This is a genomic window from Candidatus Enterococcus avicola, assembly GCF_047470845.1.
GTDB classification, from domain to species: Bacteria; Bacillota; Bacilli; order Lactobacillales; family Enterococcaceae; genus Enterococcus_D; species Enterococcus_D casseliflavus.
On the sequence record NZ_JBLGTY010000014.1, the window covers coordinates 1 to 57,671 of the forward strand.

The 57,671-nt window shown below is 40.4% G+C and carries 52 protein-coding genes (1 of these 52 running past the window's edge); 47 read left to right on the forward strand and 5 right to left on the reverse strand.

What is annotated here, in order from left to right:
• Positions 1-464 precede the first annotated feature (464 nt).
• A complete protein-coding gene (locus ACI3E5_RS11835) occupies positions 465-2,270 on the reverse strand; it encodes an LTA synthase family protein (RefSeq protein WP_325844899.1) in 1,806 nt (601 codons plus the stop codon).
• Positions 2,271-2,511: 241 nt separating this feature from the next.
• Here ACI3E5_RS11835 and ACI3E5_RS11840 point away from each other — a divergent pair, with 241 nt between their 5' ends.
• The 16 genes from ACI3E5_RS11840 to ACI3E5_RS11915 all read left to right on the forward strand — a co-directional run bounded on the left by ACI3E5_RS11840 (position 2,512) and on the right by ACI3E5_RS11915 (position 17,896).
• Entirely contained in the window at positions 2,512-3,294 is a 783-nt protein-coding gene (locus ACI3E5_RS11840; protein WP_325844901.1) for a glycosyltransferase, read from the forward strand.
• A gap of 20 nt (positions 3,295-3,314) precedes the next feature.
• Entirely contained in the window at positions 3,315-4,040 is a 726-nt protein-coding gene (locus tag ACI3E5_RS11845) for a glycosyltransferase family 2 protein (RefSeq protein WP_005229540.1), read from the forward strand.
• The gene (locus ACI3E5_RS11850) at positions 4,040-4,396 is read left to right on the forward strand and encodes a DUF2304 domain-containing protein (RefSeq protein ID WP_074535123.1); all 357 of its coding nucleotides are present in this window, start codon (positions 4,040-4,042) and stop codon (positions 4,394-4,396) included. Before ACI3E5_RS11845 ends, ACI3E5_RS11850 begins: the two co-directional genes overlap by 1 nt.
• Positions 4,393-5,487, forward strand: coding sequence for a glycosyltransferase (locus tag ACI3E5_RS11855; protein ID WP_213334064.1), 1,095 nt, complete (start codon positions 4,393-4,395; stop codon positions 5,485-5,487). The genes ACI3E5_RS11850 and ACI3E5_RS11855 overlap by 4 nt, the downstream gene beginning before the upstream one ends.
• On the forward strand, positions 5,487-6,485 hold the full coding sequence (locus ACI3E5_RS11860) for a glycosyltransferase family 2 protein (protein ID WP_325844906.1): 999 nt from the start codon (positions 5,487-5,489) through the stop codon (positions 6,483-6,485). The genes ACI3E5_RS11855 and ACI3E5_RS11860 overlap by 1 nt, the downstream gene beginning before the upstream one ends.
• Positions 6,486-6,501: 16 nt before the next feature.
• Positions 6,502-7,401 carry a glycosyltransferase gene (locus ACI3E5_RS11865; RefSeq protein WP_074535125.1) on the forward strand — a complete coding sequence of 300 codons (900 nt, stop codon included), beginning with the start codon at positions 6,502-6,504 and terminating at the stop codon, positions 7,399-7,401.
• Positions 7,402-8,823, forward strand: coding sequence for a lipopolysaccharide biosynthesis protein (locus tag ACI3E5_RS11870; RefSeq protein WP_142965296.1), 1,422 nt, complete (start codon positions 7,402-7,404; stop codon positions 8,821-8,823).
• Positions 8,824-8,899: 76 nt separating this feature from the next.
• Positions 8,900-11,227 (forward strand): N-acetylmuramoyl-L-alanine amidase, encoded by a 2,328-nt coding sequence (locus ACI3E5_RS11875; RefSeq protein ID WP_325844909.1) that lies wholly within the window; start codon positions 8,900-8,902, stop codon positions 11,225-11,227.
• A 153-nt stretch (positions 11,228-11,380) separates the two neighbouring features.
• Positions 11,381-12,655 carry an endolytic transglycosylase MltG gene (mltG, locus tag ACI3E5_RS11880; protein ID WP_498855872.1) on the forward strand — a complete coding sequence of 425 codons (1,275 nt, stop codon included), beginning with the start codon at positions 11,381-11,383 and terminating at the stop codon, positions 12,653-12,655.
• Between the two features lie 115 nt (positions 12,656-12,770).
• Positions 12,771-13,250, forward strand: a complete 480-nt coding sequence (greA, locus tag ACI3E5_RS11885; RefSeq protein WP_005229556.1) for a transcription elongation factor GreA — start codon at positions 12,771-12,773, stop codon at positions 13,248-13,250.
• A 152-nt stretch (positions 13,251-13,402) separates the two neighbouring features.
• Positions 13,403-14,134, forward strand: coding sequence for a cell wall-active antibiotics response protein LiaF (gene liaF / locus ACI3E5_RS11890; protein ID WP_325844911.1), 732 nt, complete (start codon positions 13,403-13,405; stop codon positions 14,132-14,134).
• On the forward strand, positions 14,131-15,198 hold the full coding sequence (locus ACI3E5_RS11895) for a sensor histidine kinase (RefSeq protein ID WP_325844912.1): 1,068 nt from the start codon (positions 14,131-14,133) through the stop codon (positions 15,196-15,198). The genes liaF and ACI3E5_RS11895 overlap by 4 nt, the downstream gene beginning before the upstream one ends.
• Positions 15,199-15,201: 3 nt before the next feature.
• Positions 15,202-15,831 carry a response regulator transcription factor gene (locus ACI3E5_RS11900; protein WP_005229563.1) on the forward strand — a complete coding sequence of 210 codons (630 nt, stop codon included), beginning with the start codon at positions 15,202-15,204 and terminating at the stop codon, positions 15,829-15,831.
• 86 nt (positions 15,832-15,917) lie between these two features.
• Complete coding sequence (locus ACI3E5_RS11905; RefSeq protein WP_005229566.1) at positions 15,918-16,583, forward strand: potassium channel family protein; 666 nt, start codon at positions 15,918-15,920, stop codon at positions 16,581-16,583.
• 11 nt (positions 16,584-16,594) lie between these two features.
• The gene (locus ACI3E5_RS11910; RefSeq protein ID WP_005229567.1) at positions 16,595-16,894 is read left to right on the forward strand and encodes a HesB/YadR/YfhF family protein; all 300 of its coding nucleotides are present in this window, start codon (positions 16,595-16,597) and stop codon (positions 16,892-16,894) included.
• A 57-nt stretch (positions 16,895-16,951) separates the two neighbouring features.
• Positions 16,952-17,896 (forward strand): glycosyltransferase family 2 protein, encoded by a 945-nt coding sequence (locus ACI3E5_RS11915; RefSeq protein ID WP_325844913.1) that lies wholly within the window; start codon positions 16,952-16,954, stop codon positions 17,894-17,896.
• Positions 17,897-17,960: 64 nt separating this feature from the next.
• On the opposite strand, the gene ACI3E5_RS11920 is transcribed toward ACI3E5_RS11915, so the two are convergent.
• Positions 17,961-18,956 (reverse strand): phosphoglycerate dehydrogenase, encoded by a 996-nt coding sequence (locus ACI3E5_RS11920; protein ID WP_115233079.1) that lies wholly within the window; start codon positions 18,954-18,956, stop codon positions 17,961-17,963.
• Positions 18,957-18,982: 26 nt separating this feature from the next.
• Positions 18,983-19,792 carry a DUF1189 family protein gene (locus ACI3E5_RS11925; protein ID WP_015510023.1) on the reverse strand — a complete coding sequence of 270 codons (810 nt, stop codon included), beginning with the start codon at positions 19,790-19,792 and terminating at the stop codon, positions 18,983-18,985.
• Between the two features lie 132 nt (positions 19,793-19,924).
• Between ACI3E5_RS11925 and ACI3E5_RS11930 the strand changes: the two genes are divergently transcribed.
• From ACI3E5_RS11930 to ACI3E5_RS11980, 11 genes are all read left to right on the forward strand, one after another.
• Positions 19,925-20,368, forward strand: a complete 444-nt coding sequence (locus ACI3E5_RS11930) for a GtrA family protein (RefSeq protein WP_325844915.1) — start codon at positions 19,925-19,927, stop codon at positions 20,366-20,368.
• Between the two features lie 76 nt (positions 20,369-20,444).
• Positions 20,445-21,050 (forward strand): superoxide dismutase, encoded by a 606-nt coding sequence (locus ACI3E5_RS11935; RefSeq protein ID WP_005229576.1) that lies wholly within the window; start codon positions 20,445-20,447, stop codon positions 21,048-21,050.
• Between the two features lie 142 nt (positions 21,051-21,192).
• Positions 21,193-21,393: a cold-shock protein gene (locus ACI3E5_RS11940; protein WP_005229578.1), complete on the forward strand. Its 201-nt coding sequence runs from the start codon at positions 21,193-21,195 to the stop codon at positions 21,391-21,393.
• A 253-nt stretch (positions 21,394-21,646) separates the two neighbouring features.
• Positions 21,647-22,672 (forward strand): LCP family glycopolymer transferase, encoded by a 1,026-nt coding sequence (locus ACI3E5_RS11945; RefSeq protein WP_118215613.1) that lies wholly within the window; start codon positions 21,647-21,649, stop codon positions 22,670-22,672.
• A 407-nt stretch (positions 22,673-23,079) separates the two neighbouring features.
• Positions 23,080-25,200, forward strand: coding sequence for a peptidoglycan D,D-transpeptidase FtsI family protein (locus tag ACI3E5_RS11950; protein ID WP_086295557.1), 2,121 nt, complete (start codon positions 23,080-23,082; stop codon positions 25,198-25,200).
• Positions 25,201-25,388: 188 nt separating this feature from the next.
• Positions 25,389-25,670 (forward strand): hypothetical protein, encoded by a 282-nt coding sequence (locus ACI3E5_RS11955; RefSeq protein WP_015510017.1) that lies wholly within the window; start codon positions 25,389-25,391, stop codon positions 25,668-25,670.
• Positions 25,671-25,673: 3 nt separating this feature from the next.
• Entirely contained in the window at positions 25,674-27,710 is a 2,037-nt protein-coding gene (locus ACI3E5_RS11960; protein ID WP_325844917.1) for a cation:proton antiporter, read from the forward strand.
• 202 nt (positions 27,711-27,912) lie between these two features.
• Positions 27,913-29,820: an ABC-F family ATP-binding cassette domain-containing protein gene (locus ACI3E5_RS11965; RefSeq protein WP_142973195.1), complete on the forward strand. Its 1,908-nt coding sequence runs from the start codon at positions 27,913-27,915 to the stop codon at positions 29,818-29,820.
• Positions 29,821-29,836: 16 nt separating this feature from the next.
• A complete protein-coding gene (locus ACI3E5_RS11970) occupies positions 29,837-30,784 on the forward strand; it encodes a thymidylate synthase (RefSeq protein WP_498821761.1) in 948 nt (315 codons plus the stop codon).
• Between the two features lie 44 nt (positions 30,785-30,828).
• Positions 30,829-31,575 (forward strand): hypothetical protein, encoded by a 747-nt coding sequence (locus ACI3E5_RS11975; RefSeq protein WP_498821763.1) that lies wholly within the window; start codon positions 30,829-30,831, stop codon positions 31,573-31,575.
• 5 nt (positions 31,576-31,580) lie between these two features.
• Positions 31,581-32,069, forward strand: coding sequence for a dihydrofolate reductase (locus ACI3E5_RS11980; RefSeq protein WP_218212666.1), 489 nt, complete (start codon positions 31,581-31,583; stop codon positions 32,067-32,069).
• 63 nt (positions 32,070-32,132) lie between these two features.
• Here the strand turns inward: ACI3E5_RS11980 and trhA are convergent, their stop codons facing one another.
• The gene (gene trhA, locus ACI3E5_RS11985; protein ID WP_005229593.1) at positions 32,133-32,786 is read right to left on the reverse strand and encodes a PAQR family membrane homeostasis protein TrhA; all 654 of its coding nucleotides are present in this window, start codon (positions 32,784-32,786) and stop codon (positions 32,133-32,135) included.
• A 126-nt stretch (positions 32,787-32,912) separates the two neighbouring features.
• Between trhA and ACI3E5_RS11990 the strand changes: the two genes are divergently transcribed.
• From ACI3E5_RS11990 to lepB, 7 genes are all read left to right on the forward strand, one after another.
• Entirely contained in the window at positions 32,913-33,755 is an 843-nt protein-coding gene (locus ACI3E5_RS11990) for a DegV family protein (RefSeq protein WP_325844924.1), read from the forward strand.
• A 212-nt stretch (positions 33,756-33,967) separates the two neighbouring features.
• Entirely contained in the window at positions 33,968-34,954 is a 987-nt protein-coding gene (locus ACI3E5_RS11995; protein WP_325844925.1) for an SGNH/GDSL hydrolase family protein, read from the forward strand.
• The gene (locus ACI3E5_RS12000; protein WP_010749381.1) at positions 34,951-35,601 is read left to right on the forward strand and encodes a YpmS family protein; all 651 of its coding nucleotides are present in this window, start codon (positions 34,951-34,953) and stop codon (positions 35,599-35,601) included. The genes ACI3E5_RS11995 and ACI3E5_RS12000 overlap by 4 nt, the downstream gene beginning before the upstream one ends.
• The gene (gene msrA, locus ACI3E5_RS12005; protein WP_016610786.1) at positions 35,601-36,122 is read left to right on the forward strand and encodes a peptide-methionine (S)-S-oxide reductase MsrA; all 522 of its coding nucleotides are present in this window, start codon (positions 35,601-35,603) and stop codon (positions 36,120-36,122) included. Before ACI3E5_RS12000 ends, msrA begins: the two co-directional genes overlap by 1 nt.
• Positions 36,115-36,336 (forward strand): YozE family protein, encoded by a 222-nt coding sequence (locus ACI3E5_RS12010; RefSeq protein WP_005229600.1) that lies wholly within the window; start codon positions 36,115-36,117, stop codon positions 36,334-36,336. Before msrA ends, ACI3E5_RS12010 begins: the two co-directional genes overlap by 8 nt.
• Positions 36,337-36,404: 68 nt before the next feature.
• Positions 36,405-37,835: a S41 family peptidase gene (locus ACI3E5_RS12015; protein ID WP_275854542.1), complete on the forward strand. Its 1,431-nt coding sequence runs from the start codon at positions 36,405-36,407 to the stop codon at positions 37,833-37,835.
• 31 nt (positions 37,836-37,866) lie between these two features.
• Positions 37,867-38,415 carry a signal peptidase I gene (gene lepB, locus ACI3E5_RS12020; RefSeq protein ID WP_005229602.1) on the forward strand — a complete coding sequence of 183 codons (549 nt, stop codon included), beginning with the start codon at positions 37,867-37,869 and terminating at the stop codon, positions 38,413-38,415.
• 128 nt (positions 38,416-38,543) lie between these two features.
• Here lepB and ACI3E5_RS12025 read toward each other — a convergent pair whose 3' ends face one another.
• On the reverse strand, positions 38,544-40,037 hold the full coding sequence (locus tag ACI3E5_RS12025) for a helix-turn-helix domain-containing protein (protein ID WP_213356687.1): 1,494 nt from the start codon (positions 40,035-40,037) through the stop codon (positions 38,544-38,546).
• Between the two features lie 344 nt (positions 40,038-40,381).
• On the opposite strand from ACI3E5_RS12025, the gene ACI3E5_RS12030 reads away from it, so the two are divergent.
• The 13 genes from ACI3E5_RS12030 to hslU form a co-directional block, all read left to right on the forward strand.
• A complete protein-coding gene (locus ACI3E5_RS12030) occupies positions 40,382-43,969 on the forward strand; it encodes a SpaA isopeptide-forming pilin-related protein (protein ID WP_325844931.1) in 3,588 nt (1,195 codons plus the stop codon).
• A gap of 54 nt (positions 43,970-44,023) precedes the next feature.
• Complete coding sequence (locus ACI3E5_RS12035; RefSeq protein ID WP_325844933.1) at positions 44,024-45,892, forward strand: SpaH/EbpB family LPXTG-anchored major pilin; 1,869 nt, start codon at positions 44,024-44,026, stop codon at positions 45,890-45,892.
• Between the two features lie 22 nt (positions 45,893-45,914).
• Entirely contained in the window at positions 45,915-46,811 is an 897-nt protein-coding gene (locus tag ACI3E5_RS12040; RefSeq protein ID WP_325844936.1) for a class C sortase, read from the forward strand.
• A 419-nt stretch (positions 46,812-47,230) separates the two neighbouring features.
• Complete coding sequence (gene ylqF, locus ACI3E5_RS12045; RefSeq protein WP_005229614.1) at positions 47,231-48,097, forward strand: ribosome biogenesis GTPase YlqF; 867 nt, start codon at positions 47,231-47,233, stop codon at positions 48,095-48,097.
• Positions 48,081-48,845 carry a ribonuclease HII gene (gene rnhB, locus ACI3E5_RS12050; RefSeq protein ID WP_325844938.1) on the forward strand — a complete coding sequence of 255 codons (765 nt, stop codon included), beginning with the start codon at positions 48,081-48,083 and terminating at the stop codon, positions 48,843-48,845. The genes ylqF and rnhB overlap by 17 nt, the downstream gene beginning before the upstream one ends.
• A 68-nt stretch (positions 48,846-48,913) precedes the next feature.
• On the forward strand, positions 48,914-49,792 hold the full coding sequence (gene dprA, locus ACI3E5_RS12055; RefSeq protein WP_498821767.1) for a DNA-processing protein DprA: 879 nt from the start codon (positions 48,914-48,916) through the stop codon (positions 49,790-49,792).
• 142 nt (positions 49,793-49,934) lie between these two features.
• Entirely contained in the window at positions 49,935-52,013 is a 2,079-nt protein-coding gene (gene topA / locus ACI3E5_RS12060) for a type I DNA topoisomerase (protein ID WP_325844941.1), read from the forward strand.
• A 151-nt stretch (positions 52,014-52,164) separates the two neighbouring features.
• The gene (trmFO, locus tag ACI3E5_RS12065) at positions 52,165-53,466 is read left to right on the forward strand and encodes an FADH(2)-oxidizing methylenetetrahydrofolate--tRNA-(uracil(54)-C(5))-methyltransferase TrmFO (protein WP_498821769.1); all 1,302 of its coding nucleotides are present in this window, start codon (positions 52,165-52,167) and stop codon (positions 53,464-53,466) included.
• A gap of 119 nt (positions 53,467-53,585) precedes the next feature.
• Positions 53,586-54,011 (forward strand): hypothetical protein, encoded by a 426-nt coding sequence (locus ACI3E5_RS12070; RefSeq protein ID WP_325844944.1) that lies wholly within the window; start codon positions 53,586-53,588, stop codon positions 54,009-54,011.
• A gap of 13 nt (positions 54,012-54,024) precedes the next feature.
• A complete protein-coding gene (locus ACI3E5_RS12075; RefSeq protein WP_015510006.1) occupies positions 54,025-55,461 on the forward strand; it encodes a flotillin family protein in 1,437 nt (478 codons plus the stop codon).
• A gap of 195 nt (positions 55,462-55,656) precedes the next feature.
• On the forward strand, positions 55,657-56,595 hold the full coding sequence (gene xerC, locus ACI3E5_RS12080; protein ID WP_080544137.1) for a tyrosine recombinase XerC: 939 nt from the start codon (positions 55,657-55,659) through the stop codon (positions 56,593-56,595).
• 22 nt (positions 56,596-56,617) lie between these two features.
• Positions 56,618-57,160: an ATP-dependent protease subunit HslV gene (hslV, locus tag ACI3E5_RS12085; RefSeq protein ID WP_005229630.1), complete on the forward strand. Its 543-nt coding sequence runs from the start codon at positions 56,618-56,620 to the stop codon at positions 57,158-57,160.
• A gap of 14 nt (positions 57,161-57,174) precedes the next feature.
• A protein-coding gene (hslU, locus tag ACI3E5_RS12090) for an ATP-dependent protease ATPase subunit HslU (RefSeq protein ID WP_010749393.1) crosses the window boundary here: on the forward strand, positions 57,175-57,671 show its 5' portion. The gene runs 901 nt beyond the window's last position; the window shows 497 of its 1,398 coding nt (coding positions 1-497); the start codon lies at positions 57,175-57,177; the stop codon falls past the right edge of the window.

A 57,671-nucleotide genomic window follows, 5' to 3' on the forward strand; every position in this document is an offset into this window, starting at 1 on the left:
TATGTTTTTTAATACCTAAAATGAAAATGGGGCTGAAGAATCAATTCTGATTCATCAGTCCCATAAATTATAGAGCCAGTAAAAAGACAAGGCCGGCAACAATTGCAACCTTGTCTTTTTTATTTTTTCAGTTAAAAGTTTACTATTTCACGGACCGCTTACCCCTAGAAATAGTAGGGATCGAGTATTAAAGTAAAAAAATACAAACAAGGCTTTAAAAAAGCTGTTTAATTCTATTAGCAATAAAAATTGCTTGATAGGTGAATATGTCAGAGATTTAATGCTATCATAAACAAAATGATCAGATTTTACGATATCTTTATTGTAGAGTTGTTTCCTCGACCATATCAAATAGTGTCAGTAAAAAATAATTGAGTTTTTACTGACACTACTAAAAGACTGGTTAGTATATTCAATTATATAGTAAAAATTTATCGTAGTGATTGGTGTGATTTAGCAATTTATTATTTAACTTCAAGGTCTGATCCTTGCATAATCTGCTGATTGTAAAAGCTTGATGTCTTACTAAGTTCATTAGAGAATTCATCAAACCCTAATTTTTCCATTAGAGTCATTTCTTCTGAAAATAGATTTGTTCCTAAGCCTAATCGATTTCCCTCAATGGAAACACCTAATGCAGATAAAGTGGTCGGAAACAAATCCAATGTACTGAAAGAACGATTGGTATTATTCAAGGTTGTTACCGGTGAGTTAATAAAGAGATTGAAGACAGTTCGCTCATAATCTTCAGGGATACCATTAAAAAAAGAGGGATCCATGCTTAGGTGGTCACCGGCAATTACGATAGTAGTATTATCATAAAAAGACTGTTGCTGAACCCATCGTATAAAATTACCTAACATATAATCTGAATAGTGGATGACATTACTATATTGCTGTTCAAAAAGTTTAGGTGTATTTTCGGTCATCAAACCATCTGGGAAGTGCATATCAGCTGTTAGAAGCGTTAAATTAAAGGGCTCTTCTGACTGAGAATCTTCTATAAGTATGTTTTTAGCAAACTCAAAAAGTTTCTCATCCTCATATCCCCACCAGACTTTATAGTCAGACGGTATCCATTGATTATCGATGGCATATTGATAATCTTTTATTTGGTAATTTCCATGTTGAGAGTAAAATTTATCTCTGCCGCCAAAGCTTGCATCGGAACCGATTAACAGTGTTTGATTGTATCCTTCTTGATCTAAAATGGTACCGATTGTGGTGACACCAGGCATAAAAGATGAAGTATTGCCATATTCATTTTCGTTATAGCCACCAGAGACTCTCAGAGGAACCCCAGAACTTTGGGCAACCATTCCTCCTACTGTAAAACCAACACCAGGAACTTGACGAGCACCGCCGAAAGTACTTTGGTGCGAAAAATTTAGTCCATCTGCATAAGCTGATTCTGTGAGATTTGGTAATAGATTGACTTCTTGCATTCCGCCAAGGTCAATGGATAAGTACGTTGATTCTAATGATTCGACGTAAATATAGATAAGGTTTCTTTTTTGTTCTGGAAAGGTAAGCGCAACATCATTCGGGTCCACATAAAAATCTTCGTAAATCGTTGATTTCTCAAAAAAATATGCTTTTAGTTCTGCATAGCCCAATGTTTGTATACCAAAGAAAAAACCATATATAGTGAGGCTTACACTAATGAAGGCAAAAAAGAAACTCGTCTTTTTGGTTAACTTAATTTGCTGAAACTTTTTGTAAGATAGAGCATAGAGTAGCAAGTATAGGATTACTAGAAAACTAAGTGTGAGAATAATAGAATTTAATAAAGGACCCAAAATGAACGTATAAATTTGACCCGCATCTGTTCCTGTCAAGGGTTGAGACAAAGTGTAAAGAATTTCACTAATGCCTACATTACCAAAAAAATTTTTCGTCCAAACGGCACTGTTTCCCGCAAGTGCTCCAATGAATACTAGTAGTGAAAAAATAAAAAAAGAAAGTTGAAGACGCCAGGTCAAGGATTGAAATATTCTGTCAATCAGACCTGTTTTTTTGATAATCAGCACCGTTGATAAGAGAAAAAGAAAAACAAGGATACTTACACCAGTGACTGCGGACTTGGTTGAAAGGAAACTAAAAGATAAGAGATTTTTTCTTAATTCAGTTAAGCCGAGTGATCGTGCAATAAATGCCGTGAATGAAAGATGAGAAACGGCACAAAATAGAGAAAGCGAAATTCGGCGATAAAAGCTTCTATTTGCTGTTAAAAAGAGTATGAGAATAAAAAGTAAGATTGAAAAAAGCATCCTGTACCTCCAAATACATATTATATATAGTATACTAGAATAATGACAAGTCTCCAAAAGAAAAACTTAAAAAAAGGCGTGGAATCCTTATTTTTTTTTATTTTTTGCCAATTAATGAGAGTTTGTCTTCTTTAAGTTTTTTTCGGGATTTTAATTTTTGTTGAGAATTACTAAAAAGTCGAGTATAATTTTTTAGAATTGGATATTTAAAACTCTTAACAATTCATGGAAAGGGATATTCATGCATACATTTGTTATTTGCGCTTATAAAGAGTCTTCTTTTTTAAAAGAATGTATACTTTCTTGTTTAAATCAGACGAGTCTGAAAAAAGGAAAGTCCAAGCTGATTTTGTACACAAGTACACCAAATACTTATATAACAGAGATTGCCAACTCTTATGAGATACCTATGTTTACTAGTTCAGGCGGAAGTATCGGACGAGATTGGAACAATGCATTGTCTTTTGTTGATACGCCATATGCGACGATCGTTCATCAAGACGACATCTATTTAAAAGAGTATGGTGAAAGCGTCATTGATGCGTTCGAAAATAATAATCAAACAAGTATTGTGTTTACGGATTATAAGGAAATCGATCAAGAAAGTCAAATCAGAAAAAGATCAATAAATCTTAAAATTAAAACGTTCGGTTTAAAAACAATGGGGTTATTACAATCAAAGTGGTATCAAAGGCGAATATATGCGTTTGGGAACTTTATTTGTTGTCCAGCTGTTTCATATAATTTGCGGGTGCTCAATGACTTCAAATTTAATGAACAGATGCGAATGGCAGTAGATTGGGATGCATGGGAAAGAATCATGAAGCGGCCGGAAAACATTTGTTACATCCCAAAAAATGCAATGTATCATAGAATTCACGAAGAATCTGAAACAACTGCAACAACCCTGGATAAAACGAGAGAAGCAGAAGAATTGGAAATGTACAAACGTTATTGGGGGAAAACTATTGCTTCTTTTCTCATGAAATTTTACGTGAAAAATCAAAAAAGCAATCAATTATAAGAAAAGTTAGGGTGTAAATCGTGAATCCAAGAATTTTACTGATTATTCCAGCATATAATGAAGCAGAAGGTATTGTCCAAGTAATCGACAAGGTACTCGAGTATAGAAAAAAAACACCATATAATTTAGATTATCTTGTTATCAATGATGGGTCTACAGACAATGAGGAAGCGGTATTATTGGAAAACAATATTCATCATGTCGAGTTGGTGAACAATTTAGGTATTGGAGGAGCTGTGCAGACGGGATATCTGTATGCATTAGAACACGATTATGATATCGCGATTCAATATGATGGCGATGGACAGCACGATATTGAAAGTTTAAGTCAGTTGGTTGAACCGATTATCAATAATCAGGCTGATTTTACCGTCGGATCCAGATTTGTAGAAGACAGCACGTCGACGTTTAAATCTACTGGTGCAAGACAATTAGGAATCAAGCTTCTTTCAGGACTTATTTACCTTCTGACAAAAATGCGCGTCAAAGATGTAACGAGTGGTTTCAGAGCAGGAAACCGGCAAGTAATCAGACAATTTGCCCATCGATATCCGAGCCAGTATCCGGAACCTGAAAGCTACATGCATTTAGTAGCCAAAAACATCCGGGTGAAAGAGATTGGGGTAAACATGTTCGAAAGAACGACTGGTCGCTCGAGTATTCATTTTTTCGACTCGGCAGCGTATATGGTTAATGTCTCTTTGGCTATTCTGATTGCATCTTTGATTAAAAAGGAGGAATCCTAATGCCTGTTCAATTACAAATTATTGCTATTTTTTTAGCATTAGGTTTTTTTGTCTTAACTGTTTATTTGATTCGTAAAGATCATGCAGAAGTACGTCAAATGAACAAATGGCTTTTACTGGGAATAATAATGTTGATCGGTGCATTATTTCCCAAAGTAGGGACGACGATTGCCCACTTTCTAGGGATCAGTACACTCACTTCTTTAGCATTATATAGTTTAACTGCCTTTTTATTGTTTATCACTTTAACAACTAGTATTGCATTGATAAATACGCAAAGACAAGTCAAAACTTTAACACAAGAGTTATCTTTTTTGAAAAAGGAAATTAGAGAAATGAAAGAAGGAGAAAAATGAAGGGCATTTATTTTTCCCAAGATTTAACGCATGCTGGTGGAATTCAAAAGAAGATCAATCGGCAAATTGAAGAGTTTGAAAAAAATGGTTTTTCCATGAAACCCTTAATAAACCCAAAAAGGAATATAGGTCATCTGTTTGTAAACCTAGTTCCTTTTTTTTCAAGACAGTTTTTTTTAAAAGAGAAAATAAATTGGCAAGAGTACGACTTCGTTTACATTAGAAAAAGTGCGGTTTTTGATAAAAGTGTTATCGATTTATTAAAGAAAATCAAGACAATGAATCCATCGATTATTGTCCTATTAGAAATTCCAACATATCCTTATATGAATGAATTTAAAGGAATTGTAAAATGGGACATTCAAGCCAAAGAACATCTCTGGACACCATATTTAAAACACTACGTTGATCGAGTTCTGACTTTTTCGGATGATGAAAGAATTTTTGATGTACCATGTATCAATCTTTCGAATGCATACGACTTTGCTAGTCCGATTGAAGGCAGTAATGAGGGAGATGGTGCAATCCGATTACTAGGGGTCGCAGCACTTTGTTTCTACCATGGATATGATCGCGTCATTCAGGGACTGCACGAATACTATAATTCATCTGATGCTAAGAGAAACGTCATGTTCACTTTAGTCGGGGATGGTCCTGTCTTAAAGGACTATAAAAAGCTGGTCTCTGATTACCACTTAGAAGAAAAAGTGAAGTTATTAGGCAGAGTAGAATTTTCTCAATTGGATCAGTTTTATCAGAATGCAGATATTGGGATTGACTCTTTAGCCCGTCATCGATCTGGAGTGACTTATAATAGTAGTCTAAAAGGAAAAGAGTATTTGGCGAAAGGGTTACCGATTGTTTCTGGAGTGAAAACTGATTTGGATAATTGTGATCTTCCGTTTTATTATCGTGTACCGAGCGATGATACACCAATCGATATTCCAAGCTTAATTGAGTGGTACGATTCAATGCTTGAAAATTCTTCAAAAAAGGAATTAAGCGCAGCTATTTTTCAATATGGTCTTAGTCATTTTACTTTTGAAAAAACCTTTAAGCCTGTAATTGACTATTTGAGGAGTACAAAATAATGGATGAGAAAATCAGTATAATAATTCCAATGTATAACGGAGAGAAATATATAGGTGAATGTCTCACTAGTCTTATGAATCAAACCTATAAAAACATAGAGATCATCGTTGTTGATGATGGCTCAACAGACGATTCAATAGAGGTAGTTAATGAAGTCATAAAGAAAAACACATCCAGAGTTATTCGATTAGTCAGTAAGAGTAACGGTGGCCAATCAAGCGCTAGAAACGCAGGAATTTCGTATGCCAGTGGCAAATTTATTGCTTTCATTGACTGCGATGATTTTGTTACACCGATTTATTGTGAAGAATTGATGCATGCGATTAAAACATGTGATGTTCAAGTTGCTATGTGCAAGTTTACCAAAGAAGAAACCGAGTTGAACTTTGCTGTGGTCAATCCTCCTAGAATTGTTGAAGGGACATTTTTAAGACTAATTGACGAATTGTACGATTCTGATTTTCCAGCAGTTTCTCCAACAGTAAAACTGTATAACACGGAACTGCTCAAAGACCTTTCATTCACTGAAGGAATCATTTATGAGGATGGGTTGTTTTTCTATGAATTGATTGACAAGATAACGAAGATTGCATTGGTTGATAGTAAAAGCTATTATTACCGAACAACAGAAAATTCAACTTTAACGAGTAAGATAAGCAAGAAGAATTTTGATGTGTTAAAGAAAAATAGGTTAACTGAGAACTTTTTTAAAGAGAAACATCCTGAAGCATTAGGGCATTTTTATCAAAAAGCACTGAATCTGAATGATTTTATTGCAGTAAAATGTATTCAGGATAAAACCCCGCTTTCTAATCAGTTGATTAGAGAAATATTTTCGATGAATCAAGAATATGCAAAAGAGAATGCCGTAAGACAGATTCTCTATAAAAACTATTTTCTTTATAAAGTCTTTCTCACTGCAGTAAGTATGATTTATAAGAATAAAGAGAATGGGAAAAAAAGTATTTTAGCAAGAATAATAAAAAAAATCATATAGAAGTAGGATCAGTGAAATGAAGAAAACAATAGGAATCTTAATTCTTAATTATTTAGCTTTTCAAGATACAATTGAGTGTGTGGAATCTTTAATGAATCAAACCTTTAAAGAGATAGATATCCTAATCGTAGATAATGATTCTCCGAATGATTCCTTCAAACGTTTATCAGATAACTATGAAGATTCAGAACAGGTAACCGTTGTACAGACGAAAGAAAATCTTGGCTTTGCAAGAGGAAATAATTTTGGTCTATCAATTTTTAGAAAGAAAGGAATTGAAAGGGTCCTGGTTATTAATGGTGACACTCTCCTTGAAGATAGAACTTATTTAGAAAGATTAGCTTCAATATCATACAACGAGGATATTGGAATGATTGGTACAAAAATTATCACCAGAGACGGAAAGAACCAAAATACGTTAAATGTCAATCTAAAAAAGAAAACGGATTTGATTCTCCCTAGATTGAAGTTATTTTTGTTGGAAAGTTCATTGAAATTAAATATCTATCAACACCTCAAAAAATTGATGCCAGATCAGAACAGCACGAATCAATCAGCTTCTTTTTCGGAAGAGCCCCAGGAAATACTAGATCCTTACGAGAAGACACTTCATGGTGCAGCAATCTTTTTTACCGAAAATTATTTGAGAAACTATGTTGGCTTTTACCCGGAAACATTTCTTTATTTTGAAGAAGATTTTTTGGCAATCCTTTGTCAGCGACTTGGATACAAGCAACTGTATATACCAGCGTTGAGTATTTACCACAAAGAAGATGCTTCGAGTGACCTATTATATAATGACAATCTGAAGAAATCATATCTTTTTAAGTTAAGATATTCAAAAAAGAACTTATCATTAATGAGCGGATTGTTTTCGTTATCAAATGAAGACTTAAAGAGAAGGATGAGTATCTAGATGAGAAATGCTTTTAGATCAGGTATGATTTTTACAGCAATCGGACAGTACAGCAATGTTTTGATCCAATTGCTGATAAACGTTGTACTGTCAAGATTAATACCAGTTGAAGAATTTGGGGTGGTAGCGAATGTTCAAGTTTTCCTAGTATTTTTCCAAATGTTTGTGACAGCTGGCCTAGGTCCGGCGATCATTCAGAACAAAGAGATGAAGGAAGAAGATTATGGCATAGTTTTTAACTATACAGTTCTGTTTGCGTTTCTGTTAGCTGTCGGTTTTGGGTTGTTCGGCCATTTTGTTGCGATTATCTATAATAATTCTATCTATAAATCGCTATTTTGGTTTATGTCGATCATTGTATTCTCAGAAGGAATGAACGTTGTACCAACGGCAATTTTAAATAAAGAATTGAGATTTCGAACCCTTAATTTGAGGCTCTTGTTCTGTAATCTTTTTGGTGCAATCTTTGGTATTGCCTCAGCTTTTGCTGGCTTTGGCGTTTATGCATTGATTTTAAGTGCCGCTATTCCTGCAATTGCTACGCTGTTTGCTAATTTTGCTGTAGTTAAGATCAAGTACACAAAAAGTTTAGACCCGCAACCTTTTAAAGTACTATGGTCATTCGCAAAAAACCAATTAGGTTTTACAATATTAAATTATTTTTCCCGTAATTCAGATAATTTACTAATTGGACGATTTTTAGGTCCCGTGCCCTTAGCAAATTATCAAAAGAGTTATCAAATGATTACTATGCCCAATACGGTATTTTTAGGTATTATTTCCCCAGTTCTGCAACCTGTTTTGTCACACCATCAAGATGATGTGAAGTTGATACGAGAAACGTTTTTAAAAATTGTCCATGTCCTAGGATTAATCGCATTTCCATTAACTATTTTTATGGTAATGAATGCTGAGGAAATAATCCTATTTCTCTTTGGTTCTCGCTGGTATGCCGCTGTCGTTCCTTTTTCAATATTGGCATTTAGTATATGGGCGCAGATGCTTACTTCTGCAACTGGAAGCATATTTATGGCAAGAAACCATTCAAAAACATTATTGAAAACGGGAATGATTTCAACTTTTTTGATTCTTAGTTTAACATTGGTTGGAATCAATTTCTCGAAGATAACTTATGTGGCTGCCTTTGTTTGTGCAGCGTATATCTTAAATTTTTTCACCTCCTACTGGATTTTAATGACAAAAGTCTTAGAAGGAAAACTTTCAGATGTTTTGAAGCAGCTGATCAGCCCAGTATGTATCAGTGTCGTTTTAGCAGCTGCTCTCTTTTTGTTCGATCATCTCATCACGATCGACACGAACTATTTCGTCTTACTGGTAATCAAAGGTATTTTATGGTTAATTCTATTGGTTTCATGTTTGTTGATTACAGGGGAAGTCAAAAAAATAAAATCTGTCTTTTAGATTTGCTATACTCAAGAAAATCTTGTGGTATTCAAATAAAAAATCGCATCTAATTAAAAAGGAGTGAGTAATTCATATGAAAAAAAGGTTGGCTAATTTCTTTCTGGTTCTAGTAATCCTTGCGAGCAGTTTCAGTCCAATCATTGGACTTGCTGAAACGAACGTTGTAGGACAAGAAATGACAAGTAACGCTTCAGAGAGTTTGACAAATGAGCAAACCAGCAGTACTGATTCAAATTATCAAAGCGGATCTACAGAAACGACGGAAATGTCGGATAGTACTTCTACAACAAATAGTGAAAGTACAAGTTCAACTTCAGTAAGTGACTCAAGTACGCAAGATATAACAGAATCATCTTCAAGTACGTTTGATTCTACGACAGAGCAGACGACGTCTTCTTCCAGTGAAGAGGATGATATTGAATTAAAATCCGCAAAAGGTTTACCCAACTTGAAACTAATGGTACATATACAAACAGATGGGGAAACACAAGTACCACCAGCTAGTAATGTTACTGGTGGTACAGTTGGACAGGCGAAGCGTTTGGAGGGAATGTCGCTCGCTATTGATCCAGACAGCACAGAACTGAAAGGTAGTATCGTTTATTCCACGCATGTTCAAACTTATGGCTGGGATTTAGGCGAAAAAAGAGATGGCGAATTTTCTGGAACGATTGGTGAAGCTAAGCGCCTTGAGGCAGTCAAAATTAATTTGACCGATGAGTTAGCGGAGGACTATGATATTTATTACCGCGTCCATTCACAAACGTTTGGTTGGCTTGGATGGGCGAAAAACGGGAATGAAGCGGGTACTTCTGGATTTGCTAAAAGACTAGAATCTATCCAAATTCAGCTAGTGGAAAAAGGTAGTCCAGCACCCGGGAGCACTGATAAACCTTATGTTTCAACTGACAATGTAACCCAACCTTCGCTTCATTTATCTTCGCATGTTCAAACTTACGGATGGCAAGACTCCCAATCGAGCGGTCTTGTTTCTGGAGGTGTTACTGGAGAAGCAAAGAGACTAGAAGCGATTCAGCTTCGTTTAGATAATAATATTTATGATGGAGATATCGAATACCGTGCACATGTTCAGAGTTATGGTTGGCAATCCTACCAAACGAATGGTGCAATTGCAGGTACAACAAATGAAGCTAAACGGATAGAAGCGATTCAGATCCGCTTGACAGGAACCTTGTCTCAATTATTTGATGTCTATTATCGGGTTCACATTCAATCGTTTGGCTGGTTAGGGTGGGCGAAAAACGATCAAATGTCGGGAAGTGTCGCGCTCTCACGAAGAGTAGAAGCAATTGAAGTTCAACTTGTGCAAAAAGGAACGGCGCCGCCAGGAGATAGTACGATGCCGTTTATCTCCTACGAAACAATTGAAACACCAAGTATTCATTTGAGTGCACATGTTCAGACTTTTGGATGGTCGACGACGATTAATCCGGGCCAAGCGAGTATTGGAACAGTTGGTCAGGCAAAACGACTGGAAGCAATCCAGCTAAGTTTAGAAAACTCACCAGTTACAGGTGGAATAGAATATCGTACGCATGTCCAAACCTATGGTTGGCAAGGGTATCAATCTAATGGGAGTACAGCCGGTACAACAGGTGAGGCGAAACGGATCGAAGCACTCCAAATTCGACTGACCGGCAATATCTCATTGCTTTATGATATTTATTATCGAGTGCATTCCCAGACTTATGGTTGGCTTGATTGGGCTCGAAATGATCAGCGGGCTGGAACGAGTTCGTTAGCAAAACGTGTTGAGTCTCTCGAAATAAAACTTGTTCCTAAAAATCAACCGGCACCAGGATCGACAACCAAACCGTATATCGAAATGCAAGAGTTTCTATTTGTAATGGGACACGGAGGGATTGACCCGGGAGCAGTGGGAAGCGGGACAAATGAGCGAGACTTTACAAGAAATGAATTGCTTCCATATTTGCGGAAGTATGCCAATCAATTGAAAGAAAGCAGAATTAATTTTTATGATGTGTCACGCGATATGTTTACTGACACTCGAAACGGACAAGGAGCACACCTTGTAAGTAATGCAATCACTTCAGTTACAGAATTTCATCTAGATAGCGGAGGTATCGGAGCTTCTGGGGGGCACGTCATAGTGAGACCAGGGGGATCCAATTCAGTTAATATCGGGCTAGCGAATACCATTCGGACCTATGTCGGCTGGCATCCTTCATTTGTTAATTCGAATGGGTTGAGTTTTAGACAAGACTTATTGAATTTAAATATTTTCAGATCTAGAGGGATTGAGTATCGCTTAATGGAACTTGGCTTTATCTCCAATCCTTCAGATGTTGCGAGAATAAGAAACAATTTGGACAATATCGCAAAAAACATTGTGCAAAACGTGACCGGTGAAAAATTATAAAAGTTTTAAATGAGCAGAATGCTTAAGTAAAAAAAAGAATGTCATTTCTTTCTGATGAGTTTTCATGTATAATGATACAAGTCAAAAAGAAGAAATTAAGGAGGAGTTGTTTTGTCTAAACAACATCCAGAAGATTCTTTTAAAGAGAAAGTTATGGAGTCTTTAAAAGAATCAAGTTTAAAAAAAGAATCGATATCTGAACACAGCTTCTTGGATGACGATTCTGTGGGATCTCGTAGTAATCATCTAAATAAGAGTAAACATATAGAAGAGAAACAAAATCATTCTGCTTCTTCAGAAAGTTTGCAAGAAACTGTTTCTGAAAAAAACCAACGCAGATTGCAGCGCAGCAAGGAAGACAAAATAGTTAATAAGATCGTGTTGATTGTTGTTCTTGTTTTCTTAGTAATCGGCGGAATATTAGGTTTCTCAGCTTATCGATATGTTACTTCAAGTTTGCAGCCATTAGATCCCGATGATACTGAGAAGGTGACGATTGTTATTCCAAGCGGTTCTTCGAATAAAGCAATTGGTGAGATCTTAGAGGATGAGAATATTATCAAAAGTGGAATGATTTTTAATTATTACACAAAATTTAATAATCTGACGGGCTTTCAAGCAGGAACATATCATTTTTCACCTAATATGACACTGGAAGCGATAAGTGAGCAGTTGCAAAATGGCGAAGGCTCGGTCACCTCTGATGCAAAAGTGACGATTCCAGAAGGATTTGATGTTGATCAAATCGGTGATGCTCTAGCGGAAGCAACGAATATCTCGAAAGACGATTTCTTAGCTTTGATGGAAAGCGATGAGTTCTTTGAAAAAATGAAAGAAACCTATCCTGAGCTTTTAGCAAGCGCCGGCGATGCGCAAGGTGTGCGTTACCGACTAGAAGGATACTTGTTCCCAGCAACTTACGACTACTATACAGGGAATACCCTAGAAGAAGTCGTTACCCAAATGGTGGATAAGTCAAATTCAGTCTTGTCAAAATATTTCGATCAAATCGCTCAAAAAGAAATGACGGTTCAAGAAGTCCTTACTTTGGCATCACTTGTTGAAAAAGAGGGCAGTAAGCTAGAAGATCGTAAAAATATCGCACAGGTATTCTTCAATCGTTTAGCGATTGATATGCCGCTGCAATCGGATATTTCGATTCTATACGCGTTAGGTGAGCACAAAGAGCTAGTCACGTATGAAGATACTCAAGTTGACTCTCCTTTTAATCTCTATGTGCATACCGGATATGGACCAGGACCATTCAATAATCCAAGTGAAGCAGCGATCCAAGCGGTCTTAGATCCAACACCGAACAACTACTATTATTTCGTTGCTGACATTCAAACCCAAGAAGTTTACTTTGCGGAAACCTATGAACAGCATATGCAATTAGTGGAACAATATGTAAACAATACCTCAAATTAAATTTTCATAGGTTTATAGTTTACATTTAAAAAAAAGCATGGTAATCTTTTGTGGACTCATCGCAAAAGATTACCTTTTGCGATTTATTAGAAGTTACTAAAAGGAGAAAAGAACTATGGTAGAAAAAGTTTACCCAATGACACTTGAAGGAAAAGAAAAGTTAGAACAAGAATTAGAAGAATTGAAAACGGTAAAACGCGGCGAAATCATTGAACGTATCAAGGTAGCCCGCAGTTTTGGCGATTTATCCGAAAACTCAGAGTATGAGTCTGCTAAAGATGAACAAGCGTTTGTCGAAGGCCGAATCACTACTTTAGAAAATATGATTCGTTTTGCAGAGATCATTGATAATGAGGGTGTAGACTCTGATGAAGTTTCCATCGGGAAAACAGTGATTTTTGTTGAGTTGCCTGATGGTGACGAAGAAGAGTACATGATCGTCGGTAGTGCTGAAGCAGATCCGTTTTCTGGTAAAATTTCCAATGATTCACCAATCGCTCGTGCCTTGATTGGGAAAAAAGTCAATGATGAAGTGACGATCTCAACGCCAGGCGGAGATATGCAAGTAAGAATCACAGAAGTAAAGAAAAGCTAATTGCTTGATCACTCGATCAATCTAGTTGACCCTGTTGTTCATTCTCCTTTAGGGAATTTGATCAAACAGGGTCTTTTTTCGGACCAGCGACGGATGGACAAACCATTTTTTTCAGGTATGATAGAGTAGAATTACTAGGAGGAGGAGCTTGAATGAAAAGTCCTTGGCGTTTTTTCTTTATTGTTGAAGCGCTCTTACTGCTTTTTGCGGTATGGCAAATTTTATCTAATCCGCCATTATTATTTTTATTAATACTTGGTGTGACGTGCTTGGTCCTTGTGAACCGAAGTGAGCGCAAGAGCAATTTTAAAAATTTCTTGATGGTCTCAAGTTCCATTGCTATTTTGATCAGTTTGTTAAATAGTCCAGCACTGTGGCTGATGCTGATTTTTGCGATTTTATTTATTGGTTTAAAAGGAGTCGAGATTACCGGAATCGACTTAACTAAAAATTCATTCTGGCGCAAAAAACAAATGATTATCGTTGAAACTGAAGAACCCAAAGCTGATCATCCACTGAAACAAAAGCAGCAATGGTTAGGTAATGAACGGATCGGCAGTCAAGTCTATGAATGGGACGATATCAATTTAGATATCTTGACGGGAGACACTTTCATCGATCTAGGCAACACTTTATTGCCTAAGAAAGAAAACGTCGTGATCGTACGAAAAGGCTTTGGCAGAACTCGTATTTTAGTGCCTGCTGGTATAGCAATCAAATTAGAGCACAGTACTTTTATTGGCTCCGTTATCTTTGAAGGCGAAGAAACGAGCTTGAAAAATGAAAAATTGACGATCTACAGCCCGGATTATGGCGAAAATAGTCGGCGTTTGAAAATCTTGACGAATACCCTTGTTGGTGATGTTGAGGTGATTCGGGTATGATCGGGAAATTTTCAAGAGGCATGATCGCTTTTTATGCAGGATTAGCAAGTTTTTTCACCATGATTTTGATGCTGTTTTCCTATTTGTATGCCAGTGGGAAAAATAATTGGCTGATAGAAGTCTTTCAAATCAAGCTCTTCTTTATCCCAATCGTCTTTCACTTACTTGTAATATCTGCATTGATTGCTTTAGCTGTCTTTTTACTGATTTCTTTTTTTCGCAACCGTCAATACGGTCCGGTGGAAGAAAAGTTAAGACTGTTAGCCAGCGGCTATATCGATAGCCCTTTATTGGAAACAAAAATCCCCCATGCGTCTGAAAACTATTTGATTGCGAATGTGGATCGTGATATTGCTAGTATTCAATCGAAGATGAAACAGATGTCGATGGAATTACAGCAATTGAATGCGAAACCGCAGTTTGTTGATGGTCAGACGAAAGAAGAGATTTTAGAAGCAGAAAGGCAGCGTCTGGCTCGTGAATTGCACGACTCTGTTTCTCAACAGCTGTTTGCCGCCATGATGATGATGTCTGCACTAAATGAGCAAGCGATTCGAACAGATGCACCAGAAAGCCAAAAGAAACAGTTAGCTATGGTCACAGACATTATCAATGCTTCGCAATCTGAAATGCGAGCGCTCTTGCTTCATCTACGACCTGTTACTTTGGAAGGGAAGAGTCTAAAGCAAGGAATCGAGCAATTGTTAAAAGAATTAGAGACCAAAATCAAAATTCTATTGACTTGGGATATTGAAGACTTTACGATGCCTAGTTCGATTGAAGATCAACTCTTTCGTGTGATCCAAGAACTCTTATCTAATACACTGCGTCACGCCAAGGCCAATGAGTTGGAAGTTTACTTGCATCGCATTGATAATAACGTGTTGTTGCGGGTGATCGATGACGGTGTTGGCTTTGATCCACAAGATCAAAAGGCCGGCAGCTATGGTTTGATGAATATCCGAGAACGGGTAAGTGCCGTTGGCGGAACGTTGAAAATTATTAGTTTTAAAAATCAAGGAACCAGTATTGAAATTAAAGTTCCACTGTTGAAGGAGGCATAAGGTATGATTAAAGTGTTGTTAGTTGATGACCATGAAATGGTTCGTCTGGGGGTTTCTTCTTATCTATCGATTCAAGACGATATAGAAGTAATTGGGGAAGCGGAAAATGGTCGAGTCGGGTATGAAAAGGCATTGGAATTACGTCCAGATGTGATTTTGATGGATTTGGTGATGGATGAAATGGATGGGATCGAATCTACGAAATTGATTTTAAATGATTGGCCCGAAGCAAAAATCATTATTGTCACTAGTTTTATTGATGACGAAAAAGTCTATCCTGCTATTGAAGCGGGGGCGGCAGGTTACCTGTTAAAGACGTCTACTGCTCATGAGATTGCGGAAGCCATTCGTGCAACCCAGCGAGGAGAGCGGGTCTTAGAACCCGAAGTCACCACGAAAATGATGGATCGTTTGACGAATCGGACACCGATCCTACATGAAGATTTGACCAATCGGGAACAAGAAGTGTTACTGTTGATCGCCGAAGGAAAGAGCAACCAAGAGATTGCGGATGCACTCTTCATTACGCTGAAAACAGTGAAGACACATGTGTCAAATATCTTATCAAAATTAGAAGTAGAAGATCGTACACAAGCTACGATATATGCTTTTAAACATGGTTTGATAAAATAAAGTCTTAATAATCATACCTCCTCATGGCAAGCAGAGGAGGTTTTTGTTATACTAAATTATGATCTGGTAAAAAAGGAGCGTTTGTGGTGAAGCAAAATTATGCAATAATCGGTCTGGGCCGTTTTGGTGGCAGTATTTGTCGCACGTTGATTGAATCTGGACAAGAAGTACTGGCGATCGATAGCAACGAAGATCGTGTCAATGAGTATATGAATATCGCCACCCATGCGGTGGTCGGCAACGCACAAGATGAGATGACGTTACGCTCATTGGGTATCCGTAACTTTGACCATGTCATTGTTGCGATTGGTGAGGATATTCAAGCTAGTATTTTGGTGACCTTGATGGTCAAAGAAATGGGTGTTCCTAATATCTTAGCGAAAGCCCAAAACGAATACCATGCCCGTGTACTGGAAAAACTCGGCGCAGACCGTGTCGTTCATCCCGAACGTGACATGGGGATTCGCATCGCCCATAATCTAGTTTCCAAAAATATCTTAGATTATATTGAACTATCTGACGAATTTTCTCTAGCAGAGATTCGCGTGTCCAATCCACGCTTTTTCAATAAATCCCTGATTGAGCTGAATTTTCGACAAAAGTATGGTCTGACAGTCGTTGCGATTCGTCGGGGACCAGGACAAGTGATCGTTTCGCCTGATGCAGAGGCGATCGTGCGTGAAAATGACAATTTACTCGTGATCGGCAATACAGATGATGTAGATATACTTGATGAACATATGAATGATTAGGAGTGAAGAAAATGAACTTAACAATAAGTCCTGAAGCAATGCAATGGTTTAAAAAAGAATTGGTGGTAGACCAAGGAAGCGGGATTCGTTTTTTCGGAAAAATTTATGGCAAAACACAAGTGCATGACGGATTTTCCGTGGGAATGTCAGTCGATAAACCAGAACGTCCGATCGTCGAACAAACCATTGATGGCTTGCTTTTTTTTATTGATGAAGCAGACGAATGGTTTTTCAAAGGCTATGATCTAACTGTGGACTATGATGAAACGTTAGATGAACCGAAATATGATTTTAGCGAAGATAAAAAATAATGTGGATTCGGTCCCAGCTGACCGATTTCCCACGATTGGCTCTAGGAGATGAAACCGATGTTATCAATTGTTGTACCTTGTTTTAATGAAGAGGCAAGCTTGCCGATTTTTTTTGAAGAAACAGAAAAAGTGAAGAAACACTTAAATATGCCTTTTGAATATATTTTTGTTAATGACGGGTCTTCAGATCAAACTCTGTCTGTTTTAAGAGACTTGTATCACGCCCACCCTGAAAGTGTTCGCTATCTATCTTTTTCGAGAAACTTTGGCAAAGAAGCTGCTCTTTATGCGGGGCTACAAGCTGCTAGAGGCGATTTTGTCACTGTAATGGATGCAGATTTACAAGATCCGCCGTCATTACTACCTGAAATGTTTGCCTTGCTAAGAAGTAAACCTGAGCTTGACTGTGTGGGTACGAGACGTGCCGATAGAAAAGGTGAGCCAAAGATTCGCAGTTTTTTTTCGAACTCGTTCTATAACATCATCAACAAAATTGCCGATACTGAAATGGTAAACGGTGCGCGAGATTTTCGCTTGATGCGCCGCAATATGGTTGATGCAGTTTTACAGCTGTCAGAGTACAATCGCTTTTCAAAAGGGATCTTCAGCTGGGTGGGGTTTGATACAGAATACATCGCTTATGAGAATCGAGAAAGAGTAGCGGGTGAGACTTCTTGGTCATTCTGGAAATTATTCCAATATTCGATCGATGGCATCGTCAACTTTTCAGATACGCCTTTGAATATTGCCTCGTTTATTGGTGCGCTCTCCTGTTTTGGCTCTCTGATTGCTTTGATCTTTATTGTGATAAGAACCTTTATTTTTGGTGATCCAACGACAGGTTGGCCGTCAATGGTCAGCATTTTCTTATTTGTTGGTGGTTTGCAATTGCTTTGTTTAGGGATCATCGGCAAGTATATCGGAAAAATTTTCTTAGAGACTAAAAATAGACCTTTGTACTTCTTGAAAGAAACCGAAAAAGACCAAGAAAAACAACGATAAAATAAAAGTGTACAATCTGAGGGTTTTGCCTCCAACTGTACACTTTTTTTGTGGAAAGAGTTTGTTAGTATCCCTTATCCAAGTTTATCTCATTTTTAACAAGTTCTTGTTTTGTTAAAAATTGTTGGAAATTCGCTAAGAAAATATCCATAAATGCCTTTTGAAAATGGGGCGTGTGTCCTGAGATATGAGGAGTAATCAACAGGTTTTCGGTATGCCATAGCGGATCATTTTCTGGTAGAGGTTCCTCTTCAAAAACATCTAGTGCGGCAAATGCCAGCTGCTTTTTCTCTAATGCCTTTGTTAATGCGGCAGTATCCACGCTAGGACCACGACCGACATTATAAAATGAAGCAGAAGGCTTCATTTGTGCAAAAAAGGCTTCATCATACAAATGTGTGGTTTCTTCTGTCAGTGGAAGAATATTGATGATGCAATCGGCGGTTTTTGCGCAAGTGTGTAAGTCAGATAACGCAAACGTTTTTTCAAAACCCGCCACCTCATGGCCGCTTGTATTAATGCCGATCGGATGTACACCAAAAAAGGTTAATGCTTTGGCTAATCTTTGGCCGATTTGTCCCGTACCAACGATCAAAATCTCTTGATCCGATAGCTTTGCATAAGGAATCGTATCCGGTGCCCATTGCTGTTTTCTTTGTTGTTGGATTGCTTGGAAAATCCCGCGGTTTTCCATAAAGAGCAAAGCCAATAAATGGTCTGTAATCGATTCAGCGTGGATGCCACTGCCATTTGATAAGAGAATGTCGTATTTTGCAAACTCTTTTAATGGCAAGGTGTCCACACCAGCCGAAATCGCTTGGACCCATTTCAAATTTGTTTTTTCGGTTAACAGGTGTTCGTTCCATGCTGGCTTCCAACCGATAGTGATTTCCACTTGTGACCAATCAATTGCTTGGTCCTTTGAGTACACGAGAAATTGATAGTCTTTTTCCATTTGTTCCACATAAGTGTCGCGAAAGTTGCGAGTGGCTAAGATAATTTTTTTCATTGCCAAGCCTCCTTGTATCTTAAGTGTAGCAAAGAATGAGAAAAAAGCCATGTTCAATGAATTGAACATGGGATAGATCATTTTTTTAATTGTATTTTTGGGGAATCTTTGACACCTTGTGTAAATAAGAATAGGGAACCAAACAAAATAAAGGTGGTAGCATCAAAGGAAGGCAACGCTAGTTGTACAATAACACTAATGAGTGTAGGCAATGCAGCACAGACAATGAGAATCTTTAAATTTTCGAAAAAGGTATAAGAGAATAGCTTCAATTTCGTATAGATCGTCGCAATAAAGGTTCCCATGATTAAGGTAATCAGTAAGCTGACAAACGTGGGATATAAGGCGACAAAAAAGACAATGATTTTTATCAGCCATGGGATCGCTTGGTTGGATAAGGTTTCTCGAATCGCCTGACCGTTAAGATTACGCAGTGCTGGTTCACTATAATCAAACTCTAATTGGTTTGAATCGAACATAGACGTTGAGAAACCAGAAGAAGGGATACGAATGACCAGCTGATCTTTTAACAAACCTACTGCGATCACCGAGCCGGTGACATCAGATGCAATATCTGCTGGTGTACGATTGCCATCAGGATCAAAAGTAAAGATGATCGAATCGGTTTGATAGATGAACCCTTGCGTATTGGGAGCGACAGAAATCTGTCCATTTTCGATCGTGAAATCAGGAATCGTTTCTCCGATTTTTTGTCCATCTGCTTGCACATCACGAAAGACGTCTAAGACATTGATGGTAACTGGCAAAGCCATCATCACGGCTGCACCTAATAGAAAAACGATCACTTTGGAAAACTCTGCTTTTTTGACGAATTTTAGCTCTGGTATTCGAAAAAAAGCAATTTTAAATAGTTGGACGATAGTCATTTGCTGATAAACTCCTTTGTGGTATAACTAGAGTAATTGTAACGAAGGGTTCTTAGGATTACAAGGAATTCACAAAAAAAGAGCCAAATATCTATTGAATAAGTAAATAAAGTAATGAAAGTAGGCATATGTATGCAAAAGTTTATTGAATACAAACAAATCTTACAACAAAAAAAACTGTGGGAGCCACTCACGTATTTATTTTTTGGTGGTTTGACCACCGTAGTCAATATTGTCGTCTATCTCATTTTTCGTGAAGGGTTTGGTTTTTATTATCAAACAGCGAATGTGATTTCTTGGATCGCTTCTGTTTTATTCGCTTACTTTACAAATAAGTTATGGGTCTTTGAAGTAAAAACAAAAACGAAGCAAGAGTCTTGGGCGGCATTTGGAAAGTTCATTTTTTTTCGCGTTATATCATTAGGCTTGGACATGCTCTGTATGTATTTCTTTATCTCAGTTTTAGCTACCGGCGATCTTGTTGCCAAGCTGGTCACCCAAGTCGTTGTTGTTTTGGCAAATTATGTGTTTAGTAAATTTTTGATTTTCAATACGAAAAAAAGTGAGAAAAAGTAAGCATATTTTTTGAACAAAGTCTGATAGTCTGATAATGTTACTTATGTAAACATTATCATTGAGGAGGATTTTTTTTATGACTTATACATTACCAGATTTACCTTACGCATACGATGCATTGGAACCATATATTGATGAAGAAACGATGCATTTGCATCATGATAAACACCACAACACTTATGTAACAAACTTAAATGCAGCGATTGAAAAACATCCTGAATTAGGTGAAAAAACAGTTGAAGAATTATTAGCAGACTTTTCTTCTGTACCTGAAGATATTCAAACAGCGGTTCGCAACAATGGCGGCGGCCATGCTAACCACACATTCTTCTGGGAAATCTTAGGCCCAAATGCCGGTGGCGAACCTACTGGAGCAATCAAAGAGGCAATTGAAGAAACTTTTGGCAGCTTTGAAGACTTTAAAGAAGAATTTAAAACTGCTGCAACTGGACGTTTTGGTTCAGGTTGGGCATGGTTAGTCGTTAAAGACGGTAAACTAGCAATCACTTCAACCGCGAATCAAGATTCACCATTGATGGATGGTCAAACACCTGTATTAGGTTTAGATGTTTGGGAACATGCGTATTACTTGAAATACAAAAATGTTCGTCCAGATTACATCAATGCTTTCTGGAGTGTTGTTAACTGGGACAAAGTAAACGAATATTTCGCAAAAGCTTAAACAAACTATTAGGAAGAAGCCTGACTAAGGGCTTCTTTTTTTCTTGATGGAAAGAAATTTCGTTATTGCTAACGCTTACATATTCCGCTATAATGAAATCGACGGAATCGTCGGATTATAATTATTGGAGGCTTTACACACTATGGAACATGGGAAAGTAAAATGGTTCAACAACGAAAAAGGGTTTGGTTTTATTACAGTTGACGGTGGCGATGATGTATTTGTTCACTTCTCTGCCATTCAAGGAGATGGGTTTAAATCGCTTGAAGAAGGACAAGAAGTTGAATTTACGATCGTTGAAGGTGCCCGCGGACCGCAGGCAGCGGAAGTAACCAAAGTCTAATTACTTAATTACAGAATCGACTGAAAACCTTGCAGCTAAGCAAGGTTTTTTTCGTCCTAGCTAGTTTCTGGCAAAACCATGAAGGAAAAGAATGAGAAAATTATTTCTTTCCTTCAAGTGAGGGATACTTTCTTTTGTTTCATTTACATTACATTTTTATTAAAACAAAAGTTTTATAACAAATGAGATTGCTGTATGATATAAATTATGCGAAAATTTAGTCGATTGTTATTTTTATCGGACGAGGTGCAAGATGCGAAAATATCAAAGAATAGTAATAGGAACATTAGGGATTTTAGTCCTGGGAATTATCGGATTAACTGTGTACGGCTTGCAAGTTTATAAAGATACAAGTTCAACTTTTGAACATATTTCTAAACCAGTAGATCGAAAAACAAAAAGGCGTTCAGAAACTGTCAACATTGAAAAAAGAGAGCCTTTTTCCATCTTGTTACTAGGAATTGATACCGGAGCTTTAGGAAGGACCGAACAAGGCCGTTCAGACAGCATGATGGTTGTTACAGTAAATCCAGAAAAAAAGCAATCTACGATTGTTAGCTTGGATAGGGATATATTTACTCAAATCGTCGGGTATGGAACGCTAGACAAGTTAAATCACGCATATGCTTTTGGCGGAGAAGCCATGGCAATGGATTCTGTGGAAAATCTTTTGGATATACCGATCGATCATTATGTGACAATCAACATGCAAGGCCTGAGAGATTTGATTGATGCAGTTGGTGGGATCAAAGTAACGAATGATATCGACTTTACGCTAGAGGGGGTTCATGTTCCAAAAGGAAAAATCACTTTAAATGGGAAAACTGGTCTAGCTTATGCACGCATGCGTAAAGAAGACCCAGAAGGAGATATTGGTCGGCAGAAAAGACAACGTGAGGTCGTAACAAAAATTCTAAAAAAAGTAATGAGTTTGGATGGAGTCAATAATTATCAGAAAATATTAAAAGCAGTTGAGAAAAATTCAAAGACGGATCTGACATGGGACGATATGCTAGATATCGGAAAAAACTATTTACCGGCTTTTACGACGATTCATCAAGAACAGCTGCAAGGGGAAGGGCAAATGTTGAATGATGTCTACTATCAGCTTTTAGGGGTCAATCAGCTCTTACACATGCAAAATACACTCAGAGAACAACTGGCCCTCCCTCCAAACAATCAGCTTTCACAAGGAGATGAACATACGCAAGGCTACGTGAACTATCAGTTCTATGATGACAGTGCAGTGTTTTCCGATGGTGAGGATGCGAGTGAATAAAACCACATAGCTGTCTTTCAATCATTTGAGGGTGTGTCGCTTTGCACATCTCATTCAACTGTTCGATAGGATAGCGGAATCGATACATAGGCAACTGCTTGTGTGTCGATTTTTCGTTTATATGAAAGATCCCATCGATTCAATCAATCTAGTTTTCCACAAAAACTGAAATGTATTTCTTGTTTCACGAAATCAACAAATGAAAAAACATAAGAAAGCTTAAAAAAACAATTTTTTCATGAAAGAGTGAAAATGAAACATTCTATCTGTGAAACATTCAGGCAGATATCGTTGAGTTTTTATAGTTTTTTCTAAGGATTAATGGATATTTTTTGTTTTTTCTGTTTCAGATCGAATTTTTTGGTAAAATAGGACAGTAGTCATTATAGATTGGAAGGATAGATGAGATGAAGAATTTGAAAGATAAAGTTGTCCAAGGGATACGTAAGGGGCCAGAAGAACCAAAGGCCAAATCGTATCGCAAATCTCATGTTCCATTTCGATTGAACTTTTTGTTTTTTATTATATTTGCTTTGTTTGTATCATTGATTGTCCAATTAGGCTATCTACAGATCGTCAATGGCGAAAATATTGAGCAGCAATTGAAAGCTTCATCTGTAGTGGAAGTAAAAGGAAGTGCCCCTCGGGGGATGATTTACGATGCTTCTGGGAAAGCTTTAGTGGAAAATCAAGCCAATGCAGCAATCACTTTTACCCGGGGAAACAAAATGACCGCTCAAGATCTTTTAGAAACAGCCAAAAAATTGAGCGAGTTGATCGAAATGCCAGTCGACAAAAACTTGTCTGATCGAGATCTTAAGGACTTTTGGTTGGCAGATGAAGACAATCTTGAAAAAGCAACTGAACGATTGAGTGATGAAGAGCGTTCTTTAGGTACTTCTGAACAATATGCGGCAACCGTTGAGAAAGTGACTGAAGAAGAAATCAATTTTTCCGATGCCGAATTAGAAGCAGCCACGATTTTCAAGCGGATGAACAGCGCACAATCTTTGAGTACGGTCTTTATTAAGACGTCGGATGTGTCTGACCAAGAATTAGCAGTTGTTGCTGAAAACATGGTCGATTTACCAGGAATCTCCACCGGGACCGATTGGACACGAAAGATCGTTGAAGGAAGTTCTCTGGCTAGTTTGATCGGAACGGTGACTAGTGAAGAACAAGGAATACCTGAAGAAGTTCTAGACGAATTCTTAGAAAAAGGTTACGCACGTAATGATCGCGTTGGCCGTAGTTATTTAGAACAGCAATATGAAGAAGTTTTACAAGGAACAAAATCCATCTCTGAAATATCGCTTGACAACAACAACAATATTGAAAGTCAAAAAGAAACCTTTGCAGGCGCAAAGGGGGATAATCTGGTTTTAACACTCGATGCTGAATTTCAAGCGAAAGTTGACAAGATTTTGCAAGACAATTTTCAAAAACTGATTGATTCTGGTGCTGCAGAGTATTCCCCAGGGGTATACGCAGTGGCGTTAAATCCGAAAACCGGCGGTGTCCTTTCCATGTCCGGGTATCATCATGACACGGGATCAAATGAAATGCAGGAAAATGCCATTGGTACCTTTATTAATTCCTTTGTACCAGGGTCCGTCGTCAAAGCAGGAACCTTGGCTGCCGGTTGGGAAAACGGCGTCTTAAACGGCAACGAAGTGCTGCTGGATCAACCAATCAGAATCGGCTCCGATGTAAAAGCTTCTATTTTCAACCCAACTGGGGCAAATAATCGCAACCTTTCTGCGGAGCAGTCATTGGAAGTTTCTTCTAACTCCTATATGATGCAAGTCGCTTTACGTTTGATGGGCATCAATTATCAGTCAGGCATCTCGATTCCAACAGTGGATCGTCAAGGGGATGTCTACGAAAAACTCCGTTCCTCTTTTGCCTCTTTTGGTATGGGAACTGAAACAGGGATCGATTTACCAGGAGAAGCAACTGGTATCAGCACATCCATTGAGAACATGGACCCTGTCAGTGATGGCGGAAAGATCCTCGACTTAGCATTCGGCCAGTTTGATACTTATACGACACTGCAACTGGCACAATATGCAGCAACTGTTGCTAATGGTGGCAAAAGATTGCAGCCTCACATCGTTGACGGAATCTACGATAATGATGAAACAGGCGGACTAGGTTCGCTGATTGAGGACATCGAACCAACGGTATTGAACGAGGTTGGTTTATCAGATGCCCAAATGCAAATTATCCAAAATGGCTTTTACGATGCGGTTCATGGAACGGATGCTTGGGCAACTGCCAAAGGCTTGGCTTCTGCGAAAATGGAAGTCTCTGCCAAAACAGGTACTGCCGAAACACCCATCGTGGATAGTAATGGCAATACCATCAGCTTAGTTAACTTAAACATCGTTGCCTACGGTCCAAGCAGTGATGCGGATATTGCGATTGCGATCGTGATGCCTCAATTAAAAGGAGACACCGATACGCATCCCAATATTCAAATCGCGAAAGAGATCATGGATGCTTATTACGACTTGTATATGAAATAAACAAAAAATCGCAGTGAAAGCTGCGGTTTTTTTAGTTTATAAGAATGCGGATAGAAAACCATCTTTTAGTGAGAAAGACTTGCTATTTTTGAATGATTGGCTTAGAATACTAGCGGTCAAGAGATAATTTTGATTTATACGATAAATAAAAAGATAAACTGATAATAAAAGGGGCCCAAAGCACAATCATGAACAAGGAATGCTTAAGCAAACAAGAACTGATGAAACAGTTGGGACAATTTACACCAGCTGAAAAAAAAGAGATTCGTGAGTACTTGCAACGGAAAAATCCATTGCTTTTTCGTAAATTTGAGCGAATGAAACACGATCTTTACCGCTTGGAATCACGGCGTGTCCAATGCGAAATTGAAAATAACGAAAAGGAGTTAGGTCTTCTAAACGATAAGATCCTTTTGAAAAAAGAAGATTTTCTTGAGCTGTTATTAGCTATTCGAAAGAAAAGAGGGTAATGGATGGAATTTATTGAACTCGTCATTATCATTGCAATTCTCGTCACGTTATCAAATGTGGCGAGCAAAATATTACCCTCGGTACCGATCTTTTTTATTCAAATCATCTTAGGGATTTTACTAGGTTTAACAGAAATGGGACAGGAAATCGCTTTTGAACCGGAAATGTTTTTAGTAATGATCATTGGACCATTGCTGTTTCGTGAAGGAGAACGAGCAGATGTACCTGAAATCCTCAAAAACAGCAAGATCGTATTGTTTTTGGCTTTTGGCGGCGTTTTAATGACACTGTTTGCTGTCGGCGGAACGCTCCATTGGTTGATGCCCACGATTCCTCTGGCTGCTTGTTTCGCTTTTGGTGCTGCGTTAGGACCAACTGATGCAGTGGCAGTCTCCTCATTAGCAAAACGTTTGAAAATTTCCAAAAACATTATGCACATTCTGGAAGGCGAGGGCTTACTGAACGATGCTTCAGGGGTTACCGCATTGCAGTTTGCTATCGTAGCTTTGACCACCGGGAGCTTTTCAGCAGCCAACGCAGGGTTCCAGCTCCTATTCTCTAGTATCGGCGGCGGGCTTGTCGGTTACTTGATCGTGTGGCTGAAACGTCGAATTTTGCGCTTTATTGAAAAAATCTCGGCACAAGATGTCACAGTATACTTATTGATCGAACTGCTCTTGCCATTTGCTGCCTATTTGCTGGCCGAAATGATCGGGGTCTCAGGGATCATCGCAGCCGTTGTGGCAGGTGTAGCCCAAGCCCAAAGAAAACGACGGATCTCGTTGTTTGATGCAGAGCTGGCGAACATTTCAGAAAGTACTTGGTCGACCATTGTCTTTACATTGAATGCATTGGTGTTTCTTTTTCTAGGAATCGAGTTGTCACAAGTATTTTCACCAATCTGGGAGAGCAATAATTATGCAAACTGGCATCTAGTGATTACGATTTTGGTGATCACGGCGGTGATCTTCCTTGTTCGTTTTCTCTTTTTGTTGTTTTACTATTGGTTTTTACAGTCAAAAAAACAAGTATCAATGAATCAAGTCGCCTTGTTGACTTTTGGCGGAGTCAAGGGAACAGTCAGTTTGGCAGCCATCTTTATTTTGCCTGTGATGGTGCATGATGCACCCTTTCATGAAAGAGGCTTGCTTCTGTTTTTGACCGCTTGTGTGATCTTACTGACATTGATCATCAGCGTGATGGTCTTGCCATACTTGGCAGATGGGGAAGCTGCCGAAAGCGTCGACTTCAATCACTTGCTGATCTTAGAAGACGTCATCGAACAATTGGAAGCAGAAGAAAAGCAAGAACTCTCGGATAAAGGCCGTTTAGCGATCGATGCTGTCATCAATTCCTATGAAAATCGGCGCTGGGAGTTGTATCGCAATAGTTTGACTGATTCAGAAAAACAAGAAATCCAAGAAATTCAAGGATTGATCCTATCGATCGAACAAGACGGCTTGGATGAAGCGTATCGAAATGGGAAAGTCAGCTTAAATGGCTACCGTTTTTATTCACGGTTTATTTCTCAGCAACAGCATTCCCTCGCAAAACAAATTCTCTCATTCTTTAGTTTTTGGCTCTTCTTTATTCAGCGATTTATCCGTATTTTGATTCATCCTCGCTTGTTTTTACAGCGAAAGCAGCAGCTAAAAGCTGCCTTGAAGCAACGAGACATTTCTGAAGTACAAAAAATTTACTTAAAGAACAGTGAATATATTTTTCATAGTTTGAGCAATTTAGAAGATGTCTATGATTCCTCGCTGATCAATTTCTTTATTCGTCAACGAGAAATGAGCATCAAACGATTTGAACACAGCAATTTCATTGAAACGATCATGATCGAGCAAGACCCGATTTTTGTTAAGAAAGTCCTTTGGGGCTATTACCTTGAGCGCAAAACGATCGATGAATATGAAGTGGCTGAGAAAATCTCAACGATTTCGGCAAATGAATACCGACGCAATGTCAATCTGTTAGAATCGTATGCGATGTCTCGAGCAGAAGAACAGCCGAAGCAGCGAATGTTTCGCCGATAATACGTCTCAAGAGGCGCACAACTTGAGGCACGTTTTATGGAGTGTCTTCGTCAGGTTATTCCTAAAAGATGATCAACATCGATGATCAGAAGGAGTAGACTGACGAAGGCATTCTTTTTTACAAAAATTGATTTTTTTCTCTCATCGTTTCCGCTGATGAAATGTGGTACAATGAGCGAAGAAAAAACTCAGGAGGGATTCTGTGAAAGAATTAAAAGTAAGTGAATTAACCAAAACATATGGTGAAAAAACACTGTTTGATCAGCTTTCTTTTCTGATACATGAAAAAGATCGAATCGGTTTGATCGGTGTCAATGGCACGGGTAAATCGAGTTTGTTACGGATCTTGGCCGGTTTGGATCGCGGAGATGGCGATCGCCAAACGGTATTTGCCGCCCAAGATTATCGCATCGGTTTCTTGACTCAAGACAATCAGTTACAAGAAGAATTATCTGTTGTAGATGCTGTTTTTCAAGGCACCAGTCCGCTGATTCGCGTTGTTCGTGACTATGAAAAAGCGCTGATTGCCTTAGAGAATAATGGCTTGGATCAACAAACGCAACGGAACTATCAGTTGGCAGAAGAAGCGATGAATAAAGCCGATGCTTGGAATACAGATACAACTGCCAAGATCATTTTACAAAAACTTGGGATCAATGAGTTAGAAAAAAAGGTCAGTGAATTATCTGGAGGTCAAAAGAAACGAGTGGCTATGGCTCAAGTATTGATCGATGAACCAGACTTGTTGTTATTGGATGAACCGACTAACCACTTAGATTATGATGCGATCCAATGGTTGGAAGGCTATCTAAAAAATTATCGGGGTGCGTTACTGATGGTGACCCACGATCGCTACTTTTTGGATCGAGTCGTTAATCGGATCTTTGAATTGTCTTTTGGCAAGCTACATGAATATCAGGGCAATTACGAGACGTATCTTCATGCTCGAGCAGAACGAGAACGTGTGGAGGAGACGCAAGAAGACAAGCGCAAGCAGTTGTACAAACATGAGTTGGCTTGGATTCGCACTGGAGCGAAGGCCCGTACAACGAAACAACAGGCACGGATCGATCGTTTCGATGATTTAAAAGAAAACCTACATCAAGTAAAACGAAACGGCGAAGTGGCCATTGATGTTGCTACGACACGCTTAGGCAAACAAGTCTTAGAGCTAAAAGATGCGAGTTTCAAGATTGAAAACAAAACGATTTTGTCTCACTTTGATTTGTTGATTCAATCAAGAGAACGCTTAGGGATCACAGGAGAAAACGGTGCGGGCAAATCGACGTTGCTCAATATTTTAGCTGGTCGCCTGCCTTTAGAAGAAGGGGAGCGTACGATGGGCGTGACTGTGAAAATGGCTTATTATACGCAAACGATTGAAGCGATGAACCCTGATCAGCGAATGATTGCTTATTTGCAAGAAGCAGCCGAGGAAGTGCAAAAAGTGGATGGCTCCCAAGTCAGTGTCGCAGAAATGCTGGAACAGTTTTTATTTCCGCGATCCATGCATGGCACCAAGATCGGCAAGCTGTCTGGCGGGGAAAAACGACGACTATTTTTACTCAAGCTATTGATTGGACAGCCAAATGTTCTCTTGTTAGATGAACCGACCAACGATTTGGATATTGATACCTTGACGATTTTGGAAAGTTATTTGGAAACATTTCCAGGTGCAGTCATCACTGTTTCACATGACCGCTACTTTTTAGATAAAGTTGCCCAAAAATTGCTGATCTTCGAAGGAAATGGCAGGATTACGTCCTACTTTGGTTCCATCAATGAATATCTAGCAGCCAATACCAATAAAGCTAGTTCGAGTGTACTAGAGCCAAAAGAAACAAAAACCGATTCACTTTCTGCTGAAAGTGAGGCGTCTGCTGCAGCGCCTGTCAAAAAGAAACTGAGTTATATGGAACAAAAAGAGTGGGCGACGATTGAAGATGATATCGCGGTATTAGAAGAAAAAGCAGCCGCTTTGACCGAAGAAATGAATCATCAAGGCGCGGACTTTACTAAGCTGCAAAAATTACAGCAAGAAATCAGCGAGGTTGAAACGCAACTGGCAGAAAAAATGGATCGCTGGGAATATTTGAGCGAATTTGTATAGAGTAAAGGAGAGAACGATGGAACAAGCATATTTAGATCTAGGAAGAAAAATATTAGCAGAAGGCAATGATAAAAGTGATCGTACAGGAACGGGAACACGCAGTGTCTTTGGTCATCAAATGCGTTTTGATCTGTCCCAAGGCTTTCCTTTGCTGACAACAAAAAGAGTTCCTTTTGGCTTGATCAAAAGCGAATTATTGTGGTTTCTAAAGGGAGATACCAATATCCGCTACCTGCTGGAACATAATAACCACATTTGGGATGAATGGGCGTTTGAACGCTATATTAAAAGTGATGCTTATACAGGTCCTGATATGACAGACTTTGGTCGCCGTTCATTAGTGGATGAAGCTTTCAGTGAACAGTATCAACATGAGTTGAAACTATTTTGTGAAAAAATCTTAGCCGATGATGCTTTCGCTGAAACTTTCGGCGATTTGGGCCATGTATATGGGTATCAATGGCGGCATTGGGAAAAAAGTACCGGCGGGTTTATCGATCAAATCAAAGAAGTGATCGACATGATCAAAACGACGCCGGATTCTCGCCGTCTGATCGTCTCCGCATGGAATCCTGAAGATGTACCGACGATGGCGTTGCCACCTTGTCACACAATGTTTCAATTTTATGTTCATGAGGGTCGCTTAAGCTGTCAGCTGTATCAACGCAGTGGTGATGTCTTTTTAGGCGTACCCTTCAATATTGCTAGTTATGCGCTATTAACGCACCTGATTGCTCATGAAACTGGACTAGAAGTCGGGGATTTTGTCCATACATTAGGCGATGCTCATCTGTACAGCAATCATATGGAACAGATGAAGGAACAGTTGACTCGTTCGGTACGTCCTGCGCCAACCTTACAGTTAAATCCTGAAAAACAGTCGATTTTTGATTTTGAAATGGAAGATATTACCTTGGCAGGGTATGATCCGCATCCAACGATCAAAGCACCGATCGCAGTTTAAGTGATTGTTTGGGTTTCATTTCATAAAGAAAGGAATGAGGCGTAATGGTAAATACCCACAAGCGAGGTTTTGCGGCGACCTTTCATCAGAGACATGCTGGATCGATTACTGTAGCGCTCATTGAGCAAGTTATCGAGTTCTTGCATCAGCACTATGATGCAGTTTGGCTATCCGTATCCGAAGAAACAGTGCCAGAGCTAAAGGAAGCCATTCGATCAAATCAGCAGTGTACTGCCATTTTTATACCAGCAAAAGGAGCAGCGGATGCCCGCAGAAGGCTTGTTTTTGCTGCCCAGCACCACCTGCCAGCTTTGGATTCGCTGCATATTTGTGATTTTGATCGCGTGGTGACGTGGATGAAGACCTATCCCGAAGAACTAGTGGCAATAAGCAAAAAACCTTTACCTGCGAATACGTATTGTATCCTAGGACGAACTGCAAGGGCATTTGCGAGTCATCCGCAAACGTGGCAAAGAACGGAGCGCTTGATCAACGAGATCGCTACTGACTTCTTTCAAATAGAAGAAGTTGATATCGCAGCTGGTAGTGCTCTCTTTCCAATCTCCCTGATACCGACCTTGCTGAAAAACAACAGCGCGCATTTAAACGATGGGGAATGGCCGCGAAATGTCCAAAGAAGCGGCGGCACAATTGTTTACCAAGCCTGTGATGGCTTGCGCTTTGAGGAGCGCAACAAAGATCCATTTGAGCATGAATCAGCTTTTCAGCTGATGCAGCGGCTGCAGGTTGCTGCTATTATTTCGGAATCATTTTATACAGAAGGGATGTAATTTTTATGTTGATCGCACTTTGGGCACAAGATCAAAAGGGGTTGATCGGAGCGGATGGTACACTGCCGTGGCATTTGCCGAATGATTTGAAATTTTTTAAAGAGCAAACCATCAATAATACGATTATAATGGGACGCAAAACCTTTGAAGGCATGGGAAAAAGATTACTGCCACAGCGTACGACGATCGTTTTGACGAGTGATCGGGATTATCAAGCCAACGGCGCCTTAGTGATGCATGACCGTGAGGAAATTTTGGCGTATGTAAAGCAGCAAGAGCATCCCGTTTTTTTAACTGGTGGAGCAGGTGTTTTTGAAGCGATGATTGACGATTGCGATCAATTGTACCGTACAGTGATCGCTGCGGAATTTAACGGAGATGTGTATTTCCCAGAGATTGATTGGATGCAATGGAAACTTGATCATGTGATCGATGGGATCGTCGATGAAAAGAACCATTATCCCCATCAATTTGAATTTTATCGTAGAAAATAAAAGAACAGGAAGCTTTCTGCAGCGAAAGTTTCCTGTTCTTTTTTTATAAGCAGTGCTTCATTTTTAGGTATACAACAAGACGGAAAAGTACATCAGTCCAGCACCTAACATAACGAATAAGTGCCAAACCACATGCATGAACCGAACGGATTTTAAACTATAGAATAGCGCACCTACAGTATAAGAAACACCACCGCTTGCTAGTAAAAATGTTCCCCAGTAGCCTAAATGTTCGATCAGAGGTTTAAAGGCAATAACACATAACCAGCCCATGATGATGTAGATCAGGGTGGAGATTTTTGAGACGGTCTCTTTTTTATGAAGAGTCAGTGACTTATAAACGATGCCGCTAATTGCTAGTAGCCAAATCAAGACAAAGAGTGACCAGCCAAGCCAGCCTTGGATACTAAGCAAGCAAAAAGGTGTATAACTTCCAGCGATCAGCAAGAAAATGGAGGCATGATCAAAGACTTGGAAGACCTTTTTTGCTTTGGTAAAAATCAAACTGTGAAATAAGGTAGAAAAGAGGAAGAGCAAAATCATCATCGACCCATAAATGGCATAGGAAACGATGTGGATAGGTGACCCTAGATTTGCCCCCTTGATTAAGAGGATGACCAGTCCTGCGATACTCAGTCCTAATCCGATCCCGTGGGTTACTGCATTTAATACTTCATTGACGATCAAATATCTGCGACTAAACTTCATGTGCTGCATTCGGCACCGTCCTTTCGAATCGAAATTAGATGAAAAAAAATTTTCTCTCTGTTATACTTAGTATAAATGGTCTGTGGTTATTTTACCACGAAAAAAGACTTGATTTAAAGAGAGAGTGAATATATGATGGCAAATCTTAAAATTGTGACAGATTCTTCCAGTACGATGGAACCAAGTGTCCGTGATGCTTTGGCTATCCATGTCGTGCCTTTATCTGTAATGATCGATGGTGTCGTTTATTCAGATGATGAAACGTTGCCGGGAGAAAAATTTATGCAAATGATGGCGCAAGCCAAAGAATTACCTAAAACTAGTCAGCCGCCGATTGGTCATTTTGTAGAACTGTATGACGAATTAGGCAAAGATGGCAGTGAAATACTATCGATCCATATGACCAAAGGTCTTAGTGGCACTGTGGAAGCGGCTCGTCAAGCCAGTCATTTATCAAAAGCCAAAGTCACCGTGATCGATAGCGACACGACAGACCAAGCGTTGGCTTTTCAAGTGATTCGGGCAGCAGAATTGGCTAAAGCCGGTAAGACACTAGAAGAAGTTTTACCAGAAGTGGATCTGGTGCGTGAGCATACGAAATTATTTATCGGCGTTTCAACGTTAGAAAACTTAGTAAAAGGTGGGCGCATCAGTCGCGCCAAAGGTCTTTTATCGAGCTTACTGAACATGAAAGTGATCATGGATTTTGATCATTCAGAACTGATTCCAGTCGTCAAAGGACGCGGCGTCAAGACGTTCAATAAATGGTTTGAGGAATTAAAAGCAGAATTGAAGAATATGCCAAAAGTGACGAAAATTGGTATTTCTCATGCAGAAGGGTTAGAAATCACGGAACGTTTCCAAAAAGAACTAGCAGAATTGTTTCCTGACTTGGAGATCCCATTGCTTCACACAACACCGATCATCGCCACTCATACAGGTAGAGGTGCGTTTGCGATCACTTACAGTACGGAATAAAAAAGGTGCTTCCTTTCAGCGATTCGTTTGACGACGAATCGCTTTTTGGTGTATGAAAAGCTGAAAGGAAGAAAAAGCAGAATGAAGCTGCGATTCTTTGTCTATTCAGAGAGTAGGGAGCTGTTTTCTTTCTTAAGTTTGAAGGATTGCGACTAGGAATTTTATGAGAATTTTGTTAAAATAGCAAAGATTACAAAGGAGTTTGAATACCTGTGAAATGGAAGAAATTAGTAACTTATTTGATCGTTGTGGGACTGATAGCCGTTGGAACGGGTGTACTGTTTCATTTAGCTGTTCCCAAAGCGCAACCACTGCTGACCCCTGTGGATAAGCTAGCAGCCAATGATTCGAAAAAATCCGCCATTGAATACCTCGCACTTGGGGATTCATTGACAGAGGGTGTTGGGGATGAAACAGCTCGGGGCGGCTTTGTGCCTATTTTGGCAGGAGATCTAGAGGACCGCTATGATCTGAGCAATTTAGTAACCAAAAATTATGGGGTCGCTGGTGAACGAAGCGACCAGATTTTAAAACGAGTCAAAAATGATGGAGATTTGCGCCAAGACCTTAGTCAAGCGGACCTGATTACTTTGACCGTCGGCGGAAATGACGTCTTAAAAGTGATCCAAAGCAATTTCTTCGGTCTGAGTATCGAGACGTTTACGGAACCGATGGCAGAATATAATGAACGCTTAAAAGATTTATTCGCTCAAATCCGTGAACTAAATAGCGATGCCCCAATCTATGTTTTGGGTATTTACAATCCATTTTATCTGAACTTTCCAGAGATCACCGACATGCAGACGATCATTGATAACTGGAATAAACAGACGGAAACGTTCGTCAATCAGCAAGAAAATGCCTTTTTTATTCCTATCAACGATTTGCTCTATAAAGGGTTAAGTGATGAGGTCGGTATTGCGGATACAGAAGAAGACGCAACTGAGGAAACAACACAAACAACCGACACTGGAAGTTTACCTGAGTCATCGGCGCCAAATGCTGATGAGACACAAAGCAGCACGTCGGCGACTACCGACTCATCGCAAGCTGTCGGGAATAATATCACCAACAATGTTTTGTATGAAGGCGATCGCTTCCATCCCAATAATCTTGGGTATCAACTGATGGCGAATGCCGTTCGCGATGAAGTGATCAAAACACAAAACTATTGGTTGCTAGAGGAGGAAGCAAAATGAAACCAAGCGAATCAACGAAGCAGCCGGAAAAAACAGCTGCAAGCACTAAAAAATCGATCAACTACTGGAAAATTGCTTTTCTAGTTCTGGTCGGCATCCTTTTGGGGACAACGGTTTTCTTTGCTTCAAGAATTTTTCAGCAGCGAGAAACTGGCTTAAATGAAAGTGCTGAACTTGTTCAACGGGAGGGCAGTCCTGTTCTGACCGTTAACAGCAACAAAAGCCAAGTCAATCAATTGATTGATTTTTATCTATCTGATTTTCAAAAGGATCAAGAGGTAAAATATAATTTTGAGCTGAGAAACGAAGCACTCTTAACAGGCGAGTTTCAAGTATTAGGGTTTCCTATCACGTTTTATCTCTATTTTGATCCTTATGTGACAGAAGAAGGCAATGTCCAATTAAAAGCCAAAAGTTTATCGATTGGCACCTTGGATTTGCCCACTAGTGAAGTAATGAAAATGATCAAACGTAGTTTTAAATTTCCCGAATGGATCGATGTCAATGCCGATGAACAAATTATACTGATACGATTGGATCAATTCCGCATGCAAAACGGATTGTTCATCAAGGCAAACAAAATCAATCTTGTAGATGATGAAATTCAAATGAGCTTATATTTACCAGCTGAAACGGAGGATGAATAATGGAACGAGCAATTTTTGCAGGTGGGTGTTTCTGGTGTATGATCCAGCCCTTTGATGAACTCGAAGGGGTGCATTCGATTTTTTCTGGTTATACCGCAGGACATACCGAAAATCCAACCTATGAAGAAGTCAAAAGCCATCAAACAGGGCATACTGAAGCAGTAGAAATCATTTTCGACCCAGAAAAAATCAGTTATGAGGAGCTCTTGACGATTTATTGGCAGCAAACAGATCCAACGGATGCTTTTGGCCAATTTGAAGATCGCGGTGACAATTATCGTCCGGTTATCTTCTATTTTAATGAAGAGCAGCGAAAAAAAGCCGAAGCCAGCAAAGCAGCACTTCAGGCTTCCGGTCGCTTTACCGATCCGATCGTGACTACGATCGAACCAGCGCAACCCTTTTATTTAGCGGAAGAAGAACATCAAGAGTACTACAAAAAGAATCCTGAAAATTTTGCTCGCAATCATGCCCGTCGAGCAGCCTTTTTAGAAGATCATTGGGAGCAAGAACATGCGTAAAAGTTTTTATAGCTATTTAATGGCAGTCAAAGGTCCGAGTCATACAGATGAGGCTCAGATCTTTGCCACTCATGCGAGTCATGATATTCAGTTTCCAAAGCACAGTGATGATTATGATGAAGTCTCTTCTTATCTGGAACTAAACGTTGATTATTTGCCATCCATGGATATTTTTGATCGTATCTGGGCAGAGTATCTCGAAAATAACAAATAAAAACGTCCTTCGTTTTGCCTGCATAAATGCTCAGAACGAAGTTGTTTTTTCTCAGAGAGGTGTTGTGAATGAAAAATGTAACGACAAGCCGATATATCGTTTCTCTTGTCTGTGTCGCGATTTTGTCGGGAGGCGGTGTCTACTTATGGCAAACAGCCCAGCAAAATCAGCAGACGACACAGCCGGCGACAGAAACGACGACAGAAGCCAGCGGGATGGAGAAAATCCAGTCGTTGTATGACCAGATCCTTGCGAATTATTACCAAGAAGTCGATGAGGATGCATTGATTGAGGGTGCTCTTCAAGGGATGACCGATGCGCTTGACGATCCTTACACGACGTATCTAAACCAATCAGATGCGGATAACTTGGATCAGTCCCTCTCAGGAAGTTTTGAAGGGATCGGTGCTACTTTGTCGATCGTGGAAGACTATCCCGAGGTCGCACAAGCGCCAATCAAAAACACCCCTGCAGAAAAAAGTGGTCTGCGCATGAATGATCGAATCGTCAAAGTCGATGGGGAAGATACGCAAGGACAGGAATTGTCTGAAGTCGTGAGTAAGATTCGAGGGGAAAAAGGCACGCAGGTGACCTTAACGATTCAGCGTGGAGCAGATACCTTTGATGTGGAAATCACTCGGGACGTGATCCCAATCGAAACGGTCCATGGTGAACTGGTTGAAAATGATGATACGATCGGTCGAATTGATATTACCTCCTTTGCCGAAAACACAGCAGCTGAGTTGAAAGAAACGATCACCGAGTTGCGGGAAGACGGTGCGAAGTCGTTTGTTCTTGATCTAAGACAAAATCCTGGTGGATTGCTGGATCAAGTCCAGATCATGGCAAGTATGTTTTTAGAAAACGGTCAAACGATCGTGAAGTTTGCCAACAATCAAGGGGTTGTCAGTGAGACCAAAGCGAGCGAAGCATTGGATGAAGGATTCAAAGTCACAGAGCCAGTCGTTGTTTTAGTCGACGGCGGCAGTGCCTCCGCAGCTGAGATTTTTGCCGCAGCCTTGCAAGAATCAGCGGATATCCCAGTTGTTGGTACGGAAACCTTTGGTAAGGGGACCGTTCAAAATGTGAAGGATCTGGGGGATAATAGTGAATTAAAAATGACAGTCATGAAATGGCTGACACCGAATGAAAATTGGGTCAACGATCAAGGTGTGATGCCAGACTATGAAGAGGATTATCCAGAATATGCGTATTTCCCGCCATTACCTCGTGATAATGCCTTAAAAGCTGGACAATCGTCAACGGCTGTCAACAATCTGAATCAATTTCTTAAAGCGTTAGGGTATGCCACGAGCGGCGATACCTTCAATGACGAGACGACTGCAGCTGTGAAAGCCTTCCAAGAAGACCATGACCTAAAGGCAACTGGTGAAGTCGATGCCGACACTGCCCAAGCAATTGAAAAAGAAGTAGCAGAAAAACTCAAAGCAGAGGACCCAGCGTACTTAAAAGCACTGTCCTTGCTTTCAGAAAAATAAGTAAGGAATAAATCGGAGAGGAGGTAGATTTGTGAATGCCAAGAAACAGTGGATTGATCGTTTTTGGCTAGTTGTGAAATATGCCTTGATCGCCTTTGCAACAGCCTTCTTGATTCGGGCATTTTTACTGATTCCGGTTCCTGTTGAAGGGAACTCCATGGAAGGAACGTTGCAACAAGGAGATATGGTAGTCATCGAAAAGATTTCACCGATCCAGCGTTTTGATGTCGTTGTTTTCCAGCTGCCAGATGGTTCGACCTATATCAAGCGGGTGATTGGCTTGCCGGGTGAGTCGGTGAAATATGTCAATGATCAGCTTTACATTGATGATGAACCGGTAGATGAAGATTTTCTAGTGAAAAACCGCAGCAACGATCATGAGTCTGCCTCTTATACCAATGATTTTGATTTGGAATCTTTATTGGGCGTGGAGAAATTAGGCAAAGACAGTTATTTTGTCATTGGTGATAATCGACGTGCCTCTAAAGATAGCCGCTCCTTTGGTCCTATATCAGGCGATGCGATTTTAGGCAATGCCCGCTTTGTTTATTATCCATTGACTCATATTCGGCTGATTTAGACTGAGAAAAATAGAATATTCTTAATAAACATCCCCCCTTGGAATCATCTGTTGATTCCAAGGGGGGATTTTGTATAGCAATGATCCTTTTTCAAAAGGATGTGATTTGTATCGAGAAAAGGGTGAACTTAGGCGCTATTGGCAGTTATTCTTTGTATTTTTTCATTAAAAGCAGCCAAGAGTTTCTGACATAGATTCGTTTCAAAATCACGGTAGCGGCAAAAATCAATGATCGCAGTGTTTTCCTCGGTTGTAAAAGGAGGTAAAAGCTGTGGGGAACTCAGAATATAAAAGTCAAAGGGTTCCTCTGTGGGCAGCGTGATCCGTTCAATTTCAACATAGGGCAATCGTTCACATATATTAAACACTTCCATTGAGACCAAGTAATTGGATACATAGACAAAAGCAACTTTAAGCTTATATTTCTGTTCCTTTTCGATGTAAATGGGGTAAAGCAAACACGCTTGATAAAAAGCAAGATCCGTATAACAGGCTTTTAACCACTCGTAGCCTTTGCGGTTTGCTATTTTACGCCAAAAACTCTGAATCGTATTTGTCAAAATCGTATGTAATGGGTACTTATCTTTGATTACAGTTGTTTCGAAAAAATTTAAAAGAGGGACTTTTTGCTTGAATATGCAGAACTTCAGCAATGTAAGATATGTATTCATATAAAGAAACGATTGATGGTCGAAATCAAAATCACAGAGAAATTTTTGGCAGTGTGCTTCAAATTCAGCCATCAGTTCCTTTAACTCCGATTTTTCATGCTTGTAACAGTCTTGAATGATCGGAAGGCGCACGTCTGCTGCTGAAGTTAGCATCGGCCAGTAATAAAAAAGGAAAAACAAAGCATTGATCTCAAGAATATCTATCGCTGAATCAATGATTTCAAAAAACGCTGAAAAGAAATCAAGATTTTCACCACTGGGAATAAAGGACTGGTTCGTTAACTGATAAAGATTTGTCGCGTGACCATTCTTGATACGAAATAGACAGATTTTGCAATGAAGCAAGGCTTCTTTTTTGCCAATCTCATACTTGCTTTTGTACTTCGTTCCTTCGTAAGTTACAAAAAGTTCTTCGATCTCTTGATCAAATGCCCTCGCCAAACTATCTCCTAAAGAAATGTGCCAGATAAAATTAAACAATAAGATGCGAATCACCATCTCCGAACCTGTAAGTGCCATAGCGGACTGATTTAACGTCACGTTGAATTCTTTCAAATGGTCTTGCAGCTTCTTTGTTTGCCGAAAGCAAGTCGAACGACTGATATAGTTTCTTTGGCAAAATGCCAGTAAACTTTCATCTTGATTGGTCAAGATGCTTAACAATAATTTGTAAGAAATGCTTTCTTGCGCTAAAAATTGCTGATATTGGTTGTATTCAATCAAATTTTTAGGAAGATTCAGGGTGTTTTTATGTAATGAAAGATTCACTGGGGAGAGGTTTTGCAAGTCGAGTTGGATCGAGGAAAGTAAACTTTTCAATCGTGTTGCACTCAAATGGGTCAGATTTTTCACGAACTCTAGGTTGTATTCACCCGGAGCAATTGATAATAGTTTTCCGTAGAGTCCGATTTTGTCTAACGCTCGGGTATCTAAGAGTATTTTTTCAATCAAATGATCACCTTCTTGTTTTATTAATAACGTATTTATATAACGGTGTAAAGACACGTCTCAAAACTTTTGCTTTTTTTTTAGAAAAATTGAGACAAATTTTTCATAGAACTGTCTCATAAAGAATAAAAATAGAAATCGCAGGTGAAAAACGATAGTTTTTTTACATTATTAAATAACATGTCGATAATGAATTAACTTTAAAATAACTAACTTTTTTTTCTTATGAATAACTACAGGTGTGCCAATTAGTTCTATTTTTCAGAAAATAAAAAAAAGAGGTGCCTTTTGCTTCTTTCTTGTATGATCAGCTTGTAATTTTTGATTCTTTGAAAGGAGGTCTTTTTATGTTTTTGACAAAGAGACACCACTGGTTCTCTTTCATTTTCTGTATGTTAGGGGGGATACTATTTTTCATTTATTCGAGTTTGCAAATAAACGGGACAGCAAGTGCACAAGAAGAAAACACGATCACTATTGCTGAAACGAAGCAGATCAAGCTGACTGGTCACCAAGTGGGCAATCAATTTTCTTTATGCTATCAGCTACCACAAAAAAACAAACAGCAGCGTCTCTGGGTACAACTATATGCGATCGATGACACGAAGGAACAGTTGTTATTAAAAACAAGCAATGAAGAGATGACTCAAGTCAAGGATGATTCCGCACAGTCTTGGCTTACAACCCAAGATTTCTTGCAAACACCAACGGAACAAGAACTAATCTTTCAGCTGCCTGAAGAAACGAAAAAGCTAAAATTGACGATTCAGATCGAAGAATATGACAAGGAACGTGAAGAATCGTACAACCTACTGTCTTTGAATGAGTCAGTTTTTGAAATCCCACTTGCCACAAATTCTGCTTCTTCAGAAACGTCAGAAGTCAATTCTGGCACTGGATCCTCCTCAGAAGCAGTGAGCGAGTCGGCATCGGAGCAAACGGCGACTGAAGGGTCAAAAGAAGTTTCGAACGAAGAAACGAAGGAAGAGACGAAGGAAGAGACAAATGAGACAGGAACGGCGACAAGTGCTTCTGAAGCGGAAACGCTCATTGAACCATTTAAACAAGAACGTCTTTATCAAAAAACGACCGTTTCACAAACTTTTGCTTCGATTGAACCAGATTATACGACAGACCAAAGCGGGACGTATCCTGCGGCGAACTGGAAAACTGATGAAAACAGTAACGTCTTAAATCATCAGGGGAACAAGGATGCAGGCGAAACGTGGGACGGCATAACTACATGGAATGGCGATCCAGCAAATTTGACCCATTCATATATTGAATATGGTGGTGTAGGAGACGAAGCAGATTTCGCGCTACGAAAATTTGCCAAAGAGACGAATACCCCGGGACTATTTGATGTCTACCTGAATGTACGAGGGAATGTTCAACGTCAAATTGATCCCATCGATGTCGTGTTGGTAGTGGATTGGTCAGGCAGTATGAATGAGATGGGACGGATCGCAGAAGTGAAAAAAGGCGTGGATCGCTTTTTGAATCAAATTGAAGGAAGCGGCATTCAGGATAGTGTCTACATGGGCTATGTCGGTTATTCCAGTGATGGCAGCAATTATCAAAACAAAACCTGCCAATTAGGAAAATTTTCTGAAGTCAAAGAGACGATCCGATCGATGACGCCAGAAACAGCAGCTGGGGGAACCTTTACACAAAGGGGGCTACGTCAAGCAGGGGATATGCTATCGACGCAAAATGGACATAAGAAAGTCATCGTTTTGCTAACGGATGGCGTTCCTACTTACAGTTATCATGTGTCTAAAGTGCATACCCAGGCAGACGGCAGTTATTATGGAACCGCCTTTTCTCTTACTCAAGACCAGCCGATGAATACATCGTTTCTCTACAATGGCTATTTTGCGTTTGATCAACAGAACAATTATAAATGGATCAACAATACCTTTATCGCCACGATTGGTGAAGCGATGGCGTTAAAAGAACGCGGTATCGAGATTCATGGGTTGGGGATTCAACTGCAAGGAGATCAAACCGCTGGGTATACAAAGGCCGATGTCGAGAAAAAAATGAGACAGATGGTTTCTGCTGATGAAGATGGCCATCTTTATTATGAGTCAGCCAATGAAGCAGCGGATATTGCCGACTATCTCGAGAAAAAAGCCCTTCACATTTCGGCAACAGTCACCGATGGCGAGATTACTGACCCCATTTCGCAGCCATTTGTCTACGAAGAAAATAGCTTGTCCGTCAAAAGTGTCGGGTCGGCTGCTCTAACGGTGCAGCCTGACATTTCGATGTCTGACAATACAATCCATGCTTCTGGTCTTTATTTAGGAGAAGGGCAAGAACTGCAAATTCATTATCAAGTGCGGATTCAAACAGAAGCAGCGGATTTTAAACCAGATACTTGGTATCAAATGAATGGCGAAACGGTATTTTATCCGAATCATCAGTCCGATCAAAAGGCATTGTTTGGTGTGCCATCCGCCAAAGCACCTGGGAAGGAGGTGACGATCAAAAAACACTGGGAAGAATACGATGGCGATACCTCCAGTCGTCCCGAAACGATCTATTTTGAAATAAGTAGGAGTCCTGTCAGCAATGAGAATAGCTGGCAAACAGGGTATCTCAAACTTACTGAGACCGATGCCCAAGATCAGACAACTTGGGAACGAAGCAAGGTTTACGCGCTTTCTGAAAAGGATGGGACGGAGTACGAAGAAACCCGTTTACTGCCGCTGTATAACAATCAAGGAGAAACTTTTGATTATCAAGTCACAAATGAACGAGCAGTGGCAGGTTATGAAGCGACAAAAGTGGACGCTTATACATGGAAAAACACAAAGGCGTTTGTGCCCTTGGCATTAAACCTGATCAAAAAATCCGCTGTAGGAGAGGTGAAGCTGACAGGTGCCGTTTTTGAATTAACGGGGGCAGGAGAGACAGTGACCCTTGTGGATCAAGGGGATGGAACGTATGGGCTGCCAGCAGATACTGTGTTGCAAAAAGATCAGACCTATCGTTTGGAGGAAGTCACTGCACCGGCGGGACATCATTTGTCTAAGCAGACAGAGTGGCTAATTCATATCGATGCGCAAGGGAATACGACGATCGATGGGCAACCCGTCACAGTGGACGATCATACGATTACGCTGGAGATCACCAATCCGTTTACAGAAATTCCAGTTGCTATTCGAAAATATACGGTACAAAAAGAGCAGCAAGTACTGTTAGCTGGGGCTGTCTTTTCTCTGCAACAAAAAACAGCAGCGGGGGATTATCAAGAAATTGCCTCAGAAACATCGAATGATGTGGGGATGGCTGAATTTACGATCCTTGAGCCGGGCGCTTATCGCATCTCAGAAACAGCTGGTCCGCTTGGATACGATACGATTGCTGGTGATTATGAGTTTGTCGTTGGTTCAGACGGAAAGCTCCAGTATCAAGGGGAAAACGTCGCTGCAGATGCCAACTGTTGGACTCTTACCCATGGCAATCAGTTAAAACCTTTTGATTTGGTGGTCAATAAACAGGATGAACTGGGACAAGCGCTTGAGGGAGCCAAATTCCGCTTAAGCGGAAACGGTCAGACGATAGAATTACCAGAATCCCAAGAATCGCTAGCGGTATTTCATTTCTATGATCTAACACCAGGCAGCTATACCTTAGAAGAAATTGTTACGCCTACAGGCTATGCTGGTTTAACAGCACCTGTGAAAATCAGGATCGAAGAGGATGGCAGTGTCTTGATTGACGAAAAATTGCAGCCGAATCTTCTTGTTTCTGGAGAAAAGAACAATCAAATAGAATTGATCGTCACCAATCAAGTGAAAGTGTCTCTTCCTGAAACAGGAGGGAATTGGCATGGGTGGCTGGCGATTCTTTCAGCAGGTCTACTAGTCCTTTTAACAGGTAGCTATCTGTACGTTACGCGCAAAGATAAGCCCTCATTAAAGTAATTTGACCATTCGTGAAAAAACGAAAACATCAAACATAGAAGAGAGGAAAGAACAATGAAAAAGATTTTTAATCATACGAAAATGGTTTGTCTCCTATTTTTACTTCTGCCATTTGTCTTTTTTGGAACGAAAAATCAGCAAGTATCCGCAGAGAGCAATTTGGCACAGATCCATCTGCATAAAAAGAAAATGGTCAATTTGCCAGGTTCATTGATTCAAAATAGTGGGACTGAGATGGCAGAGTTTGATCAATACCAAGGCTTAGCCGATGTCACTTTTTCTGTCTATGATGTGACCACAGCATTTTATGAAAAACGATCTGCAGGGGCATCCGTTGAAGAAGCCAAGCGTCAAGTCCAAACCTTGACGCCTGGTTCCCCTGTAGCTAGCGGGAAAACAGATGCAGCCGGTGATTTGGTTTTTGAATTGCCGAAAAAACAAGCCGATCGGGATGCAGTTTACACCATTGTAGAAGACCCTAAAGACGGTGTTACCACTGCTGAGAACATGGTGATCGCCTTTCCTGTTTACGAAATGATCCAACAAGCAGACGGGTCGTATGCTTACGGGGAAGAAGAATTAGACACGATTCATCTTTATCCTAAAAATACTGTCACAAATGAAGGAACGCTCCTTGTGAATAAACGAGGAACGGGGGAAAACGAACCACTGAATGATGCGGAATTTGTCATCTCAAAGCAAGAAGGAAACCAACAGACCAAGAAATATATCTTAAGTGCAGACGATGGACTTTATACGTGGACGACTGACAAACAAGCAGCGTACCGCTTTTTAACAGGTAAACAATATGCTGCTGGAGAAACGACCATCGATGTTGAAGAAAACCAAAAAGGACAGTTAAAAGTTGAGCAGTTAGAAGCAGGCACCTATCAATTAGAGGAAACGAAAGCCCCAAGTCAAGCCGCCTTGATCGAGCAAGAAACCATCAAGGATTTTTCGATCGCAGCAGGCAATGACGTCACGGTTGAGTTAACAGTCAAGAATGACACGACAAATGTTACCAAAACAACACCACAATTAGACGGCAAAGACGTGGGAATCGGCGAAAGAATTCAATATCACCTAACGGTCAATATCCCATTAGGTATCCAAGACAAAGTAGGAGCAGAAAACAAATACAAACATTTCCAATTGATCGATGCGCACGATCCAGCATTGACTTTTGAAAACACAGCAGAGGGAGAAACTGGCTATGCGTTGTATGATGGAGAAAAGAAAATCGATTCAACGAACTATCAAGTAACGGAAAAAGAGCATGGCTTTACGGTAACCATCAATCCAGAATTTGTGCCGCAATTAACGCCGGGAAATCAATTGCGCTTTGTGTATTATATGTATTTAAATGAACAGGCTATGCCTATCAATGGCTTTAAGAATGAAGCAAATGTAGAAACAGATTTCATGACGGATCAAACGCCGCCAAGCGTGGAAGTTTTGACAGGGGGCAAACGCTTCTTAAAAGTCGATGGGGCTGTGACCGCTACCGAAGCGCTGGCAGATGCAGTTTTTGTTGTACGAGATCAAGACCGTGATGATGCCAACTACTTGAAAATCGAAGAGGGAACCAAACAGGTATCTTGGGTGCAAACAGCGGATGAAGCGACGAAATTTACCACAGGTACAGATGGATTGGTTGATATCATCGGGATGAAATTTGGCACGTACTATTTGGAAGAAGTAAAAGCACCGAAAAATTACGTGCTGCTAACAAATCGCATCGCTTTTGAAGTGCATGAAACTTCTTATGGAACGAAAGAGCAATTGGGAGAGCCCGAAAAAGTTCCTAACCGCCGCAAAGGAACCTTACCAGCAACTGGTGGTGTCGGCACGTATTTAATGGGCGCAATCGGAGTGGTGATCGTTGGTTTAGCAGGGGGTTATTTTGTAAAACGGAAAGGGTAAGTAAATGAGATGAAAAAGCACGATGAGTATCAGACGAAGAAATGGCGCAAAAGCACCAACTAAAAAAGTAACTTTGTTGGATTTTCTGATGGGTGTTCTGCTGCTGCTAGGGGTTTTGATCATCAGTTATCCTTTTGTAAGTAATCAGCTCAACACGATTTTGGATCAACAGTTGATCAGTTACTACCAAAGCCAAGCCAAAAAAATGAGTGAAATAGAAAAACAGCAAAAAAGGAACCAGTTGGAACGAGCAAATCAAGAGCTGGCACAGCAACCCAGCAATCCTGGAATCAAAGAAACGCAAGATTTATCAGAAACAAGAGACTCAGAATCAGTTGATACACCTGATTACTATGAACGACATACGATCGGTGTTTTAAAGATCCCCGTAATCGGTGTCGCCCTCCCGATTTTTGATCAAACCACCGATACGTTGTTAAAAAGAGGCGCAACATTATTGGAGGGCGCTTCGTATCCAATAGGTGGTGAAGATACCCATGCTGTTCTGTGCGGACACCGTGGGTTAACGAGTGCAACGCTCTTTACTGATCTGCCTAAGCTGCAGATCGGCGATGAGTTTTATATCGAAACGTTTGATGATACATTGGCGTATCAAGTAGATCAAATAAAAACGGTCGACCCTGATGATACTCAGGCATTAAAAATTGTGAAAGGCAGCGATTACGTCACGCTGTTGACCTGTACCCCCTATATGGTCAATAGCCATCGTTTATTGGTACGGGGCAAAAGAATTCCTTATGTTGAAGAAAAAGAAACAGCCGCCGCCAAAAAAGTACAGCAGCAAAAAGTAGGATTGATGCTAGGCGTGATCACTGTTCTTATCCTCCTCTTGTTGATTAGTAACAGGATTCAGCGGAAAAAACGTCTTCATTCGAATACTTCCATTGATGAAAAGTAAGGATCGTTTGTTTTTCTCAATAAGTAGAAGAAAATGACTTTTTAACCTAAGTCATAATGAAACATGTCGTGTGAAATATGGTACAATAACTAAGATAAAAGATAGCAAAAAAGCAGTCAGACTATTGTGAGTGTGTTATGAAAAACCAAAATAAAGCGGTAAGGATGCTTCATTCAACCACTTCCCCAAAATTAAAAGTCAAGGAGCGTTGAAACAAACGCGCTCGAAGCTTTTCCTATGCATCAGGTTGGAAAAAGAACCTTGATCCGCAAACAGTTCGGCTAGTTTGCTGCACTGATGGGTTTTTCAGACTCAAAAAAGCAAGTAGCCTTCGTTCTTGTCACCTATAGACTACACGAATATAAAAACGACTGTCTTTTTTATCAATTCGAAGAAGTACCAAGGAGGAAAACGTTCAAATGACCATTCAATGGTTTCCAGGCCATATGGCGAAAGCCAGACGTGAAGTAAGTGAAAAATTAAAGTTCGTGGATATCGTTTTTGAACTCGTGGACGCACGCTTGCCGATTTCATCCCGCAATCCCATGTTAGATCAATTATTACAACAAAAACCACGATTGATCTTGATCAATAAAGCGGATCTCGCAGATCCCGTTCAAACCAAAAAATGGGAGCATTATTTCCAAGCACAAGGCTATCTAGCACTGGCAATCAACGCCCAAGACAATCAAGGGGTTAAAGCCATTGTTCCTACAGCAAAACAAGTCTTGAAGGAAAAAATTGCTCGCGACAAAGCGAGAGGCTTGAAGCCTCGTGCGATTCGAGCAATGGTGATCGGCATCCCGAATGTCGGAAAATCGACCTTGATGAACCGCTTAGTAGGGAAGAAAATCGCTCAGACGGGCAATAAACCCGGCGTGACGAAAGGGCAGCAATGGCTGCGTTTTGGGACTGATCTAGAGCTTCTAGATACGCCTGGGATCTTATGGCCAAAATTTGAAGATCCTGAGATCGGCAAGAAGCTGGCATTGACCGGAGCGATCAAAGACCAGCTGATCCATTTGGATGATATCGCATTGTATGGTCTTGATTTTTTTGCCCGCTATTATCCTGAAAGAATCGCGAATCGTTACCAACTAAAAGCGGAAGAAGAGGCGTTGTTAGCGCCCGATCTGTTGATGAAAATCACGGAAAAACGTGGCTATAAAGACAATTACGATCGAGGAAGCGAACTCGTTGTCTTCGACATTCGGCAAGGGAAATTGGGCCGATATACACTAGATCGAGTGGAGGAAATGGAAAGCCAAGATGAAACAACCGATTAAGACAATCAAAGAGCGATTATTTGATCCAGCTTTCAATGACCAAGCGTATTTGCAGGTGCTGCAAGCAGATGAACGAGCAGGGGTCCAAAAGCTGCTGCAACAATACGAGAAACAGCGAGTGAAACACCAGCTATTGCAGGAAAAATACGAAGAAATGATGCGTTTTGAAAACGAAGCATTTCAGCAAGGCGCCCGTTTTATTGCTGGTTTAGATGAAGTGGGGCGCGGACCATTAGCAGGACCCGTTGTGTCAGCTGCGGTCATCTTGCCTAAGGAATGTCAGATCTTAGGTCTAAATGATTCCAAACAGCTTTCTGCCAAGAAAAGAGAAGAGCTGTTTATCGAAATTCAAAACAAAGCCGTTGCTGTCGGTATCGGTGTGGTCAGTCCAGAAGAGATCGATCGGATCAATATCTATCAAGCCAGTCGTCTAGCAATGAAAGAAGCCTTGATCGACTTAGCAGTCAAGCCCGAGTATTTACTGATCGATGCGATGACGATCGATACGGAAATCCCTCAACAAAGCTTGATCAAAGGAGATGCCCGTTCCATTTCCATTGCCGCAGCAAGTATCATCGCCAAGGTATATCGAGACAATTTAATGAAAGATTTTCATGAAGTCTATCCTTTTTATGGGTTTGATCAAAATGCTGGGTATGGAACCAAAGTCCATTTAGAAGGGCTAGCTGCCCACGGAATCTGTCCTATTCATCGAAAAACATTTGCGCCAGTAAAACAATATCTATAAATTTCATCCATCCCTCTTTTTTTAGCGAATCTTATAAGTAAGATTACTAAGAAAAGAGGGCTTTGTTTATGAAGTATCAACAAGCAACAGATTTTGAAAAACAGTTGATAAAACTGTACTACTGTCAGGGAATTGGTCTGCAAGGTTGTTGGAAGATCATTTGGCATTGGTTGGAAACAAAAGAGATGAATTGTTCGCTGGAAGAGATGATTGCCATCGGGGTCCTTCCACAGCACCGTGCGGTTTTTCGGCGATCATGGGAGCGATTGACAGACGAACACATCGCACAAAAGATGGGCGCACAAAACTACCTCACTTTCTTCTCGGCGGAGTATCCGATGCTTTTACGACAAATCGCGGACCCGCCATTGATGCTTTTTTATGAAGGGAATCTGCAATTGCTACAAACGACCATGATTGGCTTTGTTGGTGCAAGAACGGCGTCCTTATACGCACGAAAAGTTTGCGAAAAGCTGATTCCACCTCTAGTGACGGAAAATTATACCATCGTTAGCGGATTGGCCAATGGTGTCGACAGCTTTGCCCATGAATCAGCCATCAGAAATCGTGGACAAACCATTGCTGTGATTGCTTCTGGGATGGACCATTGTTATCCGTCATCTTCCTACCGTTTGTTCCAGCAGATCCGTCAAGAACATCTGGTGCTAAGCGAATATCCCCACGATACCAAACCGCAAAGATACCACTTTCCGCTGCGCAATCGCATTATTGCTGGGATCTCAAAAGGGGTCTGCGTAATTGAAGCCAAGGAAAGAAGCGGTTCTTTGATTACGGCACAGTTAGCGATGGAAAACGGACGAGAAGTTTTTGCAGTGCCTGGTGAAATGATTTCGGATCAGTCAAAAGGTTATCACCGCTTGATTCAAGATGGTGCAAAATGTACGATTAGCGTGTCGGATATTTTACAAGAGTTAGCCTTTTTTTGATTTTTCCAATCAACCTTCCTTGACAAACCTTTTCTTGAAAGCTATGATAAGCTACGATTTGTATGTTTCATCTGCATACGATAGGTTCACTGATTGATAGAATATAATAGTAGGAAAAATTCAGGAAGGAGCCATTCTTTATATGGCATATAAATATTTAGTAATCGTGGAATCGCCCGCAAAGGCGAAAACCATTGAAAAATACCTTGGACGAAATTACAAAGTCGTCGCAAGTGTCGGTCATATTCGTGATCTCCCTAAAAGTAAGATGGGGATCGATGTCGAAAATGATTATGAGCCTCATTACATTTCGATCCGTGGAAAAGGTGACGTGATCAAAAGTCTCCGTTCTGCTGCGAAAAAAGCTGAAAAAGTCTACCTCGCAAGTGACCCGGATAGAGAAGGAGAAGCTATTGCTTGGCATTTAGCTTTTCTACTTGGACTAGATTTAAAAGATAAAAATCGTGTCGTCTTTAATGAAATCACTAAAGATGCGGTCAAAGCAGCCTTCAAAGAGCCAAGAACGATCGATGTGGATCTCGTCGATGCTCAACAAGCACGGCGGATCTTAGACCGATTAGTCGGGTATTCATTGAGTCCGATCCTTTGGCGCAAAGTCAAAAAAGGGTTAAGTGCTGGACGTGTTCAATCGGTGGCGCTTAAGATCATTATTGATCGTGAAAAAGAGATCCGTGATTTTGTTCCTGAAGAATATTGGAGCATTGATGGAAACTTTAAAAAAGCCACGAAGAAATTCAAAGCCAATTTTTGGGGCTTAGATGGCAAAAAGAAAAAATTACCGAATGCTGAAAGTATTAAAGAAGTCACCGATCGCCTTTCTGGTAAAGACTTTCAAGTGACAAAGGTTGAAAAGAAAGAACGCAAACGGAATCCATCTGCACCATTTACCACCAGTAGTTTGCAACAAGAAGCAGCCCGCAAACTGAATTTTCGAACACGGAAAACCATGATGGTCGCACAGCAGCTCTATGAAGGGATCGCCCTTGGCAAACAAGGGACTGTCGGTTTGATTACCTATATGCGTACCGACTCGACGCGAATCGCTGACACAGCCAAAGGGGAAGCAGCCGAATTTATCGAAAACACCTATGGTTCAGAGTTCTCCGCTCACGGTGGCAAAAAACGCGCCAATGCACAAGGGGCGCAGGATGCCCATGAGGCAGTAAGACCGACCAGTGTTTTGCGTACGCCAGAAGCCATAGAGAAATTCTTAGACAAAGACCAATTAAAATTGTATCGCTTGATCTGGTCTCGCTTTGTGGCTAGTCAAATGACGCCTGCCATTTTGGATACGATGAAAGTTACTTTGGATCAAAATGGTGTCATCTTTATTGCCAATGGTTCAAAGATCAAATTCAAAGGATTTATGCAGGTCTATGTGGAAGGACGCGATGATGGCAAAGAAGACAAAGAGAACATCTTGCCAGAGTTAGTCGAAGGAGATGTCGTTCAATCCGTATCGATCGAACCGAAACAGCATTTCACCCAACCACCTGCTCGTTACAGCGAAGCAACGTTGATCAAAACCCTTGAGGAAAACGGTGTGGGTCGTCCTTCAACCTATGCACCGACGTTAGAAACCATTCAGCGGCGTTATTATGTGAAATTGACGCAAAAACGTTTTGAGCCAACTGAACTTGGTGAGATCGTCAATTCGTTGATCGAGGAATTCTTCCCGCAAATTGTTGATATGCATTTTACTGCTGAAATGGAAAATAGTTTGGATAGCATTGAAGCTGGGAAAGAAGAATGGGTCAAAGTTGTCGATCAGTTTTATCGCCCATTTGAAAAAGAATTGACGACTGCAGAAGAAAGTATCGAAAAAATTCAAATCAAAGATGAACCTGCAGGCTTTGATTGCGATCTTTGTGGTCATCCGATGGTGATCAAATTAGGCCGCTACGGAAAGTTTTATGCTTGCAGTAATTTCCCAGATTGCCGCAACACAAAACCAATCGTGAAAGAAATCGGCGTTGAGTGCCCTGTCTGTCATCAAGGGCAAGTCGTTGAACGCAAATCGAAGAAAAACCGGTTGTTTTATGGTTGTACCCGCTACCCTGAATGTGACTTTACTTCTTGGGACAAACCAGTGGGTCGTAATTGTCCGAAGTGTGATAATTATTTAGTCGAAAAGAAAGTCAAAGGCGGGAAACAAGTCGTTTGTATCAAAGGCGACTATGAAGAAAATGTGCAAAAATAACTAGCAGGATTTCCTGTTAAAAAAGAATCGGCGTATTCTCTTGAATGGTCAGCCTCATCGTTGGCTGACAAAAGAAAGCGCCGGTCCTTTTGATTAATACAAGCTGTTTCTTATGAAAAGAGACGAGCTTTTGAAATAAAAGGAGAGCACTATGAAAAAAATCAATGTTATTGGTGCCGGTTTAGCCGGAAGCGAGGCTGCGTGGCAAGCAGCGCAAGCAGGTGTCGCAGTAAATCTTTATGAAATGCGTCCTAAGAAGTCGACAGAAGCCCATCACACAAATAATTTTGCCGAGCTTGTTTGTACCAATTCACTACGAGGCAACAATTTAACGAATGCGGTCGGTGTCTTGAAAGAAGAAATGCGTCGCTTGGATTCAGTGATTATCACTTCTGCAGACAAAACAGCGGTTCCAGCAGGTGGTGCCTTAGCTGTGGATCGCGATGATTTTTCAGAGTTGGTCACCAAACGTGTCAAGGAGCATCCTTTAGTTACAGTCATCGAAGAGGAGATCACTGAAATTCCAGAAGGCATCACTGTGATCGCGACAGGTCCATTGACTTCTGAACCGCTCTCAAAAGCGATCCAAGCCTTTAACGGATCTGAAGGATTTTATTTCTATGATGCCGCAGCACCAATCGTTGACAAATCAACCATCAATATGGATAAAGTTTATTTGAAATCTCGTTACGATAAAGGTGAAGCAGCCTATCTGAACTGTCCGATGAATGAAGAGGAGTTTTATGCGTTTCGTGAGGCCTTGGTCGATGCAGAGGTGGCTCCTTTGAAAGAATTCGAAAAAGAAAAATTCTTTGAAGGGTGTATGCCGATCGAAGTCATGGCTGGTCGTGGTCCGAAAACCATGTTGTTTGGTCCGATGAAACCAGTTGGGTTAGAAGATCCGAAAACTGGCAAGCGTCCTTACGCAGTGATTCAGCTGCGTCAAGACAATGCGGCGGCTTCTCTTTACAACATCGTTGGCTTTCAAACACATTTGAAATGGGGCGAACAAAAACGGGTATTCCGGATGATCCCTGGCTTGGAAGAGGCTGAATTTGTGCGCTATGGCGTGATGCATCGGAATAGTTTTATGAATTCACCTGAGCTTTTGCACCAAACCTATCAATCGAAAAAACGTGAGGACCTCTTTTTTGCTGGACAAATGACAGGGGTCGAAGGGTATGTGGAAAGTGCAGCCAGCGGGTTGATGGCTGGCATCAACGCTGCCAAACTTGCAAAAGGCGAAGCACCGATCATTATGCCACAAGAAACGACGATTGGTAGTATGGCGTATTATATCACCCATGCTGAAGGCAAACACTTCCAACCAATGAATGCAAACTTTGGGTTGTTGCCAGAACTTCCAGAGCGAATCAGAGACAAGAAATCCCGTTATGAAGCATTGGCAAATCGAGCGTTAGCTGCTTTAGAAAAAGCCAAGGAACAATTATAAGCACGATGATCGAAAACTTTCTTACTGATAATTGGTGAGAAAGTTTTTTTTTAATTTGTCTTGAAACTTTAATCAAGGTGACTTATGATAGACAGTAACAATGACAGAAGGTGGTGAAGATGGTGATCGGAAAATGGATTCATTTGATTCAAAACTATTTACAGCGTTTTCCTACAGTGATCCAATTTTTAGGTTGGCTGATCCTCTTGGTCGGGGTCATTTTCGTTGTCTTTGTTGCATTTAGTTTGCTGTTGGGGCCCTTTATGTGGCTCTACAATCGCATCACAGACAAAAACCGCAGCAATGTCATTAGCCGCAATGAGTTTGTGATCGGCGAACTGACGGAAAAGATTGTCGGAGATACAATCGGCGAAGTCATGGAAATAGGGAGTCAAGGTGCACGTTCTGTTTATCCTGCTCGTTTTTTTCGAGAAGAAGATCGTGAAAACAATGTTCGATTGCCAGTCGGCACCAAAGTCATCATTGTCGATTTTGATAAAAAAGGGATCGCGTTGGTGGTTGAAAGTAAAAATTTTATAGAATAGGAAGTGTTAGGTTATGGTGGATACAGGATCAGCAGTTGATTTTTTAAGTAATCCGATTTTATGGGGCGTTGTCCTCGTAGTTTTATTGATCGCCTTTTTGATGATACGCTACCGAATCGGAAAACCCGATGAAGCGTTGATCGTCACGGGGTCGTTTTTAGGAAAAGAAGGCATCAAGATTTTAAAAAACAGTGGGACGTTTGTGATTCCTATTGTTCAAAAGGCACATAAATTAAGTTTACTGACCCACAAGTTAGAGATTGGGACACCAGAAGTTTATACAGAACAAGGCGTACCGATCAAAGCCAGTGCCACGGTATTAGTGAAAGTCGGCAACAGTACCGAGTCGATCAAGACAGCCGCTGAACAATACTTAGGCAAATCCACTGGTGAACTGGAAGATGAAGCGCAAGAAGTCTTAGAAGGTCACTTACGGGCAATTCTAGGAACGATGACGGTGGAAGCCATCTACAAAAACCGCGATGATTTTGCGGAACAAGTACAAGAAGTTGCCTCTACGGATTTGAAAAAAATGGGGCTGGAGATCGTTTCATTTACGATCAAAGACGTTAGCGACAGCAATGGGTACCTCGATGCTTTAGGGCGTCCCCAGATTGCTGAAGTGAAGAAGAATGCTGAAGTAGCAGAATCCAATGCCTTAAGAGAAACGCGGATCAAGCAAGCCGAGAATGAACAGTTGGCACAGCATGAAGAGATCCGTCGCCAAACAGAAATCGCAGAAGCGACAAAAGATATGGCGTTGAAACAAGCGCAGTACAAACAAGAACGTGAAGTTGCGGATGCGAAAGCAGAGCAAATCGCGGTCGGTGAGCAAATGAAAGTACAATTGATCGAGCAAGAAAAAAATATTGAGATTCAAGAGAAACAAGCGGAATTGACAGAAAAAGAATTGAATGCAACTGTCCGTAAAAAAGCCGAAGCAGATAAATATGTCGTTGAACAAAACGCATTAGCAGACAAAGCACGTGAAATCGCCCGAGCACAAGCCGAAGCGGAAAAAGTCAAATTGGCTGCACAAGCGGAAGCGGAACGAATTGAAAAATTAGGTAGTGCCGATGCGGAACGAATCGCAAAAGTCGGTCAAGCCGAAGCGGAAAGCCGAGAAAAAATGGCGATCGCTTTGACCAAGCTGAACGAAGCTGGTATTTTGATGGAATTTATCAAAGTGCTACCTGAAATCGCAAAAGAAGTCAATGCACCCCTTAGCAATATCGATAAAGTGGTCAGCTTTGGCGGCAACGATGGGCTTCAATCAATGGGAGAAGCTGGCTTAGCTCGAACCTTTGATACGATCAAAGAAACCACCGGATTAGACTTAGTGGCGTTGATCAATGACACCATGTCCACAAAACAAGGAAACAAAGAGCTAGTTCAGGCTGTTTCACAAAGCAATGGTTCGCCTCAGCCAACAACGGAGCGGATCGAATAAAAGGAAATAAATGGAAACGTACCCGTCCCTCTCTATTTTGAGAAAGGGACGGGTACGTTTTTATGGCTCTTTTGAGTGATCTTTCTGAAGAATGATAAGAATCTTACGAAGATTCTTAGAAAGTTTTCACAATTATGTCTAAACTTTGAAATATTGATTAAATTCTGACAATTCATTTGTTTTTTTTTGTGGTCTATGCTAAAGTTATTTCGAATCATGAAAAGGGGGGTTACTTTGCAAACGGATCAATTACAAGAAGAGTTTTTTCGTTATCTTATTGTTGAAAGAGGGTATTCGGAAAAGACAAAAAAAGCGTATCAAGAAGATATGAACGATTTTTTTCACTTCTTGAAAGAGTCTGGCAATGAAGACCCGTTAGCGGTGGAGTATCGTGATGTTCGTGTCTATTTGAGCTACTTGACGGAACGAGGGTATAGCCGTAATTCCATCAGTCGGAAAATGGCTAGCTTGCGTTCATTCTACCAATTTCTAACCAAGCATGAGATCGTCAAAGAGAATCCCTTCGCCTACATTCATTTAAAAAAGAAAAACGCTAAATTGCCGCGTTTTTTTTATGAAAAGGAAATGGATGCTCTTTTTCAAAGTGTCGCTGGTGATGAGCCATTACAACAGCGCAATCAAGCATTGTTAGAAGTCCTTTACGGTTCAGGTCTGCGGGTCAGCGAGTGTAGCAGTCTGACGCTGGGCGCGATCGATTGGGAAAGCGGCGTTTTGCTGATCCACGGAAAAGGCAACAAAGATCGCTATGTTCCTTTCGGCAGTTACGCACAAGCGGCAGTCAAGCGCTATCTTTCCTCAGGACGCAAGCAACTGATGGAAAAGCAGAACAAGGAACACGAGGTTCTCTTCGTGAATCATCTAGGTGATGGGATCACTGCAACAGGGATCGAGTATGTGTTGAATCAAATCATCCGAAAAAGCAGTTTAGACAGTAAAATCCATCCTCATATGCTGCGGCATACGTTTGCGACCCATCTATTAAACAACGGCGCCGATATGCGGACCGTTCAAGAATTGTTGGGGCATGCCAATCTATCTACGACACAGATCTATGCGCATGTCACCAAAGACAGTTTACAAAAAAATTATCGCCAATTTCATCCACGTGCGTAAAATTGGTACAGGAGGAACGTAAATGAAGTCAGAATTTCATTCAACCACCATCTGTGCGGTTGAAAAAGATGGCAAGTTTGCCATGGCTGGTGACGGTCAGGTAACGATGGGAGAACAGGTCGTTATGAAAGGAACCGCTCGGAAAGTCCGTCGAATTTACAACGGTGAAGTGATCGTTGGCTTTGCCGGTAGTGTGGCAGATGCCTTTACCTTGGAAGAAAAATTTGAAGGAAAACTAAATGAATACAACGGAAACTTGCAACGAGCTGCAGTAGAATTGGCACAAGAATGGCGGACGCAGCAATCGATGCAAAAATTAGAGGCGATGCTGATCGTCATGAATGACAAGGAGATGCTCTTAGTCTCAGGGACAGGTGAGGTCATTTCGCCAGATGAAGGGATTTTAGCTATCGGTTCAGGTGGAAACTATGCCTTGGCGGCAGCCCGTGCGATGAAACGTTATGGCGGTGAACTATCTGCCAAAGAAATCGCTGAAGGTGCCTTGAATATCGCAGCAGACATTTGTGTCTTTACGAATCACAATATCATTGTAGAAGAGTTTTAAAGAGGGATGACGATATGACAAACCAAAACAAATCACCACGAGAGATCGTGAAAGAATTAGATGAATACATCGTTGGACAAACCAATGCCAAAAAATCAGTGGCGGTTGCATTAAGAAATCGTTACCGCCGACTGCAATTAGATGAAAAAATGCAGCAAGATGTCACACCAAAAAATATTTTGATGATTGGACCAACGGGTGTTGGGAAAACGGAAATTGCGCGACGGTTAGCGAAAATCGTTGATGCGCCTTTTGTTAAGCTAGAAGCAACGAAATTCACAGAAGTTGGTTATGTCGGTCGAGACGTAGAATCGATGGTTCGTGACCTTGTAGAAAACGCGATCCAAATCGTGAAAAAAGAACAATATAAAAACGTGCGCATCCAAGCGGAGAAAAAAGCCAACCGTCGTTTAGTAAAAGTCTTAGTTCCTGGTATTAAAAAGGAACAGAAAAAGAATACCAATCCTTATGAACAAATGATGAATATGTTCAACGCCGCACAACAACCAGA

Coding starts and splice junctions, on each gene's coding strand:
- ACI3E5_RS11910 (WP_005229567.1), top strand. CDS start 16,595: ATGAACTTAACAATAAGTCCTGAAGCAATGCAATGGTTTAAAAAAGAA.
- ACI3E5_RS11915 (WP_325844913.1), top strand. CDS start 16,952: ATGTTATCAATTGTTGTACCTTGTTTTAATGAAGAGGCAAGCTTGCCG.
- ACI3E5_RS11980 (WP_218212666.1), top strand. CDS start 31,581: ATGTTGATCGCACTTTGGGCACAAGATCAAAAGGGGTTGATCGGAGCG.
- ACI3E5_RS12040 (WP_325844936.1), top strand. CDS start 45,915: ATGAGTATCAGACGAAGAAATGGCGCAAAAGCACCAACTAAAAAAGTA.
- topA (WP_325844941.1), top strand. CDS start 49,935: ATGGCATATAAATATTTAGTAATCGTGGAATCGCCCGCAAAGGCGAAA.
- ACI3E5_RS11945 (WP_118215613.1), top strand. CDS start 21,647: ATGCGAAAATATCAAAGAATAGTAATAGGAACATTAGGGATTTTAGTC.
- ACI3E5_RS11850 (WP_074535123.1), top strand. CDS start 4,040: ATGCCTGTTCAATTACAAATTATTGCTATTTTTTTAGCATTAGGTTTT.
- ACI3E5_RS11960 (WP_325844917.1), top strand. CDS start 25,674: ATGGAATTTATTGAACTCGTCATTATCATTGCAATTCTCGTCACGTTA.
- ACI3E5_RS12000 (WP_010749381.1), top strand. CDS start 34,951: ATGAAACCAAGCGAATCAACGAAGCAGCCGGAAAAAACAGCTGCAAGC.
- msrA (WP_016610786.1), top strand. CDS start 35,601: ATGGAACGAGCAATTTTTGCAGGTGGGTGTTTCTGGTGTATGATCCAG.
- liaF (WP_325844911.1), top strand. CDS start 13,403: ATGAAAAGTCCTTGGCGTTTTTTCTTTATTGTTGAAGCGCTCTTACTG.
- ACI3E5_RS11950 (WP_086295557.1), top strand. CDS start 23,080: ATGAAGAATTTGAAAGATAAAGTTGTCCAAGGGATACGTAAGGGGCCA.
- ACI3E5_RS11975 (WP_498821763.1), top strand. CDS start 30,829: ATGGTAAATACCCACAAGCGAGGTTTTGCGGCGACCTTTCATCAGAGA.
- ACI3E5_RS12075 (WP_015510006.1), top strand. CDS start 54,025: ATGGTGGATACAGGATCAGCAGTTGATTTTTTAAGTAATCCGATTTTA.
- ACI3E5_RS11835 (WP_325844899.1), bottom strand. CDS start 2,270: ATGCTTTTTTCAATCTTACTTTTTATTCTCATACTCTTTTTAACAGCA.
- ACI3E5_RS12035 (WP_325844933.1), top strand. CDS start 44,024: ATGAAAAAGATTTTTAATCATACGAAAATGGTTTGTCTCCTATTTTTA.
- ACI3E5_RS11930 (WP_325844915.1), top strand. CDS start 19,925: ATGCAAAAGTTTATTGAATACAAACAAATCTTACAACAAAAAAAACTG.
- ACI3E5_RS11940 (WP_005229578.1), top strand. CDS start 21,193: ATGGAACATGGGAAAGTAAAATGGTTCAACAACGAAAAAGGGTTTGGT.
- hslV (WP_005229630.1), top strand. CDS start 56,618: ATGAAGTCAGAATTTCATTCAACCACCATCTGTGCGGTTGAAAAAGAT.
- ACI3E5_RS11855 (WP_213334064.1), top strand. CDS start 4,393: ATGAAGGGCATTTATTTTTCCCAAGATTTAACGCATGCTGGTGGAATT.
- ACI3E5_RS11860 (WP_325844906.1), top strand. CDS start 5,487: ATGGATGAGAAAATCAGTATAATAATTCCAATGTATAACGGAGAGAAA.
- mltG (WP_498855872.1), top strand. CDS start 11,381: ATGGAGTCTTTAAAAGAATCAAGTTTAAAAAAAGAATCGATATCTGAA.
- dprA (WP_498821767.1), top strand. CDS start 48,914: ATGAAGTATCAACAAGCAACAGATTTTGAAAAACAGTTGATAAAACTG.
- ACI3E5_RS11920 (WP_115233079.1), bottom strand. CDS start 18,956: ATGGCTTTTTTCTCATTCTTTGCTACACTTAAGATACAAGGAGGCTTG.
- trhA (WP_005229593.1), bottom strand. CDS start 32,786: ATGCAGCACATGAAGTTTAGTCGCAGATATTTGATCGTCAATGAAGTA.
- ACI3E5_RS11870 (WP_142965296.1), top strand. CDS start 7,402: ATGAGAAATGCTTTTAGATCAGGTATGATTTTTACAGCAATCGGACAG.
- xerC (WP_080544137.1), top strand. CDS start 55,657: ATGCTAAAGTTATTTCGAATCATGAAAAGGGGGGTTACTTTGCAAACG.
- ACI3E5_RS11935 (WP_005229576.1), top strand. CDS start 20,445: ATGACTTATACATTACCAGATTTACCTTACGCATACGATGCATTGGAA.
- ACI3E5_RS12015 (WP_275854542.1), top strand. CDS start 36,405: ATGAAAAATGTAACGACAAGCCGATATATCGTTTCTCTTGTCTGTGTC.
- rnhB (WP_325844938.1), top strand. CDS start 48,081: ATGAAACAACCGATTAAGACAATCAAAGAGCGATTATTTGATCCAGCT.
- ACI3E5_RS12010 (WP_005229600.1), top strand. CDS start 36,115: ATGCGTAAAAGTTTTTATAGCTATTTAATGGCAGTCAAAGGTCCGAGT.
- ACI3E5_RS11895 (WP_325844912.1), top strand. CDS start 14,131: ATGATCGGGAAATTTTCAAGAGGCATGATCGCTTTTTATGCAGGATTA.
- ACI3E5_RS11840 (WP_325844901.1), top strand. CDS start 2,512: ATGCATACATTTGTTATTTGCGCTTATAAAGAGTCTTCTTTTTTAAAA.
- ACI3E5_RS11925 (WP_015510023.1), bottom strand. CDS start 19,792: ATGACTATCGTCCAACTATTTAAAATTGCTTTTTTTCGAATACCAGAG.
- ACI3E5_RS12030 (WP_325844931.1), top strand. CDS start 40,382: ATGTTTTTGACAAAGAGACACCACTGGTTCTCTTTCATTTTCTGTATG.
- ACI3E5_RS11900 (WP_005229563.1), top strand. CDS start 15,202: ATGATTAAAGTGTTGTTAGTTGATGACCATGAAATGGTTCGTCTGGGG.
- ylqF (WP_005229614.1), top strand. CDS start 47,231: ATGACCATTCAATGGTTTCCAGGCCATATGGCGAAAGCCAGACGTGAA.
- ACI3E5_RS11970 (WP_498821761.1), top strand. CDS start 29,837: ATGGAACAAGCATATTTAGATCTAGGAAGAAAAATATTAGCAGAAGGC.
- ACI3E5_RS11990 (WP_325844924.1), top strand. CDS start 32,913: ATGGCAAATCTTAAAATTGTGACAGATTCTTCCAGTACGATGGAACCA.
- ACI3E5_RS11955 (WP_015510017.1), top strand. CDS start 25,389: ATGAACAAGGAATGCTTAAGCAAACAAGAACTGATGAAACAGTTGGGA.
- greA (WP_005229556.1), top strand. CDS start 12,771: ATGGTAGAAAAAGTTTACCCAATGACACTTGAAGGAAAAGAAAAGTTA.
- ACI3E5_RS12070 (WP_325844944.1), top strand. CDS start 53,586: ATGGTGATCGGAAAATGGATTCATTTGATTCAAAACTATTTACAGCGT.
- ACI3E5_RS11875 (WP_325844909.1), top strand. CDS start 8,900: ATGAAAAAAAGGTTGGCTAATTTCTTTCTGGTTCTAGTAATCCTTGCG.
- trmFO (WP_498821769.1), top strand. CDS start 52,165: ATGAAAAAAATCAATGTTATTGGTGCCGGTTTAGCCGGAAGCGAGGCT.
- ACI3E5_RS11865 (WP_074535125.1), top strand. CDS start 6,502: ATGAAGAAAACAATAGGAATCTTAATTCTTAATTATTTAGCTTTTCAA.